Annotated in this window: 50 protein-coding genes and 1 tRNA gene; 33 read left to right on the forward strand and 18 right to left on the reverse strand. The window is 71.9% G+C overall.

The features are described 5' to 3' along the window. Positions 1 to 127: 127 nt before the first annotated feature. The 8 genes from ACIRPH_RS29310 to rpmH all read right to left on the reverse strand — a co-directional run bounded on the left by ACIRPH_RS29310 (position 128) and on the right by rpmH (position 6,113). On the reverse strand, positions 128 to 1,108 hold the full coding sequence (locus tag ACIRPH_RS29310) for a ParB/RepB/Spo0J family partition protein (protein WP_402920047.1): 981 nt from the start codon (positions 1,106 to 1,108) through the stop codon (positions 128 to 130). An 86-nt stretch (positions 1,109 to 1,194) separates the two neighbouring features. Next, the gene (locus tag ACIRPH_RS29315; RefSeq protein ID WP_402920235.1) at positions 1,195 to 2,019 is read right to left on the reverse strand and encodes a ParA family protein; all 825 of its coding nucleotides are present in this window, start codon (positions 2,017 to 2,019) and stop codon (positions 1,195 to 1,197) included. Positions 2,020 to 2,177: 158 nt separating this feature from the next. Beyond that, the gene (gene rsmG, locus ACIRPH_RS29320; RefSeq protein ID WP_402920051.1) at positions 2,178 to 2,906 is read right to left on the reverse strand and encodes a 16S rRNA (guanine(527)-N(7))-methyltransferase RsmG; all 729 of its coding nucleotides are present in this window, start codon (positions 2,904 to 2,906) and stop codon (positions 2,178 to 2,180) included. A gap of 562 nt (positions 2,907 to 3,468) precedes the next feature. Beyond that, positions 3,469 to 3,957: a protein jag gene (locus ACIRPH_RS29325; RefSeq protein WP_402920054.1), complete on the reverse strand. Its 489-nt coding sequence runs from the start codon at positions 3,955 to 3,957 to the stop codon at positions 3,469 to 3,471. A 143-nt stretch (positions 3,958 to 4,100) separates the two neighbouring features. After that, on the reverse strand, positions 4,101 to 5,045 hold the full coding sequence (yidC, locus tag ACIRPH_RS29330; RefSeq protein ID WP_267947353.1) for a membrane protein insertase YidC: 945 nt from the start codon (positions 5,043 to 5,045) through the stop codon (positions 4,101 to 4,103). A gap of 28 nt (positions 5,046 to 5,073) precedes the next feature. Then, the gene (yidD, locus tag ACIRPH_RS29335; RefSeq protein ID WP_402920057.1) at positions 5,074 to 5,388 is read right to left on the reverse strand and encodes a membrane protein insertion efficiency factor YidD; all 315 of its coding nucleotides are present in this window, start codon (positions 5,386 to 5,388) and stop codon (positions 5,074 to 5,076) included. Then, positions 5,385 to 5,873, reverse strand: a complete 489-nt coding sequence (gene rnpA / locus ACIRPH_RS29340) for a ribonuclease P protein component (protein WP_402920059.1) — start codon at positions 5,871 to 5,873, stop codon at positions 5,385 to 5,387. The genes yidD and rnpA overlap by 4 nt, the downstream gene beginning before the upstream one ends. A gap of 96 nt (positions 5,874 to 5,969) precedes the next feature. After that, complete coding sequence (gene rpmH / locus ACIRPH_RS29345) at positions 5,970 to 6,113, reverse strand: 50S ribosomal protein L34 (protein ID WP_013155858.1); 144 nt, start codon at positions 6,111 to 6,113, stop codon at positions 5,970 to 5,972. A gap of 777 nt (positions 6,114 to 6,890) precedes the next feature. Here rpmH and dnaA point away from each other — a divergent pair. From dnaA to ACIRPH_RS29390, 9 genes are all read left to right on the forward strand, one after another. Next, on the forward strand, positions 6,891 to 9,014 hold the full coding sequence (gene dnaA / locus ACIRPH_RS29350; RefSeq protein WP_402920237.1) for a chromosomal replication initiator protein DnaA: 2,124 nt from the start codon (positions 6,891 to 6,893) through the stop codon (positions 9,012 to 9,014). Positions 9,015 to 10,196: 1,182 nt separating this feature from the next. Next, positions 10,197 to 11,336, forward strand: a complete 1,140-nt coding sequence (dnaN, locus tag ACIRPH_RS29355) for a DNA polymerase III subunit beta (RefSeq protein WP_402920064.1) — start codon at positions 10,197 to 10,199, stop codon at positions 11,334 to 11,336. A gap of 101 nt (positions 11,337 to 11,437) precedes the next feature. After that, complete coding sequence (gnd, locus tag ACIRPH_RS29360; protein WP_402920067.1) at positions 11,438 to 12,340, forward strand: phosphogluconate dehydrogenase (NAD(+)-dependent, decarboxylating); 903 nt, start codon at positions 11,438 to 11,440, stop codon at positions 12,338 to 12,340. Positions 12,341 to 12,518: 178 nt separating this feature from the next. Continuing rightward, entirely contained in the window at positions 12,519 to 13,652 is a 1,134-nt protein-coding gene (recF, locus tag ACIRPH_RS29365; RefSeq protein ID WP_402920070.1) for a DNA replication/repair protein RecF, read from the forward strand. Positions 13,653 to 13,752: 100 nt separating this feature from the next. Beyond that, positions 13,753 to 14,250, forward strand: a complete 498-nt coding sequence (locus tag ACIRPH_RS29370) for a DUF721 domain-containing protein (protein WP_402920073.1) — start codon at positions 13,753 to 13,755, stop codon at positions 14,248 to 14,250. Between the two features lie 486 nt (positions 14,251 to 14,736). Beyond that, positions 14,737 to 16,674 (forward strand): DNA topoisomerase (ATP-hydrolyzing) subunit B, encoded by a 1,938-nt coding sequence (gene gyrB, locus ACIRPH_RS29375; protein WP_402920076.1) that lies wholly within the window; start codon positions 14,737 to 14,739, stop codon positions 16,672 to 16,674. Between the two features lie 75 nt (positions 16,675 to 16,749). Beyond that, positions 16,750 to 19,371, forward strand: coding sequence for a DNA gyrase subunit A (gene gyrA / locus ACIRPH_RS29380; protein WP_402920079.1), 2,622 nt, complete (start codon positions 16,750 to 16,752; stop codon positions 19,369 to 19,371). A 107-nt stretch (positions 19,372 to 19,478) separates the two neighbouring features. Next, on the forward strand, positions 19,479 to 20,234 hold the full coding sequence (locus ACIRPH_RS29385; RefSeq protein WP_402920082.1) for a DUF3566 domain-containing protein: 756 nt from the start codon (positions 19,479 to 19,481) through the stop codon (positions 20,232 to 20,234). Positions 20,235 to 20,410: 176 nt separating this feature from the next. Continuing rightward, positions 20,411 to 20,484, forward strand: a tRNA-Ile gene (locus tag ACIRPH_RS29390). A 149-nt stretch (positions 20,485 to 20,633) separates the two neighbouring features. Here the strand turns inward: ACIRPH_RS29390 and ACIRPH_RS29395 are convergent. The 3 genes from ACIRPH_RS29395 to ACIRPH_RS29405 form a co-directional block, all read right to left on the reverse strand. Next, entirely contained in the window at positions 20,634 to 20,792 is a 159-nt protein-coding gene (locus ACIRPH_RS29395; RefSeq protein ID WP_402920085.1) for a hypothetical protein, read from the reverse strand. Positions 20,793 to 21,115: 323 nt separating this feature from the next. After that, positions 21,116 to 22,042: an alpha/beta fold hydrolase gene (locus tag ACIRPH_RS29400; protein WP_402920088.1), complete on the reverse strand. Its 927-nt coding sequence runs from the start codon at positions 22,040 to 22,042 to the stop codon at positions 21,116 to 21,118. A 474-nt stretch (positions 22,043 to 22,516) separates the two neighbouring features. Beyond that, the gene (locus ACIRPH_RS29405) at positions 22,517 to 23,272 is read right to left on the reverse strand and encodes a MerR family transcriptional regulator (RefSeq protein WP_402920091.1); all 756 of its coding nucleotides are present in this window, start codon (positions 23,270 to 23,272) and stop codon (positions 22,517 to 22,519) included. 266 nt (positions 23,273 to 23,538) lie between these two features. Between ACIRPH_RS29405 and ACIRPH_RS29410 the strand changes: the two genes are divergently transcribed. Further along, positions 23,539 to 25,656, forward strand: a complete 2,118-nt coding sequence (locus ACIRPH_RS29410; RefSeq protein ID WP_402920094.1) for a discoidin domain-containing protein — start codon at positions 23,539 to 23,541, stop codon at positions 25,654 to 25,656. A gap of 119 nt (positions 25,657 to 25,775) precedes the next feature. On the opposite strand, the gene ACIRPH_RS29415 is transcribed toward ACIRPH_RS29410, so the two are convergent. Further along, entirely contained in the window at positions 25,776 to 26,753 is a 978-nt protein-coding gene (locus ACIRPH_RS29415) for a LacI family DNA-binding transcriptional regulator (RefSeq protein WP_402920097.1), read from the reverse strand. Between the two features lie 185 nt (positions 26,754 to 26,938). Between ACIRPH_RS29415 and ACIRPH_RS29420 the strand changes: the two genes are divergently transcribed. The 7 genes from ACIRPH_RS29420 (at position 26,939) to ACIRPH_RS29450 (ending at position 34,544) form a co-directional block, all read left to right on the forward strand. Further along, on the forward strand, positions 26,939 to 27,760 hold the full coding sequence (locus tag ACIRPH_RS29420; protein ID WP_402920100.1) for an ABC transporter permease: 822 nt from the start codon (positions 26,939 to 26,941) through the stop codon (positions 27,758 to 27,760). Further along, entirely contained in the window at positions 27,757 to 28,554 is a 798-nt protein-coding gene (locus tag ACIRPH_RS29425) for an ABC transporter permease (RefSeq protein ID WP_402920103.1), read from the forward strand. The genes ACIRPH_RS29420 and ACIRPH_RS29425 overlap by 4 nt, the downstream gene beginning before the upstream one ends. Continuing rightward, the gene (locus ACIRPH_RS29430) at positions 28,551 to 29,567 is read left to right on the forward strand and encodes an ABC transporter ATP-binding protein (protein WP_402920106.1); all 1,017 of its coding nucleotides are present in this window, start codon (positions 28,551 to 28,553) and stop codon (positions 29,565 to 29,567) included. Before ACIRPH_RS29425 ends, ACIRPH_RS29430 begins: the two co-directional genes overlap by 4 nt. 83 nt (positions 29,568 to 29,650) lie before the next feature. After that, positions 29,651 to 30,712: a PotD/PotF family extracellular solute-binding protein gene (locus ACIRPH_RS29435; RefSeq protein ID WP_402920109.1), complete on the forward strand. Its 1,062-nt coding sequence runs from the start codon at positions 29,651 to 29,653 to the stop codon at positions 30,710 to 30,712. Positions 30,713 to 30,795: 83 nt separating this feature from the next. Beyond that, positions 30,796 to 31,920, forward strand: a complete 1,125-nt coding sequence (locus tag ACIRPH_RS29440; protein WP_402920112.1) for an adenosine deaminase — start codon at positions 30,796 to 30,798, stop codon at positions 31,918 to 31,920. 494 nt (positions 31,921 to 32,414) lie between these two features. Beyond that, positions 32,415 to 33,782: an MFS transporter gene (locus tag ACIRPH_RS29445; protein WP_402920115.1), complete on the forward strand. Its 1,368-nt coding sequence runs from the start codon at positions 32,415 to 32,417 to the stop codon at positions 33,780 to 33,782. A gap of 195 nt (positions 33,783 to 33,977) precedes the next feature. Next, positions 33,978 to 34,544: a DUF1349 domain-containing protein gene (locus ACIRPH_RS29450; protein WP_402920118.1), complete on the forward strand. Its 567-nt coding sequence runs from the start codon at positions 33,978 to 33,980 to the stop codon at positions 34,542 to 34,544. A 206-nt stretch (positions 34,545 to 34,750) separates the two neighbouring features. Here ACIRPH_RS29450 and ACIRPH_RS29455 read toward each other — a convergent pair whose 3' ends face one another. Together ACIRPH_RS29455 and ACIRPH_RS29460 are read right to left on the reverse strand one after the other, a co-directional pair. Then, the gene (locus tag ACIRPH_RS29455; protein ID WP_402920120.1) at positions 34,751 to 35,215 is read right to left on the reverse strand and encodes a hypothetical protein; all 465 of its coding nucleotides are present in this window, start codon (positions 35,213 to 35,215) and stop codon (positions 34,751 to 34,753) included. Between the two features lie 11 nt (positions 35,216 to 35,226). Continuing rightward, on the reverse strand, positions 35,227 to 36,885 hold the full coding sequence (locus ACIRPH_RS29460; protein ID WP_402920123.1) for a catalase: 1,659 nt from the start codon (positions 36,883 to 36,885) through the stop codon (positions 35,227 to 35,229). A 400-nt stretch (positions 36,886 to 37,285) separates the two neighbouring features. Here ACIRPH_RS29460 and fdh point away from each other — a divergent pair, with 400 nt between their 5' ends. The 4 genes from fdh (at position 37,286) to ACIRPH_RS29480 (ending at position 44,554) form a co-directional block, all read left to right on the forward strand. Then, a complete protein-coding gene (fdh, locus tag ACIRPH_RS29465; protein WP_402920125.1) occupies positions 37,286 to 40,516 on the forward strand; it encodes a formate dehydrogenase in 3,231 nt (1,076 codons plus the stop codon). Between the two features lie 8 nt (positions 40,517 to 40,524). Beyond that, positions 40,525 to 41,451 (forward strand): 4Fe-4S dicluster domain-containing protein, encoded by a 927-nt coding sequence (locus ACIRPH_RS29470; protein ID WP_402920239.1) that lies wholly within the window; start codon positions 40,525 to 40,527, stop codon positions 41,449 to 41,451. Continuing rightward, a complete protein-coding gene (nrfD, locus tag ACIRPH_RS29475) occupies positions 41,448 to 42,560 on the forward strand; it encodes an NrfD/PsrC family molybdoenzyme membrane anchor subunit (RefSeq protein ID WP_402920127.1) in 1,113 nt (370 codons plus the stop codon). The genes ACIRPH_RS29470 and nrfD overlap by 4 nt, the downstream gene beginning before the upstream one ends. A gap of 263 nt (positions 42,561 to 42,823) precedes the next feature. Further along, positions 42,824 to 44,554, forward strand: a complete 1,731-nt coding sequence (locus tag ACIRPH_RS29480) for a hypothetical protein (RefSeq protein WP_402920130.1) — start codon at positions 42,824 to 42,826, stop codon at positions 44,552 to 44,554. Positions 44,555 to 44,814: 260 nt separating this feature from the next. On the opposite strand, the gene ACIRPH_RS29485 is transcribed toward ACIRPH_RS29480, so the two are convergent. Both ACIRPH_RS29485 and ACIRPH_RS29490 read right to left on the reverse strand, forming a co-directional pair. Further along, entirely contained in the window at positions 44,815 to 45,003 is a 189-nt protein-coding gene (locus ACIRPH_RS29485) for a DUF397 domain-containing protein (protein ID WP_402920133.1), read from the reverse strand. Between the two features lies 1 nt (position 45,004). Then, positions 45,005 to 45,844, reverse strand: coding sequence for a helix-turn-helix domain-containing protein (locus ACIRPH_RS29490; RefSeq protein ID WP_402920135.1), 840 nt, complete (start codon positions 45,842 to 45,844; stop codon positions 45,005 to 45,007). A gap of 182 nt (positions 45,845 to 46,026) precedes the next feature. Between ACIRPH_RS29490 and ACIRPH_RS29495 the strand changes: the two genes are divergently transcribed. The 9 genes from ACIRPH_RS29495 to ACIRPH_RS29535 all read left to right on the forward strand — a co-directional run bounded on the left by ACIRPH_RS29495 (position 46,027) and on the right by ACIRPH_RS29535 (position 51,083). Continuing rightward, positions 46,027 to 46,377, forward strand: a complete 351-nt coding sequence (locus ACIRPH_RS29495) for a hypothetical protein (protein ID WP_402920138.1) — start codon at positions 46,027 to 46,029, stop codon at positions 46,375 to 46,377. Beyond that, positions 46,374 to 46,772, forward strand: a complete 399-nt coding sequence (locus ACIRPH_RS29500; protein ID WP_402920140.1) for a hypothetical protein — start codon at positions 46,374 to 46,376, stop codon at positions 46,770 to 46,772. Before ACIRPH_RS29495 ends, ACIRPH_RS29500 begins: the two co-directional genes overlap by 4 nt. Before the next feature lie 64 nt (positions 46,773 to 46,836). Continuing rightward, positions 46,837 to 46,977: a hypothetical protein gene (locus ACIRPH_RS29505; RefSeq protein ID WP_267947382.1), complete on the forward strand. Its 141-nt coding sequence runs from the start codon at positions 46,837 to 46,839 to the stop codon at positions 46,975 to 46,977. A gap of 25 nt (positions 46,978 to 47,002) precedes the next feature. Beyond that, positions 47,003 to 47,188 carry a BldC family transcriptional regulator gene (locus tag ACIRPH_RS29510; RefSeq protein ID WP_402920144.1) on the forward strand — a complete coding sequence of 62 codons (186 nt, stop codon included), beginning with the start codon at positions 47,003 to 47,005 and terminating at the stop codon, positions 47,186 to 47,188. A gap of 341 nt (positions 47,189 to 47,529) precedes the next feature. After that, on the forward strand, positions 47,530 to 48,651 hold the full coding sequence (locus tag ACIRPH_RS29515; protein WP_402920147.1) for a radical SAM protein: 1,122 nt from the start codon (positions 47,530 to 47,532) through the stop codon (positions 48,649 to 48,651). Continuing rightward, positions 48,651 to 48,779, forward strand: a complete 129-nt coding sequence (locus ACIRPH_RS29520; RefSeq protein ID WP_402920150.1) for a hypothetical protein — start codon at positions 48,651 to 48,653, stop codon at positions 48,777 to 48,779. The genes ACIRPH_RS29515 and ACIRPH_RS29520 overlap by 1 nt, the downstream gene beginning before the upstream one ends. A 63-nt stretch (positions 48,780 to 48,842) precedes the next feature. Then, positions 48,843 to 49,703, forward strand: coding sequence for a GNAT family N-acetyltransferase (locus ACIRPH_RS29525; RefSeq protein ID WP_402920153.1), 861 nt, complete (start codon positions 48,843 to 48,845; stop codon positions 49,701 to 49,703). Between the two features lie 211 nt (positions 49,704 to 49,914). Beyond that, a complete protein-coding gene (locus ACIRPH_RS29530) occupies positions 49,915 to 50,655 on the forward strand; it encodes an AAA family ATPase (RefSeq protein ID WP_402920156.1) in 741 nt (246 codons plus the stop codon). Continuing rightward, on the forward strand, positions 50,652 to 51,083 hold the full coding sequence (locus ACIRPH_RS29535; RefSeq protein WP_402920159.1) for a hypothetical protein: 432 nt from the start codon (positions 50,652 to 50,654) through the stop codon (positions 51,081 to 51,083). The genes ACIRPH_RS29530 and ACIRPH_RS29535 overlap by 4 nt, the downstream gene beginning before the upstream one ends. Before the next feature lie 67 nt (positions 51,084 to 51,150). Here the strand turns inward: ACIRPH_RS29535 and ACIRPH_RS29540 are convergent, their stop codons facing one another. Beyond that, positions 51,151 to 51,648, reverse strand: coding sequence for a phosphoribosyltransferase (locus ACIRPH_RS29540; protein ID WP_402920162.1), 498 nt, complete (start codon positions 51,646 to 51,648; stop codon positions 51,151 to 51,153). A 376-nt stretch (positions 51,649 to 52,024) separates the two neighbouring features. On the opposite strand from ACIRPH_RS29540, the gene pdhA reads away from it, so the two are divergent. The 3 genes from pdhA to ACIRPH_RS29555 are packed head-to-tail and all read left to right on the forward strand — an operon-like array spanning position 52,025 to position 55,525. Beyond that, the gene (pdhA, locus tag ACIRPH_RS29545) at positions 52,025 to 53,110 is read left to right on the forward strand and encodes a pyruvate dehydrogenase (acetyl-transferring) E1 component subunit alpha (RefSeq protein WP_402920164.1); all 1,086 of its coding nucleotides are present in this window, start codon (positions 52,025 to 52,027) and stop codon (positions 53,108 to 53,110) included. A gap of 1 nt (position 53,111) precedes the next feature. Next, a complete protein-coding gene (locus ACIRPH_RS29550) occupies positions 53,112 to 54,116 on the forward strand; it encodes an alpha-ketoacid dehydrogenase subunit beta (protein WP_402920167.1) in 1,005 nt (334 codons plus the stop codon). Further along, positions 54,113 to 55,525, forward strand: a complete 1,413-nt coding sequence (locus ACIRPH_RS29555; protein ID WP_402920170.1) for a dihydrolipoamide acetyltransferase family protein — start codon at positions 54,113 to 54,115, stop codon at positions 55,523 to 55,525. Before ACIRPH_RS29550 ends, ACIRPH_RS29555 begins: the two co-directional genes overlap by 4 nt. Before the next feature lie 161 nt (positions 55,526 to 55,686). Here ACIRPH_RS29555 and ACIRPH_RS29560 read toward each other — a convergent pair whose 3' ends face one another. Then, positions 55,687 to 57,195, reverse strand: coding sequence for an AbgT family transporter (locus ACIRPH_RS29560; protein WP_402920242.1), 1,509 nt, complete (start codon positions 57,193 to 57,195; stop codon positions 55,687 to 55,689). Positions 57,196 to 57,354 lie beyond the last annotated feature (159 nt).

Below are 57,354 nucleotides of genomic sequence, written 5' to 3' on the forward strand. Positions count from 1 at the left end.
CCGCCCCCGGGGGCCCGCCCCCCCGGGGGGGGGTTTTCCCGGGGCACCCGGCCGGCCCGGGGGGCCGGGCGGGGGGGGGGGGGGTTTTCCCGTTAAAACCCCCCCCCCCACCCCCGCTCCGGGGACGCTAGGGGTTCTGTACGTCCATCTGCCCGATGATGCGGGCCAGGTCCTCCGGTGTCGCGAACTCCACCACGATCTTGCCCTTCTTGCGGCCCATCTGGACCTTGACCGTGGTGTCGAAGCGGTCGGAGAGGCGCGTGGCCCACTCGTCGACCTGGGGCGGGTTGGCGATCCGCTCGACGGCCCTCCGGGGCCGGTCGTCGTCCGGCGCCTCCCGGAGCGCGACCATCTCCTCCAGGGAGCGGACCGAGATCCCCTCCTCGATGACGCGGACCGCGAACCGGTCCTGGAGCTCGGGATCCTCCAGCCCCAGGAGCGCCCGCGCGTGTCCGGCGCTGAGCACCCCGGCGGCCACACGCGTCTGCACCTTGCCGGGGAGGTTCAGCAGGCGCAGGGTGTTGGTGATGTGCGAGCGCGACTTGCCGACCTGGTGGGCCAGCTCCGCCTGGGTGGTGCCGAAGTCGTCCAGCATCTGCTGGTACGCGGCCGCCTCCTCCAGGGGGTTGAGCTGCTGCCGGTGGAGGTTCTCCAGGAGCGCCTCACGGAGCAGTTCGTCGTCGTCCGTCCTGCGGACGATCGCCGGGATGCGTTCGAGTCCCGCGAGCTTGCTCGCGCGGAACCGCCGCTCCCCCATGATCAACTCGAAGCCGACCTCCGCTCCGACCGGCAGTTTGCGCACGACCACCGGCTGGAGCAGGCCCACCTCGACGATCGACTCCCGCAACTCCTCCAGCGCCTCGTCGTCGAAGTACTTCCGGGGCTGACGGGGGTTGGGCCGTACGTCGGAGAGCTTGACCTCCTCCAGGTACGTGCCGTCCGGCATCTCGGCCGGACCGGGCGCCGCTTCCGTGTCGCGCACCTCCACCGGCTCCGGCGCGGGCGGCGGTGCCGTCTCCCGCTCTCTCTCCGCCGGGGCGGGGGCGGGCGGCCCCTGCGGGATCAGCGCCCCCAGTCCCTTGCCCAGACCGCGCCGCTGCTGGCTCACCGGCAACTCCCTCCACACTCCTTGTGAACTTTCCGCCCGGCCCCACCGGCCGGGCGGAGACCGTGTTTCACGTGAAACATCCGGCGTCAGCCGGCGATCGCCCGCGCCCGGTGGGCGATCTCCCGAGCCGCCTCCAGGTAGGCCACCGCCCCGGTCGACGCCGGGTCGTAGGTCATCACCGACTGGCCGTAGCTCGGCGCCTCGGACACGCGCACGCTCCTGGGGATCAGGGTGTCCAGGACGGTCTCCTTGAAGTGCGAGCGCACCTCGTCGGCGACCTGCTGCGAGAGCCGGGTCCGGCCGTCGTACATCGTCAGCAGGATGGTGCTGACCGCCAGCCCCGGGTTGAGGTGGGACTGGACGAGCTCCACGTTGCGGAGCAGCTGTCCCAGACCCTCCAGGGCGTAGTACTCGCACTGGATCGGGATCATCACCTCGTCGCACGCCACCATCGCGTTGACGGTGAGGAGGCCGAGCGACGGGGGGCAGTCGATGAGGATGTAGTCCAGGTCCGATGTGTCGTACGCGGCGAAGGCCCGCTTGAGCCGGGCCTCGCGCGCGACGAGGGAGACCAGCTCGATCTCCGCTCCCGCCAGGTCGATGGTGGCCGGGGCGCACCACAGGTTCGGGATGTCCGGGACCGGCTGGGCCAGTTTGCGGATCTCCTCGTCCTCGACCAGGCAGTGGTAGATGGAGCGGGTCTGCGTGTCGCGCTCCATGCCGAGGGCCGTGGAGGCGTTGCCCTGGGGGTCGAGGTCGACCACGAGGACCCGCTGCCCGTGCATCGCCAGGGCCGCGGCGATGTTCACCGTCGTGGTCGTCTTGCCGACGCCGCCCTTCTGGTTGGCGACGCCGATCACCCGGCAGGACGCCGGGCGGGGCCAGACCTCGTCGTGCCCGCGAACCGCCATGGCCGCGTGGGCCGCTCGGGCGAGGGGGGTGTCGGGGACGCCGTAGTTGGATCCGGCCGGTGTTTCACGTGAATCACCGAGCAGGTCTCCATAGGCGCCCGGAGATGTTTCACGTGAAACATCGGCGTTGTCGGCTGGATTCTGGGGCACGAATGAGTTCACCTCTTCCGTCCGCGCTTCTTCTTGCCGCCCCGCGCCTTCTGGGAACCTGCTGGCGCGGGCGGACCACCGTCGGATGTCACCGTGACGCGAACGACCGTGGTAGCGGGATCGACTTTACCCCGCCCCACCCTGATCACATCGCTAACGCTCGGCCGCATTTGGGAAACGTCTTTACGGCCGGCGGCCAGCTCGGCCTCCGCCTGCTCCCCCTTCAGGGCCAACAGGCTGCCGTCCTTGCGCAGGAGCGGCAGGGCCCACCCGGCGAGCCGGGGCAGGGGCGCGACGGCACGGGCCGTCACGAAGTCGGTCAGCAGCTCCCCGTGGGCCTCTTCCGCCCTCCCCCGGCGCACCACCACGTTGGACAGCTCCAGGATCTCGACCGCCTCGTCGAGGAAGACCGTCCGGCGCAGCAGCGGCTCCAGGAGGATCATGCGGATGTCGGGGCGCATCAGTCCGAGCACCAGGCCCGGGAGGCCGGCGCCCGAGCCGATGTCCACGACCTCGGCGCCCTCGGGGATCAGTTCCTCCACGACGGCGCAGTTGATGAGGTGGCGTTCCCAGAGGCGGGGCACCTCCCGGGGGCCGATCAGACCGCGACGCACCCCGTCGTCGGCGAGTAGTTCGGCGTAGCGCCGCGCCTTCGGCAGGGAGTCACCGAAGACCGCCTCCGCCTGTGCGGGAGGGGCGGGTGGCGCGGCGCCGGGCTCCTCAACATCCGAGGTCATCGGTCACCGCCTGTCGGAACTCGTCCATCGTCACTTCCATGCTCGGTCCGCCGCACCCGGGACTCCGCGCGCGGCGCGGCATCGGTCGGCGAGGGGATGCGCGCTGCGGATCACGGTTCCGCGCGCGTGAGAAAAGATCCTTCATGATCCTACGTGCGGGCGGCACCAGGGTTTCACGTGACGCCCTCCCCAAGGGGGTGCCGCTGTGTGCCCTCACTCTCCGAAAGCCTCCCGAGGGAGTGTTTCACGTGAAACGCTCCCCCTCACCGCTCTCTGTCCCGCAGCGTTTCACGTGAAACATCGACACGGCGACATGCCGACCCCGGTCCGTCGATGTGTCGACATACCCGCCCACCCCGCCGCGGCCCTCTCGCGCGGCTCCGGCGCCCCGGCGCTCTGGCGCCCCGGTGCCGCGCGAGGCGGCCGGAGCCCCCGCGCGGCAGGCGCTTCCGCCCCGGGGCCGGACACCTCCGGCCGTCCGCCCGCCGCACGCGGGGCCGGGCACAGAGAAGGGGTGTCGGTGTTTCACGTGAAACACCGACACCCCCGGGGGGTGCTCGTCCTACGAGGCGGGATGCACCACGACGTAGCGGTTGGGCTCCTCGCCCTCCGACTCGCTGCGCAGGCCCGCGGCGGCCACCGCGTCGTGGACGACCTTGCGCTCGAACGGGGTCATCGGCTCCAGCGGGTGGATCTCGCCGGACTGCTTGACCTTGTCGGCGGCCTCGGTCCCGATCTGGAAGAGCACCTTGCGGCGGCCCTCGCGGTAGCCGCCGATGTCCAGCATCAGCCGGCTGCGCTCGCCCGTCGCCCGGTGGACGGCCAGACGGGTCAGCTCCTGGAGGGCCTCCAGCACCTCGCCGTCCTCACCGATCAGCTCGTCGAGGGTGGCCCCCACGACGGAGACCATCGCCCGGTCGCCCTCGACGTCCATGTCGATGTCACCGTCGAAGTCCCCGATGTCGAGGAGTCCCTCGATGTAGTCCGCGGCGATGTCGCCCTCGTTCTCCAGGGCCTCGACGTCGACTCCGGCCTCAGGCGCCTCAGCCACCGCTACTCCACCGTTCTCTTCCTCGCTACTGCCCACAGCGATCCCGTCTCCTCATCCATCACGCCCTGGCCGTCGTACGCCTCAGGGGCATTGTCGCCTGCGCACTCGAAAGTCCCCGCAACCGACGCGAAGCCGGGAGGCCCCTACTGGGAACCGCCACCGGAGCGCTTGGAGCGCGGCTGCTTCTTCGGCTGCTTGCGTTCGATCTTAGGCTGTTCCTTCGGCTCAGGAGCGGATTCGGCGGCCTTCTTTCGCCCCAGCATGCCCTTGGCGGAACCGCTCGGGGAGGCGCCGCCCTTGGCCTTGTCGTCGGCCTGACCGGGAACGGGCTGGTTGCGGTAGAGGAAGTGCTGCTGGACCATCGTCCAGACGTTGGAGGTCACCCAGTAGACGAGCACGCCCACGGGCATCGCCAGACCGAAGAGCCCGAAGAGGGGCGCCATGTACATCATGATCTTCTGGGTCTGCATCATGGGGTTGTCAGGCATCTGCGAGATGCTGCGCTTCATGCTCTGACGCATGGTGAGGAAGGTCGTGGTCCCCATGACCACACAGGCGATCGCGATGATGACCTTGGCCATGATCGGGTCGGTGGCGCCGAGCGCCGTCAGCTCCTCGGGGGAGCTGTTGAACTGCGCGGCGACCGGGGCCGCGAAAATGAGCGCCTGGCGCGCGCTCTCCACCAGCTCCGGCGTGAAGTTGTACTGGGCGTTGCCCTCGGCGACGCTCCGCAGGACGCTGAAGAGCGCGAAGAAGACCGGCATCTGCAGGAGGAGCGGCAGGCAGCCCATGATCGGGTTGGTGCCGCTCTCCTGGTACAGCTTCATGGACTCCTGCTGGAGCCGCTGCTGGTCGTGCTTGTAGCGCTCCCGCAGCTTCATGATCTTCGGCTGGATGTCCTGCATCTTCCGCTGCGTGTTCATCTGCTTGACGAACAGCGGGACGAGCAGGAGCCGCATGAGCACGGTGAGCAGCACGATGGACAGGCCCCAGGCCCAACCGCTGTCTGTGTCGAGGCCGACGAAGGTCAGACCCGCGTGGATCTGGACCAAGATCCAGCCGACGATGTTGTAAAGCCAGTCCAGCACCGGCCAACTCCTATTTGCTTCGGTTCAGCTACTGGTCCCCGGAAGCGGTTCCGGCGTGACCGGCCTCGCCCGTAGACTCCTCGGACTCCTCGTTCCGCTGCCCCCTGGGCGGCGGAACCGGATCAAGACCCCCCGGGTTGAAGGGGTGGCAACGGCCGATACGCCTGATCGCCAACCACGACCCGTAGAGGGCTCCGTGCACCCGCAGCGCCTGGACGGCGTACGTGCTGCACGAAGGGTAGAAACGGCAGACCGGGGGGAAGAGCGGGCTGATGAAGCGTTGGTAGCCCCGGATGGGCAGGATCAGCACACGCGCGAACGCCGTCGGTCTGTGCTCGGTCATCGGCTCGCCCACCGTTCTCCGCCCTCGTCCGGGCGGCGGTTCCCCGCTGTTTCGCTCTTCGCCTGATCCGCCTCGGGCGGCCGGGTTCCCCCGCGGCCGCGCCGGCGACGCGACGACGATCCGCGGGGGCGCACCACCGCGGCGATCGCGCTGTCGAGTTGCGCGGCCAGGTCCTCCTGCCGCAGGGAGGCGGCGGCGGGCTTGGCACGCACTACCAGCAGGCTACCGTTTGGCAGAACAGCCAAAAGGGGCCGCATGGCATGGCGCAGCCGGCGCTGGACGCGCTTGCGCACCACCGCTCCCCCGACCGCCTTGCTGACGACGAAGCCGACGCGCGGCGGGTCCGCGGGGACCGCCGGGTCGGCGGTCGCGGGCGGCGGCGCGAGGTAGACGACGCCCACGGCGTCGCGCGACGAGCGCCTGCCGGAGCGCATGACGGAGGCGAACTCGGCACTGTGGCGCATCCGGTTCCTCGGCGACAGCATCCGCGCTCCTCCGGTGTCGGGACTTCTCCCCACGAAAAAGGGACCGGCCGGCGAGAAGGCCGGACCGGTCCCTGAGAACTTGGGGCTGAGCGTGGCCTAGTGGCTCACGGTCAGCGCCGCGCGCCCCTTGCGGCGCCGCGAGGCGATGATGGCGCGACCGGCGCGCGTACGCATGCGCAGCCGGAAGCCGTGGACCTTCGCGCGACGCCGGTTGTTCGGCTGGTACGTACGCTTGCTCACTACTGGCTCCAGGGGCGTGTCAGGAAAGTACTACGACGGACCCCCAGGATATGCGGGGTCCCAGGGTGCATGAACCGCAGCCGCGCAACCGTGAGGACACGTGCGCAGGCAGGATGGTCGGCATAAGCATAAAGAAGATACGACCTGGTGTGGTCGCGGTCAAATCAGACCTGTCCGCGCCGGCGCCGGGAACCGGCCTCCGGGGCCGTCCGGGCCCGGGCCCTCCGGCGCCGGGGCCCACCATCCTGTGGACAACTTGTTGTCCACAGGTCCGCGCGACTTCCGCGTCCTCCCACTCCTGTGGATAACCTCAGCCTGTGGATAACTTGTGACGCCGCCGCTCCGCCCCCGCGCCGGACCGCGAACCGCCCCGCCTTCACATGCACTGACCTGCACATTGTTGATAACTCTGCACTGTGCACAGAGATCTGTCATCCTGTGGATAAACCTGTGGACAACTTGTGGACAACGCCCTGGATCTGTGGATACCCCACCGTGCCCGCATGCGCGTCCGGTCCCGGTCAGTGAGGTTGTCCACAGGATCAAACCGCACCGAAACGCCCACCCGGCCGCGTTCCCCTGCCCCGGCACTGTCCCGGGGGGAGGACAATGGGAAGCCGCTCCCCGAGGCCTCCGGCTCCCGCGGCGCATGACCGACGACACTCCGCGGGCCCCCGTCTCCCGTCCCCTCCCGCTCCACCCGCAACGCACAGATCCGCACCGAAGGGACAGCACCCATGGCAGGTCACCTTGGCTGACGCACAGGTCAACCTCGCAATGGTCTGGTCCAGCGTGTTGGACGGGATCGACAACGACTCCCTGCCAGCGCACCAGAGGGCATGGCTGCCGCAGACCCGGCCACTGGGCCTGATCGAGGACACCGCGCTGATCGCGGCGCCCAACGAGTTCACCAAGAAGGTGCTGGAGACGCGCCTCTACCCCGCCATCAGCAAGGCGCTCTCCGCCCACCTGGGACGGGAGATCCGGGTCGCGGTGACGGTCGACCCGACCGCCGTGCCGACCCCGCCCCCCACCCCCGCGCCGTCGGCCCCCTACGGCTCCCCGGCCTCGCGGGGCGGGGAGGCCGACCGCGGGCGCACCTTCTCCCCCGGCACGCCCGGCGTCGCCTCGGCCGGGCCGTCCTCGCCGACGGCCCCCGCCGCCCCCCACGGCCCGGCCCCGCAGGCGCGGACCGGCGCCCGGGGCCAGCACGCGCGCCCGGCGTCGCCGCAGGAGGCCGGGTTCCCGGGTGGCGGGGACGCCCCCTCCGGACACGCCCGGGAGGACGCCGCCGCAGGAGCCGGCGCCCACCACGCGCCGGCGGCCCAGCGGCAGTGGCCCGCCGGACCGTCGGGGGAGGCCGGACACGCCGACCTGCTCGGTCCCACCCCTCCCGCGGACGCCTACGCCGCGGACGGCGGCCCCGTGCCCCCGGCCGGTCAGACGGATCCGCACGCGGGCCCCGCCCCGGACGGCCGGGACCCGTCGGCGTACGCCGCCCGCGACGTCCCGGCGCCCTGGGTCCAGCAGACGTTCGCCACACCGCAGGAGACCCCGACCTCCCCCGTGTGGGAGCAGCCCTCCGCCCGGGAGGGCCGGCCCGAACCGGAGTCGTGGCAGCAGCAGAGCTGGAGCGGGCCCGGCTGGGACCAGCCCAACCGCTGGGAAACCCCGCGCGGCCCGGCCGCCGGGGCCGAGCCGTTCGCGGCCGGGGACCGCCGGCCCGAGGAGGGGGCGGACGAGACCGCCCAGGCCCCGGCCCCCGCCACCGAGCCCCCGCCCGAGCCCGTCCAGGCGTCGCCCAGGCCCGCTGCGCCCTCCCCCGCCCCGCCTCCGGGGCGCTCGCCCGAGGTCCCCCCCGGCGAGCACGCGCGGCTGAACCCCAAGTACACGTTCGACACCTTCGTCATAGGCTCCAGCAACCGCTTCGCGCACGCGGCGTCGGTCGCGGCGGCCGAGGCCCCCGCCAAGGCGTACAACCCGCTGTTCATCCACGGCGGCTCCGGGCTGGGCAAGACGCACCTGCTGCACGCCATCGGGCACTACACGCACCGCCTCTACGAGGGTTCGCGTGTGCGCTACGTCAGCTCCGAGGAGTTCACCAACGAGTTCATCAACTCGATCCGGGACGGCAAGGCGGACGGGTTCCGCCGCCGCTACCGGGACATCGACGTCCTCCTGGTGGACGACATCCAGTTCCTGGAGAACAAGGAGCAGACGCAGGAGGAGTTCTTCCACACCTTCAACACGCTGCACAACTCCGACAAGCAGATCGTCATCTCCAGCGACCGGCCGCCCAAGCAGCTGACCACGCTGGAGGACCGCATGCGCAGCCGGTTCGAGTGGGGCCTGCTCACCGACGTCCAGCCGCCCGAACTCGAGACGAGGATCGCGATCCTGCGCAAGAAGGCCGCGCAGGAGGGGTTGGCTGCCCCGCCGGAGGTCCTGGAGTTCATCGCCAGCAAGATCTCCACCAACATCCGCGAACTGGAGGGCGCGCTGATCCGCGTAACCGCCTTCGCGAGCCTCAACCGGCAGTCGGTCGACCTGGACCTCACCAGCCAGGTCCTGCGCGACCTGGTCCCCAGCACGGAGGTCCCGGAGGTCACGGCCGGGGCGATCATGTCCCAGACGGCCGCGTACTTCGGCCTGACGGTCGAGGACCTGTGCGGGACGTCGCGTTCCCGGGTCCTGGTGACCGCCAGGCAGATCGCCATGTACCTGTGCCGGGAGCTGACCGACCTGTCGCTGCCCAAGATCGGGCAGCAGTTCGGGCGCGACCACACCACGGTCATGCACGCCGACCGCAAGGTCCGTGCGCTGATGGCCGAGCGCAGGTCGATCTACAACCAGGTGCACGAGCTGACCAGCCGCATCAAGGACCAGCCCTCGCTGCCCTGATCCCGCTTTCCGACCCGTGGAGGGGCCCGCCGAACGGCGGGCCCCTCCACGGCTCCCGCCCCCTGTCCTCAGAGCCCCCTCCCCCCGTGCGGCCCCAGCGGGCGCCCGGGGACGCGGGACGGCTCCCCCTCACACCCTCGTACGGACCGGGCGGGGCCGTGCCCCGGCTCCTGCGGCCGTGTCGCCACGTCGACGGGGCGACATGACGACTTGTCCCCCGGGTGCCCCGCCTGCCGCCTCCCCCGGAGTTATCCACAGCCCTGTGGGGACGAACGCCCCGTCTCGGCAGGGTTCACGGCCCCTGCGCGGGACCGCTGCGGTTCGTCCGCGACACTCTCCGTTTCGCCTGGTTCCGGGGCCGACGCCCCCGCTGTTGCCCTCCCCACACCGGTGCCCGCGAGAGTCGTGCGGCGCTCCGCCCCTGTTCACGGCACATGGCGGGCACAGGCCCTGTGGAAAAACCTGTGCACAGACTCTTTGTCCGCGTTCGGGGGTTCTGTGGAGGGTGTCGGAAAAAAACTTTGGCGGTTTCTCGCGGAAGTTATCCACAGGAGGAGGCGAAAAACTGTGGACAACCCTGTGGACAAGCTGTGGACAACCGCGTCGAAGCTGTGGGTAACCCACCCCTTCTCTGTGGACGCCGAAACCGGGCCCTCTCCGTCCACACCCCGCCCCGCTGTGGACAAGCTGGGGAAAACCTGTGGACGAACCTGTGGACGCGGTGTGGACAACCTGAAGGGACCCTCGGTTGTCCACAAGGAGCCCGACTTACGCACAGGGTTACACACAGGACCTGTGGACAGAAATTCGCGGTCTGACCTGCGACAACGATGGTTATCCACACTATCCACAGGCCCTACTACTACTGCGCACCTTCATTAACCAAAGAGTGGCTTCACAACAGCTTCGCGGAAAATCTGTGGACAAAGCCCCGAGACGACAGCGACGACAGACCGGTGCCGAGCTGTCAGCGGCAGGGGAGGAATCCGGGTAACGTGTGGTCTCGCCCCTGTCCTCCGCCGCACACATCCGAGCGGTGGCCCCTACGGGATCCGAGCCGGCTCCCAGGCGCTGTCCACAGCCCTGTCGACGGAGTACCCCGGCAGACCCACAGACACCCCACGAGCTGCAACGTTGAGGCTTCGACCGGTACTGCCGGTCGTGCGGAAAGTGAGTCGGAAAGTGAAGTTCCGGGTCGAACGCGACGTCCTGGCCGAGGCAGTCGCCTGGACCGCGCGCACACTGCCGACGCGCCCCTCGGTGCCGGTCCTGGTCGGCATCCTGCTGGAGGCCGGCGAGTTCGAGGGCCGACAGCAGCTGCGCCTGTCCGGCTTCGACTACGAGGTGTCCACCCAGGCGGCGGTCGACGTCGAGGTCGACGAGCCCGGCCAGGTCCTGGTCACCGGCAAGCTCCTCGCCGAGATCACCCGCAACCTTCCCCCCCAGGCCGTGCAGATCGCCACCGACGGCTCCAAGGTCGTCGTCACCGGCGGCAGCGCGAAGTTCACGCTGAACACCATGCCGGTCGAGGACTACCCCACGCTCCCGGAGATGCCCGGTGTGAGCGGGACCATCGGCAGCGACGCCTTCGCCGCCGCCGTCAGCCAGGTGGCCGTCGCCGCCGGGCGCGACGACACCCTGCCGATGCTCACCGGCGTCCGCGTCGAGATCGAGGGCGAGACGATCACGCTCGCCTCCACCGACCGTTACCGCCTGGCCGTGCGCGAGCTGACCTGGAAGCCCGAGAACCCCGACCTCTCCGCGGTCGCGCTGGTCCCGGCCAAGACGCTCCACGACACCGCCAAGTCTTTGACCTCCGGCGCCGAGATTTCCATCGCGCTCGCCAGCAGCGACTCCGGCGAGGGCATGATCGGCTTCGAGGGCGGCGGCCGCCGCACCACCACGCGCCTGCTCGACGGCGAGTTCCCCAAGTACCGGGCGCTCCTGCCGGACACGTTCAACTCGGTCGCCGAGGTGGGGCGCGCCGAGTTCGTCGAGGCGGTCAAGCGCGTCTCGCTCGTGGCCGAGCGCAACACCCCGCTGCGACTCTCCTTCACCCAGGGCCAGCTGGTCCTGGAGGCCGGTACGGGCGAGGAGGCCCAGGCGGTCGAGGTCCTGGAGGCCGATCTGGACGGCGACGACATCCAGATCGCCTTCAACTCCGGGTTCCTGCTGGACGGGCTCGGCGCCATCGGCACCGACGTCGCCCGCATGAACTTCACCACCTCGACCAAGCCGTCCATCCTCACCGGGAAGCCGGCGGAGGAGGGCTCGGCCCCCGAGTACCGCTACCTGATCATGCCGGTGCGCCAGCCCGGCTGATCCGGACAGGTTCGATTGACTGGCGTCCGCCGGACCCGGCCCGCGGCTTCCGCCCCGGGCCGGTCGGCGTCCATCCGCAGGTGGCGAAGGGGAGTACAACCATGCAGATCGGCATGATCGGTCTCGGCAAGATGGGCGGCAACATGGCCGCCCGGCTCCGGGAGAAGGGCCATGAGGTCATCGGCTACGACGTCGCCTCGGAGGAGCGCGACGTCGACACCCTGGCCGAGCTGGTCGGCCGCCTGGCGGCTCCGCGGACCGTCTGGGTGATGGTCCCCGCGGGAGAGCCCACCTCCGCCACCGTCGCCGAACTCGGCGGCCTCCTGGAGGCGGGCGACCTCGTCATCGAGGGCGGGAACACCCACTACGTCGACGACCGCACCCGCGCCGAGGCCCTGGCGGCCAGGGGCGTCGGCTACGTCGACGCCGGGGTCAGCGGAGGGGTCTGGGGCCGTCAGAACGGCTACGGCATCATGGTCGGCGGCGCGGCGTCCGACATCGAGCGGGCACGCCCGGTCTTCGACTCCCTCACCCCCGACGAGGGCGGCGGCTTCGTGCACGCCGGCGGCGTCGGCGCCGGCCACTTCGTGAAGATGGTCCACAACGGCATCGAGTACGGCATGATGCAGGCCTTCGCCGAGGGCTACGAGCTCATGGCCGCCTCCGACGTCGTGGACGACGTGCCCGGCACGTTCGAGAGCTGGCGCGAGGGCACGGTCGTGCGCTCGTGGCTGCTCGACCTGCTCTCCCGGGCCCTGGAGCAGGACCCGGACCTGGCGGAGCTGCGCGGCTACGCCCAGGACTCCGGCGAGGGCCGCTGGACGGTCCAGGCCGCCGTGGACCTCGCCGTCCCGGCCCCGGCGATCACCGCCGCGCTCTTCGCCCGGTTCGCCTCCCGCCAGGACGACAGCCCCGCGATGAAGGTCGTCGCCGCGCTGCGCAACCAGTTCGGCGGCCACGCCGTCACCAAGGCCGGCGCCGCCGACGACCACGACGAGCCCTAGGCCGTCACCCCCTCTCCCCCGGGGCCTGGGGCCCGCGCTCCGGCACGGACCGTGCCGTACGCCCGGGTGCGGGGCTCCCGCACCGCGCTCCCCGGGGACGCGCCCTCGTGCCCGTCCCCGGGACCACCGCACCCTTCTCCGCCCGAAGTCCGCGCTCCAGCCCCAGGAGGAAGGCCGGATGTACGTATCCCACCTGCAACTGGCCGACTTCCGCTCCTACGAGTCCGCGCTGCTGGAGCTGGCCCCGGGCGTGAGCGTGTTCGTCGGGTCCAACGGCCAGGGCAAGACCAACCTCGTCGAGGCGATCGGCTACGTGGCCACCCTGGGGAGCCACCGGGTCTCCTCCGACACCCCGCTGGTCCGCATGGGTGCGCCCCGCGCCATCGTCCGGGCCAAGGTCGTCCGCGACGACCGGTCCATGGTGGTGGACCTGGAGCTCAACCCCGGCCGCGCCAACCGCGCCCGGATCAACCAGGCCGCCGCCGGCCGGCCGCGCGACGTGCTGGGGATCCTGCGCACGGTGCTGTTCGCGCCGGAGGACCTGGCCCTGGTCAAGGGCGACCCCGGTGAGCGGCGCCGTTTCCTGGACGACCTCCTGGTGGCCCGCACGCCCCGCATGGCGGGCGTGCGCTCCGACTACGACCGGGTGCTCAAGCAGCGCAACGCCCTGCTCAAGTCGGCCTCCAGCCGCATGTTCAAGCAGCGCGCGGCGCCCGACCTGAGCACGCTGGAGATCTGGGACGACCACCTGGCCGAGGCGGGGGCGGAGCTGCTGGCGGCACGGCTGGCCCTGGTGGAGGAGCTGAGACCGAGGATCGGGGCGGCCTACGCCGGACTGACCGACTCGGGCGGGCCGGCGGTCCCCCACTACCGGAGCTCCGCGGCTCCGGAGGGCGCCGGGCTGCCCGAGGAGCGGCCCCGGCTCGCGGACGCCCTCCGCGCGGCCATGGCGGAGGCGCGCGACAAGGAGCTCCAGCGCGGGATCAGCCTGGTGGGGCCGCACCGCGACGACCTCCACCTCCAGCTCGGCGACATGCCCGCCAAGGGGTACGCCAGCCAGGGCGAGTCCTGGTCGTACGCCCTCTCCCTCAAGCTCGCCGCGTTCGAGCTGCTGAGAGCGGACGGGGACGACCCGGTGCTGATCCTGGACGACGTGTTCGCGGAGCTCGACAGCGAGCGGCGCCGCAGGCTGGCCGAGCGCGTGCGCGACGCCGAGCAGGTCCTGGTGACCGCCGCCGTCGCCGAGGACATCCCCGAGGAGCTGGACGGGGCGCGGTTCGGGGTGCGCGAGGGGGCCGTCGAGGGTGGGTGATCACCGTCCACAGCCTGTGGACACGCCGGGCGGATCCCCGGCCCCCGGCCCGGGGGTCGGCACGTCGGCCCCCGGCGGGGGCGTGCTCCGTTCACAGCCTGTGGACGGAGCACGCCTTTCCCCCGACCCGGCGCCGTCCGCACCGCCCGACCCGGCGGCGCCCGCCGAGCCCGTGGCGTCCGGGGCCGACCTCGCGCGCCAGGCGCTCGCGAGGGCCAGGGCCGAGGCGCGCGACCGCGGCGCCGTCCCCCGCGGCTCCCAGCGCTCGCGAAGGCGTGGCCGGATGCGGTCACGCAACGAGCCGCAGCTGTTCGGCGAGGCCGTGCGGACCTGGCTCATCGAGCACGGGTGGCAGGAGCAGGTGGCGATCGGGGGCGTCTTCGGCCGCTGGTCGGACATCGTGGGCGAATTCAATGCCGAGCACCTGCGCCCTGAAAGTTATTCGGAGGGTGAACTGGTCGTAGTGGCCGATTCGCCGACGATGGCAGCCCACGCACGAGCGATGGTGCGCGATCTGATGCGCCGCCTCAACGAGGAGTTGGGCGACGGGACGGTCGTCGCGATCAAGGTCCGGGGCCCCGGTTTCCGGCGCCGCTGAAGGGTCCCCCGGGCCTCCTCCGCCGCGGCGGAGGAGGCCCGGGCCGTCCACAGGCTGTGGATAGCCGCAGGTGAACGCGGTCCTTCCGGGGATGGTGTGCTACCGGGGGTACGTGGTGCGGGGTGCGCGATCCGGGGCGGGCGGTGCTCCCTCGGCGTCCCGCCCAACGCCACTGAAGCGCGCCGGGACTTGCGGGAGACCCCTCCCGCGTGTAGGGACTCGGCTCCCTCCCTGAACGTTCGTTGTGATGCGGCACAGGGCCGCCAATGCCACTTTGTCGTACCGCGCGGGGTATCATGGAGACGGTTCTTCAGACGCCTGTAGCCGGTACCACGCCCCCAGGAGAGGGTGGGCGGACGGCCCATGCGGCGAACGGTGATCCCCCAGGTGTCGCGGCATCTCGGCCCTTCGATCACCGTGCCGAGGGCCAACCGTCGTCCGCCCGGCCACGGCCGGCAGGCGTCCCCAGCAGGAGGGTGTTCCCACTTGGCCTACGACGCAGGTTCAATCACGGTTCTCGAGGGGCTTGAGGCAGTACGCAAGCGCCCCGGAATGTACATCGGTTCCACCGGAGAGCGGGGCCTGCACCACCTTGTCTACGAGGTGGTCGACAACTCGGTCGACGAGGCGCTGGCCGGGCACGCCGACGCCATCGAGGTCACCCTGTTGGCCGACGGCGGGGTGCGGGTGGCCGACAACGGCCGCGGCATCCCGGTCGGCCTCCACCCCGTGGAGAAGCGCCCCGCGGTCGAGGTCGTGCTGACCACGCTCCACGCGGGCGGCAAGTTCGACGGCAAGTCCTACGCCGTCTCCGGCGGCCTGCACGGCGTCGGCGTCTCCGTCGTCAACGCCCTGTCCACGGCACTGGACGTGGAGATCCGCGTGCACGGCCACGTGTGGCGCCAGCACTACGAGATGACCGCGCCCACGGGCGAACTCGTCAAGGGCGAGGAGACCGACGAGACCGGCACCCAGATCACGTTCTGGCCGGACGGCTCCATCTTCGAGACGACGACGTTCACGTTCGAGACCCTCGCCCGCCGGATGCAGGAGATGGCCTTCCTCAACAAGGGGCTGTCCATCACCATCCGCGACGAGCGGCCCGAGCACACCGACGGCGGTCCGACCGTCAACACCTTCCACTACGAGGACGGCCTCTCGGACTACGTCCGCCACATCAACGCCAAGAAGGAGCCGGCGCACGCGTCGATCATCTCCTTCGAGGAAGAGGGCGACGGCATCGCGGTCGAGGTCGCCATGCAGTGGAACCAGTCGTACACCTCGTCGGTGCACACCTTCGCCAACACGATCAACACGGCCGAGGGCGGCACCCACGAGGAGGGCTTCCGCTCCGCGCTCACCACCCTGGTCAACCGGTACGCCCGCGACCAGAAGCTGCTGCGGGAGAAGGACGACAACCTCACCGGCGACGACATCCGCGAGGGTCTGACCGCGATCATCTCGGTCAAGCTCGCCGACCCGCAGTTCGAGGGCCAGACCAAGACCAAGCTCGGCAACACCGAGGCCAAGTCCTTCGTCCAGAAGGTCACCAACGAGCACCTGCGCGACTGGTTCGAGCGCAACCCCGGCGAGGCCAAGGACGTCGTGTCCAAGGCCAGCCAGGCCGCCCGGGCCCGTGTCGCCGCCCGGCAGGCGCGCGACCTCACCCGTCGCAAGACCCTGCTGGAGACCACCTCCCTCCCCGGAAAGCTGTCGGACTGCCAGTCCACCAACCCGGAGGAGTGCGAGGTCTACATCGTCGAGGGCGACTCGGCCGGCGGCTCCGCCAAGGGCGGGCGCAACCCGCACAACCAGGCCATCCTGCCCATCCGCGGCAAGATCCTGAACGTCGAGAAGTCGCGGATCGACCGCATCCTCAAGAACAACGAGGTCCAGGCGATCATCACCGCCCTGGGCACCGGCATCCACGAGGAGTTCGACGCCGAGAAGCTGCGGTACCACAAGGTCATCCTGATGGCCGACGCCGACGTCGACGGCCAGCACATCCGCACACTGCTGCTGACCCTGCTGTTCCGCTTCATGAAGCCCCTGGTCGAGGCCGGCAACGTCTACCTGGCCGCGCCGCCCCTGTACAAGATCAAGTGGGACCAGCGCGGCAGCGACGCCAGCTACGCCTTCTCCGACGCCGAGCGGGACCGGGTCATCGAGGCCGGGATCGCCGAGGGCAAGCGCGACCCGCGCCCGCGCGACATGGTGCAGCGGTTCAAGGGCCTGGGCGAGATGAACGCCAACGAGCTGTGGGACACCACGATGGACCCCGACCGCCGGGTGCTGCTCCAGGTCAGCCTGGAGGACGCGGCCCAGGCCGACGAGATGTTCAGCGTGCTCATGGGCGAGGACGTCGAGTCCCGGCGCGCCTTCATCCAGCGCAACGCCAAGGACGTCCGCTTCCTGGACATCTAGAGGGACCGGGTCCGGGGCGAGGCCCCGGGCAGTGAACCACGCTCAACACAAGCTTCGTAGAAGGGATCGACATCCGTGACGGATGCGAACAACCCGGACACCCCTGAGGGTGCGGACTCCACGGTGGAGGCGCTCCCGCGCACGACCGACCGGATCGAGCCCGTCGACATCCAGGTCGAGATGCAGCGCAGCTACCTCGACTACGCGATGTCGGTCATCGTCGGCCGCGCCCTCCCCGACGTCCGCGACGGCCTCAAGCCCGTCCACCAGCGCGTGCTCTACGCGATGTACGACGGCGGCTACCGCCCCGACCGCGGCTACTTCAAGTGCGCCCGCGTCGTCGGCGACGTGATGGGCAACTACCACCCGCACGGCGACAGCGCCATCTACGACACCCTCGTGCGCCTCGCCCAGTGGTGGTCCATGCGGATGCCGCTGGTCGACCCCAACGGCAACTTCGGCTCCCCGGGCAACGACCCGGCCGCCGCCATGCGGTACACCGAGTGCAAGCTCGCCCCGCTGGCCATGGAGATGCTCCGGGACATCGACAAGGAGACCGTCGACTTCCGGCCCAACTACGACGGCCGCTCCTCCGAGCCCGTCGTCCTCCCGGCCCGGTTCCCGAACCTGCTGGTCAACGGCTCCTCGGGTATCGCGGTCGGTATGGCGACCAACATCCCGCCGCACAACCTGCGCGAGATCGCCGACGGGGTCAACTGGTACCTCGACAACCCGGAGAGCGGGGACGAGGAGCTGCTCGACGCGCTGATCCAGCGCGTCAAGGGCCCCGACTTCCCGACCCGCGGCCTCATCGTCGGCAAGCGCGGCATCGAGGAGGCGTACCGCACCGGTCGCGGCTCCATCACCATGCGCGCCGTGGTCGAGGTCGAGGAGGACCGCCGGGGACGCCAGACCCTGGTCATCACCGAGCTGCCCTACCAGGTCAACCCGGACAACCTCGCCCTGAAGATCGCCGACCTGGTCAAGGACGGCAAGATCACCGGCATCGCCGACGTCCGGGACGAGAGCAGCGGCCGCACCGGCCAGCGGCTGGTCATCGTGCTCAAGCGCGACGCCGTCGCCAAGGTGGTCCTCAACAACCTCTACAAGCACACGCAGCTCCAGGAGACCTTCGGCGCGAACATGCTCGCGCTGGTCGACGGCGTGCCGCGGACCCTGCGCCTGGACCAGATGATCCGCCACTGGGTCAAGCACCAGGTCGAGGTCATCGTCCGGCGCACCAAGTACCTGCTGCGCAAGGCCGAGGAGCGGGCCCACATCCTGCGCGCGCTGCTGCGCGCCATGGACCGCATCGACGAGGTCATCAACCTCATCCGGGCCAGCGCCTCCGCCGACGAGGCGCGCACCGGCCTGATGGGCCTCCTGGAGATCGACGACATCCAGGCCCGCGCGATCCTCGACATGCAGCTGCGCAAGCTCGCCGCGCTGGAGCGCAACGCCCTGACCGCCGAGTACGACGAGCTGATGTCCCAGATCGCCGACTACAACGACATCCTCGCCTCGGACGTCCGCCAGCGGAGCATCATCCGCGAGGAGCTCGGGGAGATCGTCGAGAAGTACGGCGACGAGCGGCGCACGCACATCATCCCGTTCGAGGGCGACATGCGCATGGAGGACTTCATCGCGGAGGAGGACGTGGTCGTCACGATCTCCCGCGGTGGATACGCCAAGCGCACCCGCATCGACAACTACCGGGCGCAGAAGCGCGGGGGCAAGGGCGTGCGCGGCGCCCAGCTCAAGCAGGACGACATCGTCCAGCACTTCTTCGTCACCACCACCCACCACTGGATCCTGTGCTTCACGAACCAGGGCCGGGTGTACCGGACGAAGGCGTACGAGCTGCCGGAGGCGGCGCGCGACGCGCGCGGCCAGCACGTCGCGAACCTGCTGCCGTTCCAGCCGGGCGAGGAGATCGCGCAGATCATGGCGCTGCGCGACTACGAGGCCGCGCCCTACCTGGTGCTCGCCACCCGTGAGGGCCTGGTCAAGAAGTCCCGCCTGGAGGACTTCGACTCGGCGCGCGCGGCGGGCATCATCGCGATCAACCTCCGCGACGAGGACGAACTGATCGCCGCCCGCCTCGTCTTCCCCGACGACGACCTGCTGCTCATCTCCAGCGACGCCCAGGCGATCCGCTTCCCGGCCTCCGACGAGTCGCTGCGGCCGATGGGCCGCGCCACCAGCGGTGTGATCGGCATGCGGTTCCTGGAGGGCGACTACCTGCTCAGCATGGACGTCATCCGTCCGGACGACGGTTCCACCGACGTCCTGGTCGCCACCGAGAACGGCTACGCCAAGCGCACCCCCTCCGAGCAGTACCCGGTGCAGAACCGGGGCGGCAAGGGCGTCCTGACGGCCAAGGTCGTCGAGGCCCGGGGCAAGCTGGTCGGCGCCATGATGGTGGACCCCGAGGTGGACGAGATCTTCGCGATCACGTCCGGGGGCGGCGTCATCCGCACCGGGGCCTCCGAGGTCAAGCAGTCGGGCCGCACCACCATGGGCGTCCGCCTGATGAACCTCGACAAGGGCAACAAGATCGTGGCGGTGGCGCGCAACGCCGAGGCCGCGGAAGAGGCCGAGGCCGACGCCGTGGCGGCCGAGGTGGCGGAGGCCGCCGAGGCCACCGCCGACACGGACGGAAACGCGGTCGACGGGGATCGCAACCCTGAGGCCTAGACTGCGCGTTAAGCCCGATAAGGACCGTGGGGTTCGCTTCGCGAACCCCACGGGGTCCGACCGCCTCAATCACCCGTTCTCAACGAAAGTCCAGCGGTAACGTTTCTATGTCTGACAACCAGCGGAACACCACCACGAACGAATCCGACTCGGACACGGCAGGAACCGCCGGGGTCGAGGACATGGAGACGGCCGAGAGGGACACTGTCGGGGCGGAGGTCACCGGGACCGCCGTGACGCCCGCGAGCGAGGGCGTCGAGGAGTCCGGAGACGACGCGAAGGCCCACGCCGAGCCCGAGGCCGAGCCGGAGCCCGGGAAGGCCCCGGCAGCGGCCGAGGAGCCCGTCGTCCCCGTGTCCGCGCCGGCCGACCCGGCGGAGGAGGAGTCCGTGACGGAGGACCGCGCTGAGGCGGGGGGAACGCCAGTGACCGAAACGAAGGCCTCGGTGCCCGAGGGCCCGAACGCAGTGAAGGCCACCTTGTCCAGTCGGAAGGCGCACCTGACGGTCTCCCGTGTGGAGCCCTGGTCGGTGATGAAGTTCAGCTTCGTCGTCTCCCTGGTCTGCTTCATCGTCCTGTTCGTGGCGATCACCGTCATCTACGCGACGCTGTCGATGCTGGGCGTCTTCGAGGAGCTGAGCAGCATGATCGACGCCCTCCTGGAGGGCGACGGCGGTGACGGCGAGCTCGGCCTGAACCCGGCCGCGTGGTTCTCGCCGGGACGCGTGCTCGGCTACACCGGTGTGGTCGGCGCGCTGAACATCGTGCTGATCACGGCGCTGTCCACCGTGGGCGCGATGGTCTACAACCTGGTCGCCGACCTGGTCGGCGGCGTGGACGTGACGCTGTCCGAGGCCGAGTAGGCCCTTTCGGCCCGGTCCTCCCCTGGAGGGCCGGGCCGAGGCGCGTACGGAGCACTCCCGTCCAGGGGTAAAATGGGAAGTGAAGAGGGGCGCGGAGGCCGTGTCTCCCTTCGCTTCCGCGTCAGGTCTCCGGTTCGCCCGGGTGCTGTGGGTGCGGTAGAGTTTCCTCGGAACGAGGGCGTATAGCTCAGTCGGTTAGAGCGCATCCCTGATAAGGATGAGGCCCCAGGTTCAAGTCCTGGTACGCCCACCCACGAAAAGGCCCCCCGGTCACCCGGGGGGCCTTTCGCGTACTGCTGGAAAGTACGGCATCGGCTGCTCGCGGAGCCCGGATCCGGGTCGCGCACGCGGAAGCGCCCCGCGGACAGTGCCGGTGGGGCGCTTCCGACGGAGGCGGGTTCAAGAGGTCGAGCGCCTCGTGCCGATCGCCCCGACAGCCGCCCCCAGCAGTGCCCCCAGCACGATCCCGAGAGCCAGGTTGTCGAAGGCCGTCCCGAGGACGATCCCCACCGCCAGCCCTATCGCGACCCCTGCCCCTTGTCCGGCTTTCCCGCTCACCGTCCACCCCTCTTCGCCGTGTCCGCGCAGAATCCGACGTATCGCGCCCTCTCCCGGTTCCCGGCCCGTGGGAGAGGGCGCGGAGCATGTCCGGCCGGGGGCCTGAGACCCTGCGCGCGAGTGCCCGTGCCCTCTCGGAGACGGGCGGCGGTGTCCGCCTGTCGCCGTGTCGACAAACGGCCGAGTCGACGAGGGGCCGGGTCGACGTGTCGACCCGGCTGCGGAGGGCACGGACGCGCCGACGTCCCCGACGGGAGCACGCGGCGCGCGTCGGGGACGTTCCGGCTCGCCGGGCCGCAGCGCGGCCGGGCGCGTGCCCGGCGTCAGGCGGCGGCCTGGTCCGTGACGCGCCGGACGGCCTCGACGGCGATCTCGGGCTGGTCGACGTGGATGTAGTGCCCGCTCTCCTCCGCGGTGCTGAGCTCGCTGAGGCCGGAGACCCCGCTCCACTTCTCCTGGCCCTCGGCCCACACGCGCTCCAGGTCGGCGCCGTACTCGGGGATCTCCCCGAGGTACTGCACCCCGTGCTGGATGATCTCCGTCGGGATGTCCCCGGCGGAGCGCACCTCCGGGTCGCTCTCGATGACGATCCGCTCCGGGTTCTCGCCCTCGAACACGGCGAGGTTCTGGGCGCGCACCTCGGCGCCCGGTCCGGTGGCCGTCTCGGGGATCACGCCGGTGATGTCGTCGAGCATCGTCGGGGACGTGGCGTCCAGCAGGACCAGTCCCGCGACCCTGTCCTGGTGGTCGGGGGCGTAGCGGGCGGCGATCAGCCCGCCCAGCGAGTGGCCGACCAGGACGACCGGTCCGTCGCCGGCGATGTCGTCGAGGACGGAGGTCAGGGTCTCGCCGACGTCGGCGATGCTCTGGGGGCCGTCCGGCTGGTCGCTCCCGCCCTCGCCGAACCGGTCGTAGGAGCAGACCCGGTCACCCTCGCTCAGGGTCTCCTGGAGGTCGGCCATGGTGTCCAGCCCGTCGCCCATCCCGGCCATCAGGACGACGACCGGCCGGTCGTCCGCCGGGAGGCCGGAGCAGGACACGTTCAGGGAGCCGCCCTCGACGTCGAGCGTCTTGGTTCCCGTGAACAGCTCCCCGTCGGTCATCACGTCCTCCGCGGCCGTCTCCAGGTCGGTCCGGACCTCGTCCAGGCCGGACCGCACGTCGGAGAGCGGCCCGCATCCGGTGAGCGCCGTGACGGCGACGGTGCAGCACAGCGCGGTCAGCGCGGTCGCCCGGGTGGTGCGGGGCATGGGGTCCTCCAGAGGAACGGGTCGAGGGAGCGGACGTCGCCGGGGGCGTCGGCGCCGTTCACCGCGGCGGTGACACCGCGACACGGGCCGTGCGGTCCGTCGGGGAGCGGGGGCTGCCCGCGCCGCGCGGACGGAACGCGGCGACTGGGGAGAACGCTACGGATCCGGCGGGGCGGCGTCGTCACCGCACGGTGGACACCTGCGTGTCGCTCGCACGGGGGACAGGACACGGACTCCGAACGGCACGTCCTCCGTTCACCTGGGCCGATGCGCCCCGGGCCGGAGGGGCGGCCGTGCCGGGGGCGTCACGAGGGCGCCCCCGGCCGTGCCCGCGCACGCGGCGCCGGGGGCGTGAGGGCTCCGGGTCGCCATGTCGACGGGTCGACACACGGCCGTGTCGATGTGTCGGCCCCGGTGTCGGACCCGCGTCCGGCGGCGGGCACGCCTCCCGCGCCGCGCCGGGCGCGTGCGCGGTCAGGCCCCCTCGTCCCGCGAGGACGCGGGCGGGTCGTCCCGCAGGATCTTCCCCAGGCGCATCATGACGTCGACCTGGGCGGGGTTGTAGAGCTCCTTGAGCGCGGTCACGCTCGTCTCCGCGGCGTACCGGAGGCGCTTCGGCGCGATCATGTCCAGGTCCCCCAGCACGGGGTGGTCGGCGAGGAGGCCGCGGACGGGTCCGGCGAGCCGCTCCGCCAGCTCGCGGCGCGTCTCCTCGTCGGCGTCCTCGGGCAGGTCGTCGAATTCGGCCTCCTCCTCGACGACCCGGCGGTCCTTGAGCGCCTCGCTGTAGGAGCTCATCGCGGAAGGGTCCATCAACCGCGTCATGACGACGACGAACGAGCGGTCGGCCTCGCTCATGTCCACGTCGGCGGTGGCGAGCGCCATCTCGGGCGGGAGTTCGGTGGGCGCCGACTTGCGCAGGACCAGGGCCAGCTCCAGGCGCACCCGCTGGAGCCGCTCGATCGTGGCCTCCAGTTCGGCGTCCAGGCTCCGCAGCGCCTCGTCGGGGTAGGACTCGGCCTCGCCCATCTCGGCGATCCGGGCCAGGGAGAACCCCAGCTCCGACAGGCGCTTGATCCTCAGGACCCGGATCAGGTGCGCCACCCCGTAGCTCTTGTAGCCGTTGGAGCGCCGCTCAGGCTCCTCCAGCAGGCCCACCTCGTGGTAGTGCCGCACCGCCCGCACGCTCGTGCCGGCGAGCTCCGCCAATTGCCGGGTGCTCCAGGCCATGCCCGTCCCTCCTCGAGGTTGCCGCCCCTCGGCGCGGACGCGCCGACGGCATCCATGGGAAACCATGCCCCTACGGCACGGTCAAGCCCCGCCGCCGCGGCGGGGCCGTGGCGTCCGCCGCGACGGCCGGGAACCCCGGAGCCGCCGTGTGTTCCGCGTGGCTCCGACTGTCCGCCCGCGCGCGTAGCCTTCCCCCGTCCCCGGGGCGCGGTCGTCCGCGCGGCCGGACAGCGCCCCCTCCCCTCCTCCCCTCACTTGGAGCCCTCATGCCGGAGCACATGCCCGCCCTCGTCTTCCTCACCGAACGGCAGAGGAGCGGGACGGGGCGGTGGACCTCCGACCACGGACTGGTCGTCGGGTTCGAGGCCGGTCCGGCCGTGCCGCTCGCCCGACTCGACTGGCGGGACGTCGACGGCGCCGAGGCGGTGATCGGGTTCGACCCCGGGATGACCTCCTTCGTCGGTCTGCGGGTCGCCGCGGACGGCACCTCCTACGAGTGGCGGGGCCGCCTGGTGCGGCGGACCCCGGCCGGCCTGCACCGCTTCCTGGTCGCGGGCGGCCGTGCGGACGAGGAGCTGCGCCTGCTCGTCGAGGACGGCGGGGCGCCGATCTCGCGGTTCGGCTGGGCCGACCGTGAGGGCGGCGGAGGCTCGGTCGTCCTGCGCTCCTTGGACCTGGACGAGTCGGCCTCGATGGGCGAGGTCACCGACCGTGTGCGCGAGGTACGGGCGGGGAACGAGCACACGAGGGCCGGCGAGGTCGCCCGCAACGTGCTCGACGGGACGGCCGCCAAGTGGCTCTCCTGGCGGGACGCCGACTGGCTGGAGTTCGCCATGGAGGAGCCCGTCCGCGTCCGGCACTACGTCCTGGAGTCGGCCAACGACTTCGCCGACCGCGACCCGCGGGACTGGGTGCTCCAGGGGTCGCAGGACGGCCGGACGTGGGTGGAGCTCGACGCGCGCACCGGCGAGTTCTTCCCGCAGCGGCACCACGCCCGCGACTTCCACGTGACCGGCGAGGCCTCCGACGAGACCTACCGGTTCCTGAGACTGGAGATCACCCGCAACTCCGGCGGGGGCGAGACCCAGCTGTGCCGGGTCCGGTTCTTCTCCGGCAGGCGCTCGTACGAGGCGTTCACCGGCCACCGCTACGCGGCGGGGGAGGCGCCGGCGCCGTACGCGGGGATCGCCGCCGAGCTGGTGGAGGGCGCCCCGAACACCGTGGGGCGCTGGCGGTCCTTCCTCGCCGAGTACAGCGCCGACATGCTGCGGGTCCTGGAGCCGGGCGAGCTCGTGGAGACGACCGGCGAACAGCGCGCCGCGTCCTGGCTGGGCTACGAGGGCGCCTCCGAGGAGCGGATCGCGGCCCTGGAGGAGAGGCTCGGGACCCCGCTGCCGCCCAGCTACAGGTCGTTCCTCGGGGCCTCCGACGGCTGGACCAGGATGGGCATGTTCATGTACGCCCTCCTCTCCGCCGACGAGGCGGGCTGGGCGGACGACTTCCACGACGAGGCGATGCTCGACGAGGGGGAACTGCAGGAGGACGGCCTGGTGGGCCCGTTCCTCGTGGTCTCCGGCGCCAGCGACGCGCAGACCTGGCTGCTCGACGCGGGGGACGTCTCCCCCGACGGCGAGTGGGCCGCCTACGTGTGGGCGAGCTGGTACCCCGGCCTGGGCGAGCGCCACCGCTCCTTCGCGGACCTGGTCGTCGCCGAGCGCGCCTCGTTCGAGGAGCTGAGCGGGTCGGAGGGCCGGCCGGTGCGCCCGGAGGGCGCCGAGGACCTCCTGGCCCGGGGTCGCGCGGCGGCGCTGCGCGGCCGGGTGACCGACGCGATGGAGGCCTTCCGCAAGGCCGAGGAGAAGGGGTCGGGCGCCGCCGCCTACCTCAGGGCGGTGCTCTCGGCCTTCCTCGACGTCAACGGGATCCACCACGAGCTGCGCGGACTCCTGCACCGGCCCCACGTGGTGGCCGAGGTCGGTGTCGGGCAGATCGAGTCCGAGGCCCTTCCGCTCTACCTGTACAGCGCCGGACTGGACGCCCACGGGAGCACGGCCTTCGCGGTCCGCGCGCTGGGCGGCGGGGCGGCGGGCTTCGAGCTGCCGTCGACCGACGAGGAGCGGGACGCCCTGCTCGCCTCCCGGCGGGCCCCGGAGCCGCCCGCCTTCGAGCGCGCCCTGGACCGGGCCCGCTCCCTGGTGGCACGGGGCGCCGGCGACGAGGCCTGGGCCGTCATCGAGGAGGCGCTGGCCGAGTGGTACCCGGTCTCGCCGAACCGCGTCGCGCCGGTCGTCCTGCTCACCGACCCCGCCCTGCGCGGCGCGGTCACCCCGAGCCGGGCGCGCGAGGTGGTGTTCACCCCGCGCGGCGTCCACCCGGACGTCTGACCGGGGCGGGGCGTCCGAGGCGGGGACGTCCCCCGTCCGGGCGCCGCCGGGTCCGCCACCGCCGCCACGGTGGCGGACCCGGCGCCGCTCCGCGGCCGGGACGGGGAAGCCGCCCCGGGTCACGCGTCCACAGGCTCCGCGGCGTCGGGCCAGCGCACCGGCACGGGCAGGCGCAGGCGTTCGGCCGGGAGGGGCTGCCGGGGGCCGGCGGCGATCCGGGCGAGCAGCAGGTCCGCGGCCTCACGGCCGAGTTCCGCGCCGTCGACGTCGATGGCCGGTACGCCGCGCATCGCCAGGGACTCCACGACCATGCGCTCCGAGCTGACCGTGACGGGGCGTCCGGCGGGCTCGGCGGCCAGGGCGAACATCAGGCCCAGCCCGATGGCGGTCGCGTAGGGCACCACCGCGGTCGCACCGGAGTCCCGCACGGAGGGCGCGACCGCCACCCCCGCGGCGAAGGTGGAGGGGTGGGGCCCCAGGACGGTCAGTTCGGCGCGGCCGGAGGCGGCGGAGGCGACGGCGGCCGTCCGCTGGCGGTCCTGCCAGGAGCCCGCCGGCCCGCCGACGTAGACGATCCGTTCGTGGCCGTCCTCCACCAGGCGCGAGACCAGGAAGCCGAACGCGGTCGCGGTGTCGGCCACGGCCGAGGTCATCCCCTCGATCTCGCGGTCGATCAGCACGGTGGGCTTGAGCGCCCCCGCGGCGCGGACGGTGTCGTCCGGCCCGCGCGGGGCCACGACGATGAAGCCGTCGACCTGGCTGGCCAGGCGGGTGAAGGCCCCCGGCGCGTCCGGGGAGTCCAGGGGGTGCACCGCCACGGTGAGTTGGAGGTCGGCCTCCCCCGCCCGTGCCTGGGCGCCGCCGATGATGGGTGTGAAGAAGCTGTTGTCCAGGGTGGGCACCACCAGGGCGACGATGCCGGTGCGCCCCCGCGCGAGTTGGCGTGCGGCGCGGTTGGGGACGAACCCCAGCTGCTTCGCCGCCGCCCTGACCCGGGCGGCGGTCTCGGGGGCCACCAGCTCCTCACGGCTCAGGGCGCGGGACGCGGTCGCCTTCGACACCGCGGCGAGCGCGGCCACGTCGGCCAGAGTGGGCACGGATTCGCCTCCAGGTCTCGTCGGTCAACCCTAGCCCGGTCGCGGGGCGCGGGCTCGGCCACCGGGGTCTCGCAGGTCGTTACACGGTGTTTACACGGATGATGATGCGTGGACGCGTCTTCGCACCCTAGGGTGTGTGAAACCGGTTGTGCAACCGGTTTCATCACGCCCGAAGGAGGAAGGCCGTGCACTCACGCAAGTCGGCCCTCTTGCTCGTGCCCGGGTTGGCCTTCCTGCTCGTGGGGTTCCTCGTCCCGACGCTGCTGATGCTCTTCTCCCCGCCGGGCACGGGAGCCGCGGAGGTCTTCGCCCGGCTCGGCCGGATGCTCACGGACCCCTACGACCTGCGCATCATCTGGCGCACGGTCCGCCTGGGGCTGATCGTGACGGCGCTCTGCGTCGGGCTCGGGTTCCCGATCGCCTACCTGCTGGCCCGCTCCACCTCGCGCTGGGCGGGCGTCCTGCTGGCGCTCGCGATCTTCCCGCTGCTCCTGAGCAACGTCGTGCGCACCTTCGGGTGGCTGGTCATCCTGGGCGCGAACGGCGCCGTGGGCCAGGCCCTCGTCGGGACGGGGCTCGTGGACAGGGCGCCGCAGCTGCTCTACACCGAGCTCGCCATCGTCCTCGGCCTCACCCAGCTGTTCCTGCCGCTCGCGGTCATCTCCTGCTACTCGGCGGTCGCCCAGGTCGACCCCGGCCTCGACGAGGCCGCCCGGGGGCTGGGCGCGGGCCGGGTCCGCACCTTCTGGAGCGTCGTGGTGCCGCTCTCGTCGCCGGGCATCGTCGTGGCGGCCACCCTGGTCTTCGCCGGCGCCGTCACCGCCTACACCACGCCCTACCTCCTGGGCGGATCGGGCCAGCGCATGCTCGCCACCCAGCTCTACGCCTATTCCGGCGTCACGGTGGACTGGGCCTCGGCCTCGGCCACCGCGCTCGTCATGACGGTGCTCGTCTTCCTCGTCTCCGGTCTGTCCTCCGCCTTCGGCCGCAAGGGGGCCACAGCGTGAACACCCGCCGCCCCGTCGCGGCCGCGCTCGCGGTCGCCGGATACGTCGTCATGCTCGTGCCGATCCTGTTCGTGGTCGTCACCGCGTTCACCGCGGGCAGCACGCTCCGCTTCCCGCCGGAGGGGTTCTCCACCCGGTGGTTCGAGGAGGCGCTGGGCTACGAGCCCTTCCTCGCCGCGCTCGTGTCGAGCCTCCAGCTGGCGGCGCTGGCCACCGCGCTCGCGCTGCTGATCGGCGTGCCCGTGGCCGTCGCGATCCACCGGGGCCGGATCCCCGGCAAGGGCCTGGTCGAGGGCCTGTTCCTGTCGCCGCTCATCGTCCCGGAACTGGTGGTGGGGCTCGCCCTCTACCAGCAGCTCATGATCGGGTTCGGGCTCGACAGCCTCACAGCCCTGACGCTCGGGCACACCGCGCTCATGATCCCCTACGCGGTGCGCGTCACGGGGGCTTCCCTGGCGCTGGCCGACCCGCACGTCGAGGAGGCCGCCCGGGGGCTCGGGGCCTCTCCCCTGAGGACCTTCGCGACGGTGACCCTGCCTCTGCTGCGCCCGGGGATCTTCTCGGCCGCGCTCCTGAGCTTCGTCACCTCCTTCAACAACGTGCCGCTCTCCCTGCTGCTCCAGACCCGGGAGTTCCGCACCCTGCCCGTCACGATGCTCGACTACGTCCAGCAGAGCTACGACCCCATGGTCGCGGCGATGGCCACGCTCATCCTCGCGGGCACCGTCGTCCTCGCCGTCATCGCCGAACGCACCGTCGGCTTCGCCAAGATCTTCGGAGGTATCAACCGATGACCAGCGCTGCCGAGTTCGTCGGCGTCAGCCAGAAGTTCGGTGACTTCACCGCGGTCGACGACCTCAGCCTGACCATCGCCGAGGGGCGGCTCACGACGCTCCTCGGCCCCAGCGGCTGCGGCAAGACCACGAGCCTGCGGATGCTGGCCGGGTACTCCAGGCCCACCGCGGGGACCATCCGGATCGCCGGGCAGGACTGCACGCGCGTCCCGCCGGAACGGCGCGACCTGGGCATGGTCTTCCAGTCCTACGCGCTCTTCCCGCACATGACCGTCGCGGACAACGTCGGCTACGGCCTCAAGCTCCGCCGGGTCGCCAAGGAGGAGCGGCGGCGCCGGGTCATGGAGACCCTGGAGCTGGTGGGCCTGGCCCACCTCGCCGGGAACAGGCCCAAGAAGCTCTCCGGCGGCCAGCAGCAGCGCGTGGCCCTCGCCCGCGCCATCGCGATCCGCCCCAAGCTCCTGCTGCTCGACGAACCCCTCTCCAACCTGGACGCGCGCCTGCGCGTGCAGATGCGGGCCGAGATCCGCCGCATCCAGGCGGAGACGGGCCTGACCGTCGTCCTGGTCACGCACGACCAGGACGAGGCGCTGGAGATGTCCGACGACATGGTGCTCATGCGGGCGGGGCGGGTGATGCAGCAGGGGCCGCCGCGCGAGGTCTTCCCCGCTCCGGCCGACCGCTTCGTCGCCGAGTTCCTGGGCTACGAGAACTTCCTCGCCGACGCCGGGGGCCGGACCCTCACGGTGCGGCCCGAGAACCTCCGCGTCGCCGCGGGGGCCGCGGACGCCGACGCCCCGGACGGCCCCGGAGGGCTGCTCCTGCGCGGCACGGTGGCCCACATCGCCTACCGCGGGGCCGACCTCCTGGTCACCGTGGACGCGACCGACGACACCGGCGCGGCCGTCCGACTGCTCTGCGACGTGCGCGGCGGTGCGGCCGAGGGCCTCTCGCCCGGGGGCGAGGTGACCGTCCGCGCCCGGGAGGGCGCCCTGGTGCGACTGCCCGACTGAACCCGTCCCCCGCGGACCGGATCCCCGGCCCGCTCCGACCCGCCCGGATCCGCCGGGCGCCCGGCGAGAGGAAACCGCACGCCATGTCCCACGCCATCCGCCGCCCCGGCCCGATCCTGACCGCGGGCGTCGCGGCCGCGGTCGTCCTCACCGGTTGCTCCTCCTCGGACGACGCGAGCGCGGACGCCCTCGTCGTGAGCACCTTCCCGTTCGGGGTCGAGGAGTTCCAGGAGGCCGTCGTCGACCCCTTCACGGAGGCGACCGGGATCGAGGTCGTCCTCGACACCGGCTCCAACTCCGACCGCCTCTCCAAGCTGGACCTGGAGGGCGGGGGCGGGTCCGACGTCGTCCTCATCTCCGACTACTACGCCGCCCTCGGCCAGGAGAGCGGGCTCTTCCAGGAGGTGGACGCCGAGCAGGTCCCCCGCCTCGCGGAGATCGCCGACTTCGCGGTCGAGGAGGGCTACTCCGGCCCGGCGTACAGCTACCAGCTCAACGGCACGCTCTACAACACGGACGAGCTGGGGGCCGAGGAGGCCGCCGACTGGGGGCTCTACGGATCCGAGGCCCACGCCGGGCGGCTGGCCCTGCCCGACATCTCGGTCACGGCGGGCCAGCTGATGGTCTCCGGGGTGGCCGAGACCTACGGAGAGGGCCCCTACGACATCGACACCGCCCTCGACACCCTGGGCGGCTGGGCGCCCGGCGTGCTCCAGTTCTACACGTCGACGACGGAGGTCACCAACCTCCTCGCCCAGGGCGAGATCGTGGCCGCCGACGCGCTGAGCGGCTTCGCGACCGAGATGGTCGCCGCGGGTGAGCCGGTCGCCTGGACCCCGCCCGCCAGCGGGTCCTACATGGCCACCAACCGGGCGATGATCCCCGTCGGCGCCGCGCACGCGGAGGACGCGCACGCCTTCGTCGACTACCTGCTGTCGCCCGAGGCCCAGACCGCCTCGGCCGAACTGGTCGGCGACATGCCGGTGCACCCCGACGCCACCGTGCCCGCCACGATCACCGACGTGGTCGGCGACGTCGCCGACGACCCGATCGCCGCGGGCTACGGGACCCTCGACCCCGCCGAGCTCGTCCCCACGCGCGGCGAGTGGGTCGAGCGCTTCGCCCGTGAGGTCACCGCGGGCTGAGAGCGCCGCCCCCGGGCCCCGCGGCGCGATCCGCGCGGCGGGGCCCGACCCGTACCACCCGTTTCCAACCAGACCGGGAGAACATGAACACCCCGCACAGCCTTCCCGCCGACTACGTCGCCAGGATGCCCAAGGCGGAGCTGCACTGCCACCTCATCGGGACCGTGCGCGCGTCGACCTTCGCCGAGCTGGCCAGGAGGGAGGGGCTCGACCTGCCGGCGGAGCCCGAGCGCGTGTACGCCGACATCAACTCGCTGCCGCCCGACCCCGACCTGTACCGGAACACGCGCATCCCCGTCCCCCAGGACAGGTCCCCCGACGAGCCGGAGGTGTCCTACTCGCTCTTCCAGGTCTCGCGCTGGGTCACGGAGGTGCTGCGTGACGCCGACGACCTGACACGTATCGTCTACGAGGCCTTCGAGGACGCGCACCGGACCAGCTCCACCCGCCACCTGGAGCTCTTCTTCGACGCGCCGCCCGCGCACCTGGCCGGGCTCGGCTACTCGGGCTGCGTCGAGGCCTACGCCGAGGGCATCCGCATGGCCGAGCGCGACTTCGGCATGAGCGGTTTCCTGATCCAGGGCATCGACCGCAGCCGGAGCGGCGAGGACGCCCTCGCCCTGGTGCGCCAGGTGGTCGACCACCCGCACGAGTACGTCGCCGGGATCGGGCTCGACAACCTGGAGACCGCCGGGCCGCCCGAGCGCTTCGCCGAGGCGTACGCCCTCGCCGGCCGGGCGGGCCTGGGGCGCACCGCCCACTCCTCCGAGCACGTCCCCACCGCGGCCAACACCGTCACCTGCCTCGACCTGCTCGGCTGCGACCGCATCGACCACGGCTACTACGTCCTGGAGGACGACGCCGTCGTGGAGCGGCTCCGCGAGCAGGGTGTGGCGTTCACCGTCGCCTCCACCACCTCGCGCCGCTCGTGGCGTCCGTGGCGCCGCGCCTCGATCGGCGCCATGCTCGACGCGGGGCTGAACGTCGTCCCCTGCTCCGACGACCCGGGGATGTTCCCGACGAGCCTGGCCGCCGAGTACCGGATCATGTCCGAGGACATCGGGGCGAGCGCGGACCGGCTCCGCGCCATGGCCCTGGCCGGGGTGGAGGCGAGCTGGCTCCCCGCGGACCGCAAGGCCGCCCTGCGCACCCGGTTCGAGGAGGAGCTGGCGGCCCTGGACGACGAGTTCGGCCTGTCCCGGGCGTGACCCGGGCGCGGAGCGCGCACGGCGGCCTGCGGGGCGGACGCCGCCCGAACGCGGGAGCCGCGTACCGCCGCCGACGACGGAGGGGCCCACCGGGGGAACCGGTGGGCCCCTCCGTCGTCCGGGGCCACCGCGTCCCCTTCCCGGCGGCGCCGCGTCGACGGTCTCCGGGCCGCCGCCCGCCGCCAGGGCCGCGGCCGCCGTCCGGCCGGAGCGGTTGTCCGCTCCGTGCCTGAATCCTCACCGACCGTTCGGTCAGGTTAGGGCCTCTCATCTGCGATAAAGGGGGCCCCTTGTCAAAAGTGCCTTGAGTCACATGGCATGGTGTCCTCAGGCGTAGGGTCTGTGTGTCCCGTCACGTCCTCCGCGAAGGGCGCGGAAGACGTGACGGGCGCGCGCGACCTCGCCCCGGACCGGTGACCGTCCTCCCGGCCACCGAGGGCCGAGCCCCTCAGCAGAACCCGACCCCCGGTCGGCAGAGAACCTACGGAGCAGCAATGGCACCTTCCGACCCCGCGGCCACAGGGCCGGCCGACGCCGTCGAGACAAGGGAGCGCCGCCGCGTCCTGGCGGGCACCATGGTCGGCACGACCATCGAGTGGTACGACTTCTTCATCTACGCGCAGGCCGCCGGCCTGGTGCTGGCGCCGCTGTTCCTCGCACCGCTGTCCGAGGCCAACCCCGCGGTGGCCCAGGTGCTGTCGTTCGCCACCATCGGCATCTCGTTCCTCTTCCGGCCGCTGGGCGCGATCGTCGCCGGGGCCCTCGGCGACAAGTTCGGCCGCAAGCAGGTGCTCGTCGCCACCCTCGTCATGATGGGCCTGGCCACCTTCCTCATCGGCGCCCTGCCCACCTACGCCCAGATCGGCGTGGCGGCGCCCGTCCTGCTGATCCTCCTGCGCATCCTCCAGGGCTTCTCCGCGGGCGGCGAATGGGGCGGCGCCGCGCTGATGTCGGTGGAGCACGCGCCGGTGCACAAGCGCGGCTACTTCGGCGCCTACCCGCAGATCGGCGTCCCCTGCGGCATGATCCTCGCGACCTTCGTCGTCTGGGCGATCACCGTGGTCATCGGCCAGGAGGCGTTCCTGGCCTGGGGCTGGCGCATCCCGTTCCTGATGTCCTTCCTGCTGATCATCGTCGGCCACCTCATCCGCAAGTCCGTGGAGGAGTCCCCGGTCTTCAAGCTGATGCAGGAGCGCCGGGCCAAGGCCTCCGCGCCGCTGCGCCAGCTGTTCCGCGGCAACGCCAAGGAGGTCGTCCTCTCCGCGCTGATCTTCCTCGCCAACAACGCGGCCGGCTACCTCGTGATCGCGTTCCTCGCGACGTACGCGTCCCGCCCGGTGGAGGAGTTCGGCCTGGGCATGGAGCGCGGGCCGGTCCTGCTGGCGACCACGCTCGCCTCGTTCGGCTGGCTGATCTCCACCCTGTACGGCGGATGGCTGTGCGACCGGATCGGCCGGGTGCGCACCTTCCAGATCGGCTACGCGATGCTGGCGGCCTGGGCCGTGCCGATGTGGTTCATGATCGACACGGGCAACGTCCTGATGTACTTCGTCGCGGTCTTCGTGTTCACCCTCGGCATGGGCCTCAGCTACGGCCCCCAGTCGGCGCTGTACGCGGAGATGTTCCCCGCCGAGATCCGCTACTCGGGCGTGTCGATCGGCTACGCGCTCGGCGCCATCCTCGGCGGCGCGTTCGCGCCGATGATCGCGGAGCTGCTGCTGACCAGCTTCGACGCCTCGTGGACCATCGGCGCCTACATCGTGGTGGCCTGCGCCGTCTCCTTCGTCGCCGTCTCGATGGTGAAGGAGCCCCAGGGCGTCGACCTGCACGTGGACGACGCCGAGCCCACCCCCGCCTCCTAGGCTCCCGGGGCGGAGGGCCGGTACGCCGGTCCTCCACCCCGGAACCGCTTCCCCGCCCGGTCCCCCCGCCGCCTCATCGATGTGTCGCCCTGTCGCCGTGTCGACTGGTGGACATGGCGACAGGTGGACACGGCGACTCCTCCGCAGGGGAGCCCTCCCCTAGACTTCTCGCCTCCCGACCCGAGAGGTGGCGCCGTGCTCCCCGAGATGACCTGGCTCAACGAACCTCCCCACTGGACCGAGGACGACGGAGTCCTCACGGTCACGACCGGCAGCCGTACGGACTTCTGGCGCCGGACCCACTACGGGTTCGTCCACGACGACGGGCACTTCCGGCACGCGACCGCGACCGGGGACTTCACCCTCCAGGCCACCTTCGGCGGGGGCTACGAGGTCCAGTACGACCAGGTCGGCCTCATGGTCCGGTCGGACGAGGAGCACTGGGTCAAGGCGGGCGTCGAGTTCACCGAAGGCGCGCTCAACCTGAGCACGGTCCTCACCCGCGGCCACTCCGACTGGTCGGTGGTGCCGCTCGCGCACACCGGCGAGGTCACCGTCCGCGTGATCCGCACCGGCGACGCGCTCAACGTCCAGTACCTCGACGGCGACGCGGGCTGGCGCCTCCTGCGGCTGGGGTACCTGCCGCTGCCGGAGTCCTGCCAGGTCGGGGTCATGTGCTGTTCGCCCGAGCGGGAGGGGTTCCGGGCCGTCTTCCGCGACCTGACGCTCTCCGCCGAGATCCCCGGGGACCTGCACGCGTAGCGTCGCCCCGCGGGACCGTTCGTCGACGTGGCGGGCCGGCTCACCGATCGGTTCGGCCGGGTCGCCCACGCGGGACCGTTTGTCGACAGACCGACAGACCGACAGATTGACAAGGCACCGGGCCCCCGGGGGAGCCCGTCCGGGGCCGAGGAGGACACGGGCCCCGCCCCCCACGAGGGGGCGGGGCCCGTCGCGGCGCCGGCGGATCAGCCCCGGTCGAGCCACTCGTAGGCGGCGCCGGCGGCGCAGGCGTAGACCGCGTGGTGCAGCAGGTCCAGGCCGACCTCCCCGGCCCCCCACCGCCAGGCGGGAGGCGCCGCGCCGGTGGCCGGCAGGACGATCTGCTCGCCTCCCCACACCGCGGCCAGGTGGGCGGCCGCCGCTCCGGGGCCGCGCAGGCCGGCGGCGCCGAGCAGCCCGCGGACCGCGCCCCACGAGGTCCCGTAGCCCCAGTGGACGAGGGCGCCGAACCTGCGCCCGCCCGCGTCGTCCCTCGGCCTGACGCCGAGCAGCCTCCCGGCGGCGTCGGCCGGTGCCGAGCTGTCGGCCCGGCCCCGCAGCCGTGCCTCGACCGTGTTGGACACGGTCATGGCGGCGGTGCCGGCCAGCCCGGCGAGCAGGCCCCGGCCGACGGCCGACGAGACGTCTCCGAGGACCCTCCCCACGTCCACGACCGCCGCCCTCAGCGCTCGACCACGTGCCGGGTATTGGGCACGCAGTGGGTCATGGTCAGTCCCGACACGTCGCGGGCCCCGTTCCTGCCCAGGCGGCCCAGGCGCTCGCGGTCCTCCTCGGTCAGGTCCTGGCTCTGGAGCGGCTTCAGGTGGGACACGTCCTCGGGGCCGATGCCCAGCCCCTTTCCGACGCGCAGTCCCAGGTCGTCCTCGACCAGGAGGAAGTGCCAGACCATGCGCTCCTGGATCGGACGGTCGCACTGGGAGAGCAGCTCCGTGAAGTTGTGGACGAGGTCGTCCCGCTCCCACTGCTCCATCAGCAGGTAGCGCTGGCCCGCCTGCTTGTAGTCGTTGGTGCGGGAGATGCGCGCCCGCGTGAGCTTGCCCCGGATCTCCGGGCCCTGGTCGTCGTGCGTGGGGTACTGCCCCTCGCGCAGGCCGCCGGTGATGGAGGGCTCGTAGTTGACGTGCGGGTTCTCCCCGGCGGGGTCCTGGTAGTAGTTCATCTGGCCGTCGCGCTGGTTGGTTCGCACGTTCGCGTTCCTGGCCTGGTTCACCGGGAGCTGGAGGTAGTTGGGCCCCACCCGGTAGCGCTGGGTGTCGCTGTAGGAGAAGGTGCGCCCGACGAGCATCTTGTCGTCGGAGAAGTCCAGGCCGTCCACGAGGACGCCGGTGCCGAAGGAGATCTGCTCGTTCTCGGCGAAGTTGTTCGCGACGTTGCGGTCGAGCACGATCCGCCCCACCGGCTTGGGCGGGAAGTCCTGCTCCGGCCACGTCTTGGTGTCGTCCAGCGGGTCGAAGTCCAGCTCGGGATGCTCGTCGTCGCTCATCATCTGCACGAGCAGCTCCCACTCGGGGTAATCGCCGCGCTCGATCGCCTCGTGCAGGTCCTTGGTCGCGTGCCCGGTCTCGGTCGCCTGGATGTTGGCGGCGTCGGCCTCGGTCATGCTCCGCACGCCCTGCTTGGGCATCCACGTGTACTTGACCAGGACCGTGTTCCCCGTGGCGTCGACCCACTTGTAGGTGTTGACGCCGAAGCCCTGCTGGTGCCGGTAGTCCGCGGGGATGCCGCGCGGGCTGAACAGGTTGACCAGCATGTGCATGCACTCGGGTGTCTGCGACATGAAGTCGAAGATGCGGTTCGGTTCCTGGCGGAAGGTGACCGGGTCCGGTTTGAGGGCGTGGATCACGTCGGGGAACTTGATGGCGTCGCGGATGAAGAACACCGCGAGGTTGTTGCCCACCAGGTCCCAGTTGCCGTCCTCGGTGTAGAACTTGATGGCGAAGCCGCGCGGGTCGCGTGCGCACTCCGAGGAGTCCCGGCCGCCGATGACGGTCGAGAAGCGCAGGGCCACGTCGGTCCGCTTGCCCTTGCCCTGGAAGAGCTTGGCCCGCGTGTAGCGGTCGATCGGCTCGTCCCCCCACGTGCCGTAGGACTCGAAGTAGCCGAACGCGGTCGCGCCGCGGGCGTGCACCACCCGCTCCGGGATGCGCTCCCGGTCGAAGTGGCTGATCTTCTCCAGGAACTGGTAGTTCTCCAGGGTCGCGGGCCCCCGCTCGCCGACCGTGCGCTGGTTCTGGTTGTCGTAGACAGGGTGGCCCTGCCTGTTCGTGAGCACCTCGCGGTCGTCGCCGGGAAAGGAGCCCTGGCTCGATACGTCGGTCATGTGACTGGTCCCCCACCTGTCGTCATGATGCGTCCTCACAGCCTCGCACCTGCCCGGCTCCGGGCCCGCTAACGCAGGGCAAAGGCATTTCTTACCGGGCGGAGGGCGTGTCGCGACCGTTTCCCCGGAGGGGGACATGGGAGGGAGGCCCGGAGGGGGACGTGGGAGGGAGGCCCGGAGGGGGAGGCGGACGGCAGGTCCGGCCCCCGGCCGCCATGTTTCACGTGAAACCTCCGGGCGCACGGGGCCGCGGAACCCCCGGCCCAGGCGAGTTCCATGACTGTCCCATGAGCGGCGTGTCCTCCCCCGCCGCCGCCCGCGCCTCGCGGACGGTGGAGCCGTGTGCCCGCGGGTCAGCGGGAGAGGTCGACGGGCCCGCGGGGCCGGTTCGGGGGCGAGCATGGGCGTACGCACGTGGATCGAGTCGTGGCCGGTGTACCGGCAGGCCACCGGCGGGGACCGCCTCGGCCGGGGCGCCGCCGCCCGGTCCGGGGCCACGGAGGACCTGAGGCCCCGCACCGCCGACGCCGACCGGGTCGTCAAGTCGGTCTGCCCCTACTGCGCCGTCGGATGCGGCCAGAACGTGTACGTCAAGGACGAGCGCGTCATCCAGATCGAGGGGAACCCGGACTCCCCCATCAGCCGGGGGCGCCTGTGCCCCAAGGGGTCGGCCAGCCTCCAGCTCACCACGGGGCCGGCCCGCGAGGAGAAGGTCCTCTACCGGCGCCCGTACGGCTCCGACTGGGAGGAGCTCGACCTCGGCACGGCGATGTCCATGGTCGCCGAGCGCGTGGCGCGCACCCGGGACGAGACGTGGGAGGAGGAGGTCGACGGGCGCCGTGTCGCGCGGACCCTCGGTATCGCGAGCCTCGGCGGCGCGACGCTGGACAACGAGGAGAACTACCTCATCAAGAAGCTGTTCACGGCGCTGGGCGTGGTCCAGGTGGAGAACCAGGCGCGCGTGTGCCACAGCTCCACGGTCGCCGGACTCGGCACCTCCTTCGGCCGCGGCGGGTCGACCACCTTCCTCCAGGACCTCCAGAACTCCGACTGCATCGTGATCGAGGGGTCCAACTTCGCGGAGGCGCACCCGGTCGGCTTCCAGTGGGTGATGGAGGCCAAGGCGCGCGGCGCCGTCGTCATCCACGTGGACCCCCGGTTCAGCCGCACCAGCGCGCTGGCCGACCTGCACGTCCCCCTCCGGGCTGGCACCGACATCGCCTTCCTCGGGGCGATCGTCAACCACGTCCTCACCGAGGAGAAGTACTTCCGCGACTACCTCCTGGAGTTCACGAACGCGGCGACGATCGTCTCCGAGGAGTTCCGGGACACCGAGGACCTGGACGGGCTCTTCTCCGGTTTCGACGCCGAGGGCCGGTGCTACGACACCTCCAGCTGGATGTACGACGGGGCGACGGTCGCCGCCGCGGCGGGCGACCGCGCCAACTTCGACCGCGTGCGGGGCACGGGCCGGCCCGAACAGCAGGGGTCGGGCGGCGCGGTGATGAGCAGCGTCCCCCGCGAGGACCGGACGCTGACCGACCCGCGCTGCGTGTTCCAGATCCTCCGCCGGCACTACTCGCGCTACACGCCGGAGGTCGTCGAGGAGGTGTGCGGGGTGTCCCGGGAGGTGTTCGCCCGGGTCTGCGACCACCTGACCCGCAACTCCGGCCGGGACCGCACCTCGGCGTTCTGCTACGCGGTGGGCTGGACCCAGCACACCGTCGGCTCCCAGTACATCCGGGCCGCGTCCGTCCTCCAGCTCCTGCTGGGCAACATCGGCCGGCCCGGCGGCGGCATCATGGCGCTGCGGGGGCACGCCAGCATCCAGGGGTCCAGCGACATCCCCACGCTGTTCGACCTGCTGCCCGGCTACCTGCCGATGCCCCACGCCGCCCACGAGGGGTCCCTGGAGGAGTACATCAGGACCAACGGCGCCTCCTACAAGGGCTTCTGGACGAACATGGAGGCCTACACCGTCAGCCTGCTCAAGGCCTGGTGGGGCGACCACGCCACGGCGGAGAACGGCTACCGCTTCGGCCACCTGCCGCACCTGACCGGCTCGCACAGCACCTACGACACGGTCATGGCGCAGATCCGCGGCGAGTGCCGGGGCTACTTCCTCATGGGCGAGAACCCGGCCGTGGGCTCCGCCAACAGCCGCGCGCAGCGGCTGGGCATGGCCAACCTCGAATGGCTGGTGGTCCGCGACTTCTCCCTCATCGAGAGCGCCACGTGGTGGAAGGACGGGCCCGAGATCGAGTCCGGCGAGCTCCGCACGGAGGACATCGCCACGGAGGTGTTCTTCTTCCCGGCGGCCTGCCACACGGAGAAGGAGGGCACCTTCACCAACACCAACCGCACGGTCCAGTGGCGCGACCGCGCCGTGCTCCCGAAGGGCGACCAGCGCAGCGACCTGTGGTTCGTCCACCGGCTCGGCACGATGCTGCGCGCGCTCCTCGCCGACTCGGGGCTCGACCGGGACCTGCCCCTGCTCGAACTGACCTGGGACTACCCGACCGACGAGCACGGCGACCCCGACGCGGCGGCGGTCCTGGCCGAGATCAACGGCCGCGGCCCGGACGGCGCCCCGCTCGGCTCCTACACCGAGCTGAGGGCGGACGGCAGCACGAGCTGCGGCTGCTGGATCTACTGCGGGGTCTACGCCGACGGCGTCAACCAGGCGGCGCGCCGCAAGCCCGGGTCGGAGCAGGACTGGGTGGCCGCCGAGTGGGCCTGGAGCTGGCCGGCCAACCGGAGGCTGCTGTACAACCGGGCGTCGGCCGACGCGGAGGGCCGGCCGTGGAGCGAGCGCAAGGCGCTGGTGTGGTGGGACGCCGAGCGCGGCGAGTGGACCGGGCACGACGTCCCCGACTTCGAGCTGCGCAAGGCGCCGGACTACCGGCCGCCGGAGGGGGCCCGGGGCGTGGAGGCCCTCAGCGGGACCGACGCGTTCATCATGCAGGCCGACGGGCGGGCGTGGCTGTACGCGCCGACCGGCCTCCACGACGGGCCGCTGCCCACCCACTACGAGCCGCAGGAGACCCCCTTCGAGAACCCGCTCTACGGTCGGCAGCGCAACCCCACCCGGCTCCTGTACCCGCACGAGTACAACCGGTACCACCCGCAGGCGGGGACCCCGGGCGCGGACGTCTACCCCTACCTGGTGACCACCTACCGCCTCACGGAGCACTTCACGGCCGGGGGCATGAGCCGGTGGACCCCCTACCTCGCGGAGCTCCAGCCCGCGTTCTTCTGCGAGGTCGGCCCCGAGCTGGCCGCCGAGCGGGGCCTGGAGCACGGGGGCTGGGCCACCCTCGTCACCGCCCGCGCCGCCGTCGAGGCGCGGGTGCTGGTCACCGACCGCATGGCGCCGCTGCGTGTCCAGGGGCGGGTCGTCCACACGATCGGCCTCCCCTACCACTGGGGCCCCAACGGTTACACGACCGGCGACGCCGCCAACGAACTCATGTCCATCGCGCTCGAACCCAACACGCACATCCAGGAGGTCAAGGCGCTCACCGCCGACATCCTTCCGGGGCGCCGGCCGCGCGGTGCGGACAGGGAGGAGCTGGTGCGCTCCCACCGCGAGCGCGCCGGGATCACCGAGCTGACCGGAACGGAGGTGTGACCGTGGTCGTGCGGAGCGCGCGGGGACACGGGGACCCGGGGGAGAGCGGGACCGGGCAGGGGTACGGGGACGAGCAGCGGGAGCGGGTCGGGTTCTTCACCGACACCAGCGTGTGCATCGGCTGCAAGGCCTGCGAGGTCGCCTGCAAGGAGTGGAACTCCGTGCCCGAGGACGGCCTGGACTTCACCGCCATGTCGTTCGACAACAGCGTCGGGCTGGGGGCGGACACCTGGCGCCACGTGGCCTTCGTCGAGCAGCGGCGACCGCTGGGCCACCAGGACGCGGGCGTGGGCCGTCCCGCGCCGGTCGACCTCGGCATGCCGTCCACGGAACTCCCCGGCGCCTACGCCGGCGCGGAGGAGCGCGAGGAGTTCCGGTGGCTCATGGCCTCGGACGTGTGCAAGCACTGCACCGACGCCGCCTGCCTGGACGTGTGTCCGACGGGTTCGCTCTTTCGCACCGAGTTCGGCACCGTGGTCGTCCAGCAGGACATCTGCAACGGCTGCGGGTACTGCGTCTCGGCCTGCCCCTACGGCGTCATCGACCGCCGCGAGGACGACGGCCGGGCCTGGAAGTGCACCATGTGCTACGACCGGATCGGCGACGGCATGGAGCCGGCCTGCGCCAAGGCCTGCCCCACCGACTCCATCCAGTTCGGGAACCTGGACGAGCTGCGGGAGCGCGCGGCGGCGCGCCTGGAGGACCTCCACGGTGCGGGGGTCTCCTCGGCCCGGCTGTACGGCGAGGATCCCGGCGACGGGGTGGGCGGCAACGCGGCCTTCTTCCTGCTGCTGGACGAGCCCGAGGTCTACGGGATGCCGCCGGACCCGGTGGTCACCACCCGGGACCTGCCGTCGATGTGGGCGCACGCGGGCCTGGCGGCCGCCGCGTTGCTGGTCGGAGCGGCCGCCGCGTTCGCGGGGAGGCGACGGTGAGCACGTCGGACGTGACGAGGGAGGGCGTGCGGGGGCAGCGCCCCGGACGGGACGCGGTCACCGGGAGCGCACGGGTGGTCGGGGAGGAGCAGCGCCGCCGGCACGGCGGGCGGCGCGGCGAGCCCACGCGGGTGCCGGACGCCGAGTTCCGCTCCTACTACGGGCGGCCGGTCCTGAACCAGGTGGTGTGGGAGGCCCCCGACATCGGCGGGTACCTGTTCCTGGGCGGGCTGGCCGGCGCGTCGTCGGTCCTCGCCGCCGGGGCCGACCTCACCGGCCGGGACGCCCTGGCGCGCCCGCTCAAGTACACGGCCCTCGCCGCGATCTCCGGGTCCCTGGTGGCGCTCGTCCACGACCTGGGACGGCCCGAGCGCTTCCTCAACATGCTCCGCGTGGTCAAGCCGACCTCGCCGATGAGCGTGGGGACGTGGATCCTCACGGCGTACGGGCCGCTCGCCGGGGTCGCCGCGGTGACCGCCGCGACCGGGTGGTTCCCGCGGATCGGCCGGGCGGCCGCCCTCGGCGCCGCGGCGGTGGGGCCCCTGGTCGCCACCTACACGGCCCCCCTGGTGTGCGACACCGCCGTGCCGTCCTGGCACGAGGGGTACCGGTACATGCCGTTCCTGTTCGCGGCCTCGGCCTCGGCCGCGGCGGGAGGGGCGGGGCTGGTGGCCTCGCCCCTCGGGCAGAGCGGCCCCGCGCGCCGGGCCGCCGTGGGCGGCGCGCTCGTGGAGACGGCGGTGTCCACCGTCATGGAGCACCGGATGGGGTTGGCCGGGGAGCCCTACCGGCTGGGCACGGCGGGCGCCTTCGTCCGCGCGGCCAAGGCCCTGACCCTGGTCGGCGCGGCCGGGGCCGTGCTGGGCCGCCGCAGCCGGGCGGTGTCCGCGCTGAGCGGCGCCGCCCTGCTCGCCGGTTCGGCGTGCACCCGGTTGGGGGTCTTCCACGCCGGGAAGCAGTCCGCCGCCGACCCGAGGTACACGGTGGTGCCCCAGCGCAGGCGGGCGGCCGATCGGGCCGCCGAGTCCGCCGCCGGACAGGAGGCCCGGGCCGAGGCGGCCGGGCGCACCGCGGGGCGGGCCGGGTCCGGCGGAGCCGGGGCGCGGTGACCGGAAAGGTTCACGGACCCCGTGCTCTCTGCCGTGATCTTGTACTTGTAGCGAGGTTGGACGGTCCCGACCCGCTATAAGTACGAGATCACCGAGGTCTGGACCCCTCGTGTCACACCGGCAACGCTTTCGGCCAGCCCACAGAGGCGGGGCCGCCGGGGCGTGAGCCGGCCGCGGTGGCACCGGCGGGGCGGGCGGTGAGCGCCCGCCCCGCCACGGGGTAGGAAGACGGTCCCAGGACGGATCCCCAGAAAGGCCCGACGATGGCGTTCCACCGGCCAGGACTGCCCTTCGACCTGCCCGAACCGGAGCTCCTGTGGGCCAGGGCCGGGGCGTACGCCTCGGTGTGCGCCGGTCTGGGGCGTACCGACTGCGTGGCGGAGGGGCCCGTCGTCCGGCGCGGCGGCGCGGGGGCCGGTGCGGGGTTCGAGCTCGTCCGCGTGGCGGGGGACCGCTTCCTGCTGGTCGGCGAGCACGGCCTCGACTCGCCGGAGCGGGGGTGGTCGCGCCCGGTGGACCCGTTCGAGGGCGCTCCTGACTGGCTGCCGTGGGAGTGGCTGGAACGGAGGCCGTGCCCGGACTTCGCCTACTGGTGGGACGGCGCCTGGGCCCGCACGGCCTACCCCGACGACTGGGACGACGACGGGCTCGGGCCGGCGGTCGAGGGGGCCGAAGCCGACCTGCTGGTGTGGCGGATGGAGATCCTGGACCCGGACACGGAGGGGTTCGGCCGGGGTCCGCTGAGGGACGCGCTGGAGTCCCTGGTGGCCCGGGCCGAGGAGCACACGGTGGACGCCCGTGTGCTGGAGACCGTGCTCGGGCACTTGGAGGAGCACACGGGGGACGCCCGCCCCCGGCGCGCGCTGGAGTGCGCGCGCGGCCTCGGGCTCACGGGGGACGGGGTGCCCCCCGGGGTCCCGGCCGGGCAGGGCGGGCCCGCGTCCGGGGGGTGGCCCCTCATCGGCCTGGGCGAGCGGCTGCTGCTGGTCGGCGACGCCATGCGGTCGGCCGGGGAGCTCGACCGCCCCGGGGCGGTGACGGCCCTCCCGCCTGCCGGGGCCGGGGCGGAGGGCCCGCCCGCGCCCCCGCCGGGCCCGGACGGGACGGGTCGGCCGGGGGCGGCGCTGCTCGCCGAGGTGGCGGCGTCGGCGGCGGCCGTGCGCGACCGGGAGGCGGGCGGCGGCGACCTCGTCCTGGTCTTCCGCGCGCCCCGCCCCCGGGGCCTCACACTGGAGGACGGGGCGGCGGCCCCCGTCGGCACGGGCCTGCCCGAACTGCTGGAACGGTTGCGCTCGCAGGAGGCGCACCCCGAGCGCGGGCGGTGGCTCTTCGCCCGGATCACCGTCTCCGGGGGCGGGAGCGTCCTGGAGCGCGTGTACGACCACTGGCCGTCCTGGGAGCGCGGGCGGCGCGACGGCACCCCCGAGAACCTGGAGTTCCTGGCGGAGGAGATGGTGGCGCGCTCCCCCGCGTGGCGTCCCGCGTGGGCCGCGCTGCTGGACGAGGCGTCCGCCTTCGATCCGCCCTGGCCCGGCCCTCCCGGGCGGCCCAGCGTTCCGCCGGCGCGGCCGGACGCGGCCGGGCGCGTCGCCCTGCTCGACAGGATCGGTGTTCTGCTGCGTGCCGCGGCCGGGCGGCGGGACTGGGAGAGGTTGAGGCTGTCCTACCGGGCGCTCGTCGGCTACGCGGGCGGAACCCTCGTGGCCACCGGGCCCGCCGGGGACGAGGAACTGGGGCTGAACGAGGACCTGCGCGCCGCGATGGCGCTCCTGCGGTCGGTCACCTACTCCGAGGGGAGGGGCGCCTGGTTCTGCGCGGAGCTGGTCCTGGAGCGGAACGGGGGGTGGCGGATCGTCTACGACCGGGACGGGGAGCCGGAGTTCTCCGTGCCGCCGCCTGCTTTCAGCTACGCCCTGGACCTGCGCTACTACCCGAGGGACTCGGGGCGGGTGCCGCCCTGGTTGGGGGAGCGCCTGCGCAGTGCCCAGGGGTGAGGGCCGGTCGGTCGGGGGGTGTGGCGGGGGCGGGTCGGTCCCGGTGGAGGACTCGACGTTGATCAGTGACTCTCAAACGCCATGGCTTTGAACTGGATAAACGGCCACATCGATCTCTCCGCCCCCGGAACTGGGTTGCCCGGGAGAATGCACGACATTCCGGGCTGGTCGGGCACCCCTCCGTGTGGGTAGACTTCTCGTGGGAATTGAACGCAGAAGGGCCTCGGCCGATGACGGCCGGGGCCCTTCTGTTTGGGTCGCTACCGGTCGGCCTTCACTGTGGCGACCACGCCGGCCCACTCCCGCGACTCGAACAAGAGGTGGCCCAGGCTGCGGTTCTGGGTGTCACGGACAGCGGTCGCGGACGGCATTTCAGCGACCTCGACGCAGTTCTGCGGCTGGGAGTAGCTGGACTTGTGGAACAGGGAATCGGGAATTGAACTGCTCATCTCAGGCGATCATTTCTCGTAGTCGGGGCACAGTCTCCTCCGGCAGAAGTGCCGTGAGGCGTAGGTGGTCGAACAGCCGTCTGTACCTGGCGACTTCGTCGACATCCTCCAGGTACAGGCCATCGGTGTCGGTTTCCAGGTAGACGACCGACGGGTCGATCGTGCTGGGGAAATCCATGATGACGAAAGGCCCACCCGTGCCGGGGTGCAATCGGGTGTGCGACACCAACTGGATCGTGACCTCGGGCCGCTCGGCGACCTCGATGAGGCGCGCGACCTGGGCGCGCAGGACGGTCGGATGGTCGCGCAGGCGCACGAGCGCCGTCTCGTCGAACACGAGCCAGACGTCATCGGGCGGGTCCTCGAAGATCACGCGCTGGCGTTCGATGCGCGCGTCGACGACGCGTTGCACGTCCTTCGGGTCGCGCACGAGCGCGGTGCGGCTGATCAGCTCTACGTACTCGGGCACCTGAAGCAAGCCAGGGACTACGGCCAACTCCCAGTTGCAGATGACAGAGGCTTCGGCCTCGAACCCGACGAACTTAGGACTGAGGACGTCGCGGTAGCGGACCCACCAGCCGCGTTCCCTCGACTGTCGGCACAGGTTGAGCACAGCTTCACGGATCTCAGGGTCGGTGACCTTGTAGGTGTCGAGGAGCGTTCTGATCTCGGCGACCTGCGGTCTCTGCCGTTGGCCACTCTCGATGTTGCCGAGTTTGCCGCGTGACCACTCAGTCGCCTTGACCACGTCGTCAAGTGTCATGCGGGCGTCATGGCGTAGACGGCGCAGCTCCTCGGAGAGCCGCCGTCGGCGCACGGTGGGTGAGTATCGCTCGCTCATCTGCTGCTCCTGGTGTGCCGGTGCTCCCTGATCGTATGACCGGGGTGGGGAATCCGGACAAACATGTATTCCATGGACTGGATTCCCCGAGGGGCTTGAAAACGTGTATTCCATGTTTCAGGATAGAGGCAGTTCAATTCCCCGCCGGGCTTCCCACCTGGCACCCTTACCGGAGGTATGCCTTGCGCTACCTGCTTCTCACCCTGTCCGCGCTGTGGCTCGTCGCCCGCGCCGACGCTCATGTGGTCCGTCGACGCTCCGGTCGTGTCCGCCGGTACGCGGCAAGGCCCCTGGCCCCCCGACCGCACGTGGTCACCGGACCTATCCCGATCGTCCGGCCGCTCAGCCCGACCGGTGTCTCCTCCCCGACGCCTCCGCCGGAACGCCCGCGCGTGGGCGGCCTCGCGCCCGTCGTACCGCTGGACCCCTACCGGCGTCGCGCCCGCCGGGACGCCTCCCGGCGCGGCCTGGTCGTCCTGATCGCCCTGGCCCGGCAGTCCGAGGAGCACGGCCGGGCGGTGAGGGCCGCATGAGCGCCGTCCGCCGCACCGTGTGCGATCTCAGCGAGCTTCCGACCATGGCGGCGCTCTCCGCGTGGGCCACCGCCCGCGGGGCGGCCGTCACCTACCTGGGGCCCGACCTCCAGGGCCACGCGGTCTACGCGGCCCGCCGGGGGCCCGTGACCCGAGTCGTCACAGTCCCCGGGCCGGACCCGCACCCGCACCCGCTGACCTGGCACTCGCCGTTGGAGAACCTTCCCGCCGACGCCCCGACGACGGTGGCCGGGGCAGCAGGCCGAGTCCCCGCAGCCCGGTCCGGCAGTTCTGCTCCGTCCGGCAGCTCGGACCCGTTCGGCGACCCCTGCGTTCCGGCCGGGGGCCTGCGCGCCGTGTGGATGACGGCCGTCCGCGCCGTCTCCGTCCTCTGAGACCGGGCGCGCCCTGAGCGGGGGCCGGGGCGCGCCCTTCCACACCTCCCCCGAGGAGCAAGGCGTGGACGGCAGGACCAGGTGCGAGAAGACCACCAGCGGCCAGCACGACTACATCCCGGACCCGGCCGACCCCAGATGGCCGAACATCCGCACGCAGACCTGCCGCCACTGCGGCGACACCCTCACCCACACCCGCGGGTGACCCCTCACAGGAAGCAGAACACACCATGATCGAGACCCTTCCGGAAAAACTCCTCACCCCTGCCGAGGTCGCGAGGCTGTTCCGGGTGGACCCCAAGACGGTCACCCGTTGGGCGGCGGCCGGCCGCCTCAGCAGCGTGCGCACCCCGGGCGGGCACCGCCGGTTCCGCGAGGCGGAGGTCCGTGCGCTCCTCTCGGGCGGCGGCAGGTAGCCCCCCGCGCGCCCGGCCGCTTCCGGCCCGGGCGCGCGGGCCCCCGGGGGGGGGGCGGGGGGGGGGGGGGGGGGGGGGGGGGGGGGGGGGGGGGGGGGGGGGGGGGGGGCCCCCCCGGGGCCGGGGGGGGGGGGGGGGGGGGGGCCCCCGGGCCCCACACCCCCACAACACAGGAAGGAGGAGAGACGACATGGACGGCATGGACCACCGCGAAGGGCGCGGAGAGCCGTGTAAGGGCAGGCTCTGCGGTGACTGCAAGTAGGGCCCGAAGCAGTTGCCAGCACTCGGCCGTGTGCCTGCCGAGGACCCATAAGAGCAGTGAAAACGGTAGTGGAGCCCCTATGCACAGCTTGCTGGTCGCCCCTTTCCTCGACTCCTTTCTGTTGATGCGCCCCGGTCACACGGCGGGCGCCAAGCTTCCCCGACGCCGCTACGACGAACTCACGGGCGCACCCCAGGGCGCCCCGGTCCCTGTGTGGCTGGTCACCACCGCCCACCAGGTGTTCGGCCTCGACCTGAGCGGCCGCAGCCTCGATCCGACCGTTCTCGTGCGCCAGCGCTCCCCCCACGGGTACGTGCGCGCCTCCTACGAACTGAATCTGGGCTGTAACTACGACTGCGAACACTGCTACCTGGGTGACCGACCGTTCGACGGCCTCGACTGGACGGGCCGCGAGAAGCTGTTGCACATCATGCGCGACGCCGGGGTCGTGTGGGTTCAGCTCACCGGCGGGGAACCGCTGATCGACAAGTACTTCCCCGAGGTGCACCGACTCGCGCACGAGCTGGGCATGATGGTCAGCATCAGTTCCAACGGGTCCCGTCTGGCGAACCCGCGCATTCTCGACGTCCTCACGACCTACCGCCCCTACCGGCTCACCGTGTCGGTGTACGGGGCAACCGAAGAGTCCTACGACGGGATGACCCGCCGACGCGGCTCTTACCGGAAGTTCATCAAGGGTATGGACGCCGCACATGAGGCGAACCTCCCCGTTCAGTTGAGCGTGGTCGTGAGCGAACGCAACGCCGATGAGGTCGACGCCATGGTCGCCATGGCCACCGACCGGGGGTTCAGTCACCACGTCTATGTGAACATGTCGCCCACGATCCACGGCGACGGTTCGGTGTTGGTCACCCAGTCCGCCGAGCACCTGCGCGAACGCAAGCAGTTCACGGGCTGCAACGCGGGCCACACGTTCTTTCACTCCGACCCGCACGGGCGTGCCTCGATCTGCAAGATCGGCCGCGATGACGCCATCGACCTGATGGCTGAGGGCGTGGCAGGTCTGTCGCGGCTCGGTGAAGTCGCTGATCGCCTCATGCTGCGCAACGGTGGGTGCTCCGGATGTGCGCTGTCCGGGTCCTGCACAGTGTGCCGCCCGCTGGCCAAGCAGTACCAGCAGGCCAAGGCCCCCTTGGGGATGTACTGCCAGCACGGACAGCGGAAGGAGGTGAACGCGTGATGGCCCCTGTGACGGTCGGAGTTCCGACCCTGCCCAGCCAGGAGACGATCGAGGTCGTCGAAGACCTGGACACGGTCTTCGAATCCGAGAAGTGCAGCTGTAACGCCGGAGATGACAACCCGTACTAGCGGGTGAGACGGGCCCTGGTGGAACTCCCGCCAGGGCCCGTTGCGTGTGCGTACCATGACGCCATGAGCTACACCGGACGCCCCACGTGGAGTACGGGGCCAGTGTTCCCGGTGCCCTACGTGCCCACCCTGGGGCCCATGCACCCGGACACGGTTACCCCTCAGCTGTGGGAACAGGTCATCGCGGCCTCAGAGTCGGGCCGGTTCCTGCCTCACGACAAGGACGCCCGCTGGGGCGGCACCAAGGCGGAGGCGGTCCTCTGCGGCGGCCCGGACACCGAAGTGGCGACCCTGCTCGACCGAGGGTACCGACGAACGTTGCGCCTACACCTCTACGGTGCGGATCCGGACCTGGACCAGGCCGCCGACCAGGCCGCCAAGCTCGCCGCCGACAACGGCGCCGAACGCGCCGTCCTCGTGCGGCTCACCCGCGACCCCCAACCCGGCCGGTGCTGTCGAATCCAACTGCGCCCCTTCACCACCGGCGCCGAGGCGCCCGCTGACGACAAGGTCAGGGAACTCGACCACCTTCCCGAAACAGCGCGCGCGACGTGGCCGGCCTTCACGGAGGAACTGGCCGGAGAGGGGTTCGCGTTCCTCGCCGCCCAGGAACGGGCCGGGCGCCTCGACGGCCCGGTTCTGACCGTGGCCGAGGCCGGTCGCGTGGTGGGAGCGATCGGTCCCATGGTGACCCTCCCCGACCCCCTCGGCCGGTCCCGCCTGCTGCCCCAGTACTTCGGAGTGCTCCCCGCCCACCGAGGACGCGGTCACGGGCGCGCCCTGTGGCGTGCGGCCATGTGGTGGGGGTACCGGTCCGGTGCGGAGTACCAGTTGCTGCAGACCGAGCTGGGTAGCGCCTCGGATCGGTTGTGCCAAGGGGAAGGACTCGACACGTTGGGGTTCGTCACCACCGCCGAGCTATGACTCCCCGAACGACGGAGAGCGCCCCCTGGCCCCCGTCGCGGCGGTGTCCGGGGGCGCTTCACATGTCGACGACGTACAAGTCGCCGTAGGCGGCGGTACGGCGCACCCCGGGCAGGCACCGCCGGTTCCGCGCGGCGGAGGTCCGTGCGCTTCTCTCGGGCGGCGGCAAGTAGACCCCCGCGCGCCCGACTACCAAGGATAAGGAACATACGTGTTCGTCCAAGGCATCGACATCCCTGAAGGGCTCGACACACCCGACCCGAGCGTCTGGCCGTACTCGATTCCGGCCGTAGGACGACTGCTCTCCGACCCCCTGGATTTCCGAGCGCCGGTCACGTTCCTGGTCGGCGAGAACGGTTCCGGCAAGTCCACGCTCGTGGAGGGGATCGCCGAAGCCTACGGACTGGACGCACGCGGTGGTCGCGCCGGGCGCAAGTACGCCAACAACCGGCCCAAGACGCCGCTGGGCGAACGGTTGCGCCTGGATCTGACCCAACGCGGTGCCCGGCAGATGAGCGCCGGGCGCCGCGCGCGCACGGGCTACTTCCTCCGTGCCGAGACGACGTTCGGGTTCGCCGAGGCGGTATCGGGGATGCCCGGGTACTGGGACGAGAACCTTGCCGAGCACTCCCACGGCGAAGGGTTCCTGATCATCCTTCAGAACATGTTCGACAAGCCGGGCCTGTACCTGATGGACGAACCCGAAGCGGCGTTGTCCTTCATGTCGTGCCTGCGCCTGGTCGGCCTCATGCACGATCTCGCCGAGGGGGGGTCCCAGATCATCTGCGCCACGCACAGCCCGATCCTGTCCGCTCTGCCCGGCGCGGACGTGATCGAAGTGGGCGACCACGGGGCGCGCCGCACCACGTGGGCCGATCTGGAGATGGTCGACCACTGGCGTCGTTACATGGCCGACCCGGGGCGGTACCTGCGTCATATCGTCGACCCATGACCACAGCCCAGGAACTCGCCGACCAGCGCCACCGCGACCACATGCGGACCCTGCTCGCCCAGGCGGCCGAGCAGTTCGGCTTCGACCTGGCCAGGGAACCGGTGTTCGGATGGCGGGACCGGACCATCGGCGCGCCCGCACACAGCCCGCACGGCGACCTGTGGGTACGGGTCACCACCGAGTTCCCCGCATGGGCCTACGGGCGGGTCTGGACCGGCAACACCGACGCCACCGCCCTCACCGGGGTTCCGCGGCCCGAGGTCGCCGAACAGGTGTACCGGGTGTTCGGTGACCAGCTGGCCACCCCTGACGGGGTACGTGCACAGTTGTTCGTCATCGCCCGCCTACTCCTGCGCATCGAACGCGGGGACGACCCGGCGGTCGCGCCCCTGCTGCACCAGCGGGCGCGGGAACTCCTGGGCCGGTGAACGACGGAGAGCGTCCCGGCCGCCCCGGCCTCCGGGACCCCGGGACCCCAGGGGCGGGAACCTTCCGTCAGGAGTCCCGGACCTGGTCGGAGCGGACGACGACGGGCGGCTCCACCGACCACGGGAAGTTGATCCACCGGTCGGTGTGCTTCCACACGTACTCGCACTTGATCAGTGACTGCGGCTTCTCGTAGACGACCGCGCTGCGCACCTCGGCCACGTGCGAGGCGCAGAAGTCGTGCACGAGCTTGAGCGTCTTGCCGGTGTCGGCCACGTCGTCGGCGACGAGCACCTTCTTGTCGCTCAGGTCCACCACGTTCGGGACCGGCGGCAGCATGACGGGCATGTCGAGGGTCGTGCCGACCCCGGTATAGAACTCCACGTTCATCACGTGCAGATTTTTGACGTCGAGCGCGTACCCCAGGCCCCCGGCGACGAAGAGGCCGCCGCGCGCGATCGAGAGGATCATGTCGGGCTCGAAGCCGTCGTCGGCGATGGCGTGGGCCAGGTCGCGCATCGCGGTGCCGAAGAGCTCATAGGTCAGGTTCTCGCGCTCGTCGCTCACGGGCGGGCCTCCTCCTTGCGCGGTGCGGTGGTGTGCGGCCCATGCTCCCACCATGGGCGGCCGGGCACGCGGCGCCGCCCCAGGCGGGGCCGCGCCTCCGCCGGACGCGCCGACGGGACCGGAGGATCCGGCCCGTCGGCGTGCGGACCGGGCGGCGCGTCCACCCGGTGACGGGACGGTGCGGTGTCCGCGGGGACGGCGCTCCGGCCACCTGTCCACGCGGAGTGGTGTTCTGGGTCACATAGGTGGACGAACGGTCACCAAAAAGGGGTCAGAAACCGACGTTTTCTTGATTCTCACCCCTTTGTGGCGAACAGATGGCAACAAACTGCACCATGTGTCTGTACACACCCCTCGGACACAGGAGGTAGAGGCCATGGCCGACGCCCAGGACCTGCTCCCCTCCGAGCAACCGGTACGGCTGCTCGACGAGACCGGGCGTCCGGTGGCCGGAGCCGCCCTGCCCTTCCCCACTGCCGACCGGCTCCTCGCCGCCTACGCCTCCCTGGTGGTCGGCCGCCGCGTCAACGACCAGGCCGGCGCGCTCGTCCGCCAGGGACGACTGGCCGTCTATCCCTCCTCGCACGGGCAGGAGGCCTGCCAGACCGGCGCCGCCCTGGCCCTCGCCGAGGGCGACTGGCTCTTCCCGACCTACCGCGACACAGCCGCCGTCGTCGCGCGCGGCGTCGACCCGGTCGAGGTGCTCACCCTCCTCAAGGGCGACTGGCACGCGGGCTACGACCCCTACGAGCACCGCGTCGCCCCGCAGGCCACCCCGCTCGCCACCCAGCTCCTGCACGCCGTCGGCCTCGCCCACGCGGCCCGCCTGCGCGGGGAGGACACCGTCGCCATGGCCCTGTGCGGCGACGGCGCCACCAGCGAGGGCGACTTCCACGAGGCGCTCAACTTCGCCGCCGTGTTCAAGGCCCCCGTCGTCTTCTTCGTGCAGAACAACGAGTACGCGATCTCCGTCCCGCTGGCCCGACAGAGCGCCGCGCCCTCCCTCGCCCACAAGGGCGTCGGCTACGGGGTGAACGCCGAGCGCGTCGACGGCAACGACACCCCCGCCGTGCTCGCCGTCCTGGACCGCGCCGTGGCCGCCGCCCGCGCGGGCGAGGGGCCCCAGCTCGTCGAGGCGCACACCTACCGCATGCAGGCGCACACCAACGCCGACGACGCCACCCGGTACCGCAGCGACGAGGAGGTCGACCCGTGGGTCGCCAGGGACCCGCTGCTGCGCATGGAGGCGTACCTGAAGCGCAAGCGCCTGCTCACGAAGGCCCGCCGGACGGAGTTCGCCGAACGCGCCGAGGCCGTCGCCGCCGCCATGCGCGAGGGCGTCTCCCGCGACGCCGAGCCGGACCCGTCCGAGCTGTTCGCCCACGTGTACTCCACCCCCACCCCACAGCTGCGGGAACAGGCCGCCTTCCTGGCCGACGAACTCAGCAGAGAGGGCAGCTGACATGGCGACCGACCCCACCACCGACCCCGCCAAGCTCTCCATGGCGCAGGCCCTCAACCGGGCGCTGCGGGACGCCATGGCCGAGGACGGCAGCGTCTACGTCTTCGGCGAGGACGTCGGCCCCCTCGGCGGCGTCTTCCGCATCACCGACGGCCTCACCGCCGAGTTCGGCGAGAACCGCTGCTTCGACACCCCGCTCGCCGAGTCCGGCATCGTCGGCATGGCCGTGGGGATGGCGATGAACGGCATGCGGCCCGTCGTCGAGATGCAGTTCGACGCCTTCGCCTACCCGGCGTTCGAGCAGATCGTCAGCCACGTCGCCAAGACCCGCAACCGCACACGCGGCAGGGTCGGCCTGCCCGTCGTCATCCGGGTCCCCTACGCCGGCGGGATCGGCGGCGTCGAGCACCACTGCGACTCCTCCGAGGCCTACTACGCGCACACGCCCGGCCTGACCGTGGTCACCCCCTCCACCCCCCACGACGCCTACCACCTGCTGCGCGAGTCGATCGCCTCCGACGACCCGGTGGTCTTCATGGAGCCGAAGAAGCTCTACTGGGGCAAGGACGAGGTCGACGCGGACGCTCCCCCGCCCGGCATCGGCAGGGCGGTCGTGCGCCGTCCCGGGACCGACGCCACCCTCATCGCCTACGGGCCCGCCGTGTCCACCGCTCTGGAGGCCGCCGACGCCGCCGCCCAGGAGGGGCGCAGCCTCCAGGTCGTGGACGTGCGGTCCCTCGTCCCCTTCGACGACGAGACGGTGTGCGAGGCGGTCCGCTCCACGGGCCGCGCCGTCGTGGTCGCCGAGGCCAGCGGGTACGCGAGCGTCGCCTCGGAGATCGTCGCCAGGGTGACCGAGCGCTGCTTCCACTCCCTGGCCGCCCCCGTCCGCCGGGTGACCGGCTTCGACATCCCCTTCCCGCCGCCGAAGCTGGAGCGGTTCCAGCTGCCCGGTGTGGACCGCGTCCTCGACGCGGTCGACGACCTCCAGTGGGAGGACCAGTGACGACGCGGACCTTCGAGCTCCCCGACCTGGGAGAGGGACTGACCGAGGCCGAGGTGGTGCGCTGGCTCGTCGCCGTCGGCGACACCGTGGCCGTGGACCAGCCGATCGCGGAGGTGGAGACCGCCAAGTCGATCGTGGAGGTCCCCACGCCGTTCGCGGGCACCGTCAGCGTGCTGCACGGCGGGGAGGGCGAGGTGATGGAGGTCGGCAAGCCGCTGATCAGCATCGCCGCCGACGCTCCGGGCGCCCCGGTCGCGCGCGAGGCCGCCGCCCCGGTGTCGGTGGAGGGCGAGCGGTACCGGGAGGAGGAGCGCGCCGGTTCCGGCAACGTCCTCATCGGCTACGGCACACCCGACGACGGGAAGACCCCGGGACGCCGCCGCCGACCGCGCCAACGCCCGGTCGCACAACCTGTCGCACGGCCGGACGGGCCGGTCGGCCCGCCCGCTCCCCCGGCTCCGGCGACCGGCGGGACCGGCCGGCCCCCGCTGGTGACGTCGCCGCTGGTCCGACAGATGGCCCGCGAGGCCGGGCTGCGGATCTCCGAGGTCACCGGCAGCGGTCCCGGAGGGCTCATCACCCGGCGCGACGTGGCCGCGGCGATCGAGGCATCCCGTGCCCCGGACCTCGCCACGGTGACCCCGATCGCCCCCGGCCGCCCCGTGGCCACCGAGTCCGCCGCCGACGCGGGAAACCCGCGTGCGGAGGTGGACGCCCGCACGGGGCTGGCCGAGTCCCGGCGCACGCCCATGAGCGGGTTCCGCAAGAGCGTCGCCGCCTCGCTCTCGCGCAGCCGCAGCGAGATCCCCGAGGCCACGGTGTGGGTGGACGTGGACGCGACCGAACTGGTTCAGCTCCGCGCGTCCGACCCCTCGGGGCCGGGGCTGCTGTCCTACGTGGCGCGGTTCGTCCTCGCGGGCCTGCGCGCCCATCCGGAGCTCAACGGCCTGGTCGACACCGAACGCGGCGAGCTGGTCCAGTACGACGGCGTCAACCTGGGCCTGGCCGTGCAGACCGACCGGGGCCTGGTCGCCCCGGCCGTGCTCGGCGCGCACCGGTTCACCACGCTGGAGCTGGACGGGGAGATCCGCCGCCTGACCGCCGCCGCCCGCGAGGGGAGGGCGACCCCCGCCGAGATGACCGGAGGCACCTTCACGCTCAACAACTACGGCTCCCTCCGGGTGGACGGCAGCGCCGCCATCATCAACCACCCGCAGGTCGCGATCCTCGGCCTCGGCCGGATCATCGACCGGCCGTGGGTGGTGGACGGGGAGCTGACCGTCCGCAAGGTCACGCAGCTGTCGTTCGCCTTCGACCACCGCGTCTGCGACGGCGGTGTCGCGGCGGGGTTCATGCGCGTGGTCGCGGACGCCATGGAGAACCCGGCCGGGGCCATCGCCCGCCTCTAGGCCGGGGCCCGCACGGGCCCGCCGCGTCCTCCGCCCCGGCGGTCGCGCGGCGGGTCCGTCCGCGGGGCGGGAGCGGTGTCGGTTCGGGCCGTCCGGCGGCTGAGGGGAGCTGCGACGCCCCCGGGACCCGGAGCGGTCTCTTGCGCCCCGGGCGCCGGGCGTCAGCGGACCGGGGTGCCCGGCCCGAGCGGGAGGTCGAGCGCCCACCATCCGAGGAAGAGCAGCGTCCACCCGGCCAGGACCGTGAGGCAGAGCGGCAGGGTGAGCGAGATCAGCGTGCCGATCCCGGCGTCCCGCCGGTAGCGCTGGAGGAGGCCCAGCACCATGACGAAGAAGGGGCTCATGGGGCTGACGACGTTGCTGGCGGAGTCGGAGATCCGGTAGACCGCCTGGGTCGTCTCCGGCGGCACGTCGAGGAGCATGAACATGGGGACGAACACCGGGGCGATGAGGGTCCACTGCGCCGAGCCGCTGGTGATGAGCAGGTTGAGCACCGTGGAGAACGCGATCATGCCCAGGAAGAGCAGGATCGGGTGGACGCCCGCCGAGTCCAGCACCTCGGCGCCGCGGACGGCGGCGACCTCCCCGATGCCGGTCCAGCCGAAGTAGGCGAGGAACTGCGAGGCCGCGAAGAACAGGACGATCACGGGCGCCATGTCGCGCACACCGGCCGCCATGGCGTCGGGGACGTCCTTGGCGCGGGGCAGGGTCCCCACGGTGCGGCCGTAGACCACGCCCAGGACCAGGAAGAGGATCCCGAGGACGTAGGCGACCCCCGTGACGAGCGGCGAGTCGAGTACCCCTCCGCTCGGGCCCCGGAACGGTGAACCCGCGGGCAGGAGCGCGGCGGCGAGGAGGGCGAGGGCCGCGACCAGGGCCAGGCCCGTGTTGCGCAGGCCGCGCCTCTCGGTGTCGGTGAGGGCCGTGGAGCCCAGTTCCTCCCGCGCGTCCGGGCAGCCCTCATCGGCCCCTCCGACACTCCTGACCAGGACGAACTCGGTCACGAGGGTGATCAGGCCCGCCAGCACCACCGCCGAGGCGGCGGAGAAGTAGTAGTTGTCCAGCGCGGTCACGACGTAGCCGGGGTCCACCAGTCCGGCGGCCTCGGTGGTCAGGGCGGCCAGCAGCGCGTCGGTGGGCGTGATCAGCAGGGACGCGTTGTACCCGGAGGCGACGGCGCCGTAGGCCACGACGATGCCGAGGACGGGGCTGCGCCCCGCGGCGCCGAAGACCAGCCCGCCGAGGGGGATGAGCACCACGAAGGCGGCGTCGGAGGCGACGCTCCCGGTGACGCCGGTCAGGGCGAGGGCGAAGGTCAGCCACCGGGCCGGGACCCGGGTGACGCTGCCGCGCAGCAGGGCGCCGAGCAGCCCGGCCGCCTCGGCGACCGACACCCCGAGCATGACGACGAGGATGACCGCCAGCGGCGGGAAGGCCGCGAAGTTGGCCACCGCGTCCCTGAACACCACGCGGGCGCCCTCGGCGGAGAGCAGGCTGCGGACCCGGACGGTTTCCCCGTCGACCGGGGAGACGGCCGAGACGCCGAGGCCGCTCAGGAGCGCGCTGAGCACGACCACGATCCCGGCCATGACCGTGAACAGCCAGAAGGGATGGGGAAGCTTGTTCCCCACCCGTTCCACGAGTCCCAGCACGCCCAGGAGCAGGCGCACGGGCGCCCGGGGGCTGGTGGAAGCGGTCCTGGTCACCCTGCTCCTCCGGCTCGCCTGCCGTGCGGGACGCGGCGTCGCCGGCCCGGGAGCCCCGCGCGCGGAACGCGGCGCCGACGAACAGCGTAGCCACTGAGGGTGATCAGTCGTGCGCGAAGAGTT

The organism is Nocardiopsis sp. NPDC101807 (assembly GCF_044766605.1).
Taxonomy (GTDB): domain Bacteria; phylum Actinomycetota; class Actinomycetes; order Streptosporangiales; family Streptosporangiaceae; genus Nocardiopsis; species Nocardiopsis tropica.

What these genes read in the sequence shown, in the direction of transcription:
- gnd (WP_402920067.1), top strand. Translation starts at nt 11,438, where the DNA reads ATGCAGATCGGCATGATCGGTCTCGGCAAGATGGGCGGCAACATGGCC.
- ACIRPH_RS29520 (WP_402920150.1), top strand. Translation starts at nt 48,651, where the DNA reads ATGGCCCCTGTGACGGTCGGAGTTCCGACCCTGCCCAGCCAGGAGACG.
- ACIRPH_RS29405 (WP_402920091.1), bottom strand. Translation starts at nt 23,272, where the DNA reads ATGGCCTGGAGCACCCGGCAATTGGCGGAGCTCGCCGGCACGAGCGTG.
- ACIRPH_RS29410 (WP_402920094.1), top strand. Translation starts at nt 23,539, where the DNA reads ATGCCGGAGCACATGCCCGCCCTCGTCTTCCTCACCGAACGGCAGAGG.
- ACIRPH_RS29510 (WP_402920144.1), top strand. Translation starts at nt 47,003, where the DNA reads ATGATCGAGACCCTTCCGGAAAAACTCCTCACCCCTGCCGAGGTCGCG.
- ACIRPH_RS29535 (WP_402920159.1), top strand. Translation starts at nt 50,652, where the DNA reads ATGACCACAGCCCAGGAACTCGCCGACCAGCGCCACCGCGACCACATG.
- ACIRPH_RS29480 (WP_402920130.1), top strand. Translation starts at nt 42,824, where the DNA reads ATGGCGTTCCACCGGCCAGGACTGCCCTTCGACCTGCCCGAACCGGAG.
- yidD (WP_402920057.1), bottom strand. Translation starts at nt 5,388, where the DNA reads ATGACCGAGCACAGACCGACGGCGTTCGCGCGTGTGCTGATCCTGCCC.
- pdhA (WP_402920164.1), top strand. Translation starts at nt 52,025, where the DNA reads ATGGCCGACGCCCAGGACCTGCTCCCCTCCGAGCAACCGGTACGGCTG.
- rsmG (WP_402920051.1), bottom strand. Translation starts at nt 2,906, where the DNA reads ATGACCTCGGATGTTGAGGAGCCCGGCGCCGCGCCACCCGCCCCTCCC.
- ACIRPH_RS29435 (WP_402920109.1), top strand. Translation starts at nt 29,651, where the DNA reads ATGTCCCACGCCATCCGCCGCCCCGGCCCGATCCTGACCGCGGGCGTC.
- ACIRPH_RS29515 (WP_402920147.1), top strand. Translation starts at nt 47,530, where the DNA reads ATGCACAGCTTGCTGGTCGCCCCTTTCCTCGACTCCTTTCTGTTGATG.
- ACIRPH_RS29445 (WP_402920115.1), top strand. Translation starts at nt 32,415, where the DNA reads ATGGCACCTTCCGACCCCGCGGCCACAGGGCCGGCCGACGCCGTCGAG.
- ACIRPH_RS29315 (WP_402920235.1), bottom strand. Translation starts at nt 2,019, where the DNA reads ATGGCGGTTCGCGGGCACGACGAGGTCTGGCCCCGCCCGGCGTCCTGC.
- rnpA (WP_402920059.1), bottom strand. Translation starts at nt 5,873, where the DNA reads ATGCTGTCGCCGAGGAACCGGATGCGCCACAGTGCCGAGTTCGCCTCC.
- dnaA (WP_402920237.1), top strand. Translation starts at nt 6,891, where the DNA reads ATGGTCTGGTCCAGCGTGTTGGACGGGATCGACAACGACTCCCTGCCA.
- ACIRPH_RS29385 (WP_402920082.1), top strand. Translation starts at nt 19,479, where the DNA reads ATGTCTGACAACCAGCGGAACACCACCACGAACGAATCCGACTCGGAC.
- ACIRPH_RS29525 (WP_402920153.1), top strand. Translation starts at nt 48,843, where the DNA reads ATGAGCTACACCGGACGCCCCACGTGGAGTACGGGGCCAGTGTTCCCG.
- ACIRPH_RS29500 (WP_402920140.1), top strand. Translation starts at nt 46,374, where the DNA reads ATGAGCGCCGTCCGCCGCACCGTGTGCGATCTCAGCGAGCTTCCGACC.
- fdh (WP_402920125.1), top strand. Translation starts at nt 37,286, where the DNA reads ATGGGCGTACGCACGTGGATCGAGTCGTGGCCGGTGTACCGGCAGGCC.
- ACIRPH_RS29490 (WP_402920135.1), bottom strand. Translation starts at nt 45,844, where the DNA reads ATGAGCGAGCGATACTCACCCACCGTGCGCCGACGGCGGCTCTCCGAG.
- ACIRPH_RS29485 (WP_402920133.1), bottom strand. Translation starts at nt 45,003, where the DNA reads ATGAGCAGTTCAATTCCCGATTCCCTGTTCCACAAGTCCAGCTACTCC.
- ACIRPH_RS29460 (WP_402920123.1), bottom strand. Translation starts at nt 36,885, where the DNA reads ATGACCGACGTATCGAGCCAGGGCTCCTTTCCCGGCGACGACCGCGAG.
- recF (WP_402920070.1), top strand. Translation starts at nt 12,519, where the DNA reads ATGTACGTATCCCACCTGCAACTGGCCGACTTCCGCTCCTACGAGTCC.
- ACIRPH_RS29550 (WP_402920167.1), top strand. Translation starts at nt 53,112, where the DNA reads ATGGCGACCGACCCCACCACCGACCCCGCCAAGCTCTCCATGGCGCAG.
- ACIRPH_RS29430 (WP_402920106.1), top strand. Translation starts at nt 28,551, where the DNA reads ATGACCAGCGCTGCCGAGTTCGTCGGCGTCAGCCAGAAGTTCGGTGAC.
- ACIRPH_RS29440 (WP_402920112.1), top strand. Translation starts at nt 30,796, where the DNA reads ATGAACACCCCGCACAGCCTTCCCGCCGACTACGTCGCCAGGATGCCC.
- ACIRPH_RS29400 (WP_402920088.1), bottom strand. Translation starts at nt 22,042, where the DNA reads ATGCCCCGCACCACCCGGGCGACCGCGCTGACCGCGCTGTGCTGCACC.